Annotated in this window: 52 protein-coding genes (2 of these 52 cut by a window edge); 36 read left to right on the forward strand and 16 right to left on the reverse strand. The window is 53.9% G+C overall.

Annotation, left to right across the window (positions count from 1 at the left end):
• Window positions 1-4 carry the 5' portion of a glucosamine-6-phosphate deaminase gene (gene nagB, locus GEAM_RS03725; protein WP_034788386.1) on the reverse strand. The gene continues 797 nt to the left of window position 1, outside the view, so only the first 4 of its 801 coding nucleotides appear in the window; it begins with the start codon at window positions 2-4; its stop codon lies beyond the left edge, outside the window.
• A gap of 345 nt (window positions 5-349) precedes the next feature.
• Here nagB and nagE point away from each other — a divergent pair, with 345 nt between their 5' ends.
• From nagE to chiQ, 4 genes are all read left to right on the forward strand, one after another.
• Window positions 350-2,305: a PTS N-acetyl glucosamine transporter subunit IIABC gene (gene nagE, locus GEAM_RS03730; RefSeq protein ID WP_034788389.1), complete on the forward strand. Its 1,956-nt coding sequence runs from the start codon at window positions 350-352 to the stop codon at window positions 2,303-2,305.
• Between the two features lie 191 nt (window positions 2,306-2,496).
• Window positions 2,497-4,167 (forward strand): glutamine--tRNA ligase, encoded by a 1,671-nt coding sequence (gene glnS / locus GEAM_RS03735; RefSeq protein ID WP_034788392.1) that lies wholly within the window; start codon window positions 2,497-2,499, stop codon window positions 4,165-4,167.
• A 546-nt stretch (window positions 4,168-4,713) separates the two neighbouring features.
• Window positions 4,714-6,138: a chitoporin ChiP gene (gene chiP, locus GEAM_RS03740; protein ID WP_128124560.1), complete on the forward strand. Its 1,425-nt coding sequence runs from the start codon at window positions 4,714-4,716 to the stop codon at window positions 6,136-6,138.
• Window positions 6,139-6,175: 37 nt separating this feature from the next.
• On the forward strand, window positions 6,176-6,514 hold the full coding sequence (chiQ, locus tag GEAM_RS03745) for a ChiQ/YbfN family lipoprotein (protein ID WP_034788645.1): 339 nt from the start codon (window positions 6,176-6,178) through the stop codon (window positions 6,512-6,514).
• Between the two features lie 214 nt (window positions 6,515-6,728).
• Here chiQ and fur read toward each other — a convergent pair whose 3' ends face one another.
• On the reverse strand, window positions 6,729-7,184 hold the full coding sequence (fur, locus tag GEAM_RS03750; protein ID WP_034788397.1) for a ferric iron uptake transcriptional regulator: 456 nt from the start codon (window positions 7,182-7,184) through the stop codon (window positions 6,729-6,731).
• A 280-nt stretch (window positions 7,185-7,464) separates the two neighbouring features.
• Window positions 7,465-7,992: a flavodoxin FldA gene (gene fldA, locus GEAM_RS03755; protein ID WP_034788400.1), complete on the reverse strand. Its 528-nt coding sequence runs from the start codon at window positions 7,990-7,992 to the stop codon at window positions 7,465-7,467.
• A 471-nt stretch (window positions 7,993-8,463) separates the two neighbouring features.
• Here fldA and GEAM_RS03760 point away from each other — a divergent pair, with 471 nt between their 5' ends.
• Window positions 8,464-10,128, forward strand: coding sequence for a methyl-accepting chemotaxis protein (locus tag GEAM_RS03760; RefSeq protein ID WP_034788402.1), 1,665 nt, complete (start codon window positions 8,464-8,466; stop codon window positions 10,126-10,128).
• A 66-nt stretch (window positions 10,129-10,194) separates the two neighbouring features.
• On the opposite strand, the gene ybfE is transcribed toward GEAM_RS03760, so the two are convergent.
• Both ybfE and ybfF read right to left on the reverse strand, forming a co-directional pair.
• Entirely contained in the window at window positions 10,195-10,476 is a 282-nt protein-coding gene (gene ybfE, locus GEAM_RS03765) for a LexA regulated protein (RefSeq protein ID WP_034788646.1), read from the reverse strand.
• 259 nt (window positions 10,477-10,735) lie between these two features.
• A complete protein-coding gene (gene ybfF, locus GEAM_RS03770) occupies window positions 10,736-11,518 on the reverse strand; it encodes an esterase (RefSeq protein WP_034788405.1) in 783 nt (260 codons plus the stop codon).
• Window positions 11,519-11,746: 228 nt separating this feature from the next.
• On the opposite strand from ybfF, the gene seqA reads away from it, so the two are divergent.
• The 4 genes from seqA to GEAM_RS03790 all read left to right on the forward strand — a co-directional run bounded on the left by seqA (window position 11,747) and on the right by GEAM_RS03790 (window position 15,183).
• Complete coding sequence (gene seqA / locus GEAM_RS03775; protein WP_034788407.1) at window positions 11,747-12,304, forward strand: replication initiation negative regulator SeqA; 558 nt, start codon at window positions 11,747-11,749, stop codon at window positions 12,302-12,304.
• 24 nt (window positions 12,305-12,328) lie between these two features.
• A complete protein-coding gene (gene pgm / locus GEAM_RS03780) occupies window positions 12,329-13,972 on the forward strand; it encodes a phosphoglucomutase (alpha-D-glucose-1,6-bisphosphate-dependent) (RefSeq protein ID WP_034788410.1) in 1,644 nt (547 codons plus the stop codon).
• 198 nt (window positions 13,973-14,170) lie between these two features.
• Window positions 14,171-14,872 carry a PadR family transcriptional regulator gene (locus GEAM_RS03785; protein WP_034788415.1) on the forward strand — a complete coding sequence of 234 codons (702 nt, stop codon included), beginning with the start codon at window positions 14,171-14,173 and terminating at the stop codon, window positions 14,870-14,872.
• Complete coding sequence (locus GEAM_RS03790) at window positions 14,872-15,183, forward strand: DUF3861 domain-containing protein (RefSeq protein ID WP_034788422.1); 312 nt, start codon at window positions 14,872-14,874, stop codon at window positions 15,181-15,183. The genes GEAM_RS03785 and GEAM_RS03790 overlap by 1 nt, the downstream gene beginning before the upstream one ends.
• Window positions 15,184-15,189: 6 nt before the next feature.
• On the opposite strand, the gene kdpE is transcribed toward GEAM_RS03790, so the two are convergent.
• The 6 genes from kdpE to GEAM_RS23070 all read right to left on the reverse strand — a co-directional run bounded on the left by kdpE (window position 15,190) and on the right by GEAM_RS23070 (window position 23,235).
• Window positions 15,190-15,879 carry a two-component system response regulator KdpE gene (gene kdpE, locus GEAM_RS03795; protein WP_034788424.1) on the reverse strand — a complete coding sequence of 230 codons (690 nt, stop codon included), beginning with the start codon at window positions 15,877-15,879 and terminating at the stop codon, window positions 15,190-15,192.
• The gene (gene kdpD / locus GEAM_RS03800) at window positions 15,876-18,569 is read right to left on the reverse strand and encodes a two-component system sensor histidine kinase KdpD (RefSeq protein ID WP_034788427.1); all 2,694 of its coding nucleotides are present in this window, start codon (window positions 18,567-18,569) and stop codon (window positions 15,876-15,878) included. The genes kdpE and kdpD overlap by 4 nt, the downstream gene beginning before the upstream one ends.
• Window positions 18,570-18,705: 136 nt before the next feature.
• Window positions 18,706-19,281, reverse strand: a complete 576-nt coding sequence (kdpC, locus tag GEAM_RS03805; protein ID WP_034788651.1) for a potassium-transporting ATPase subunit KdpC — start codon at window positions 19,279-19,281, stop codon at window positions 18,706-18,708.
• A 63-nt stretch (window positions 19,282-19,344) separates the two neighbouring features.
• Window positions 19,345-21,411, reverse strand: coding sequence for a potassium-transporting ATPase subunit KdpB (gene kdpB / locus GEAM_RS03810; protein WP_034788655.1), 2,067 nt, complete (start codon window positions 21,409-21,411; stop codon window positions 19,345-19,347).
• Window positions 21,412-21,454: 43 nt separating this feature from the next.
• Window positions 21,455-23,143: a potassium-transporting ATPase subunit KdpA gene (gene kdpA, locus GEAM_RS03815; protein ID WP_034788428.1), complete on the reverse strand. Its 1,689-nt coding sequence runs from the start codon at window positions 23,141-23,143 to the stop codon at window positions 21,455-21,457.
• 2 nt (window positions 23,144-23,145) lie between these two features.
• Window positions 23,146-23,235: a K(+)-transporting ATPase subunit F gene (locus GEAM_RS23070; RefSeq protein WP_100937756.1), complete on the reverse strand. Its 90-nt coding sequence runs from the start codon at window positions 23,233-23,235 to the stop codon at window positions 23,146-23,148.
• A gap of 488 nt (window positions 23,236-23,723) precedes the next feature.
• Between GEAM_RS23070 and GEAM_RS03820 the strand changes: the two genes are divergently transcribed.
• From GEAM_RS03820 to GEAM_RS03835, 4 genes are all read left to right on the forward strand, one after another.
• Entirely contained in the window at window positions 23,724-23,930 is a 207-nt protein-coding gene (locus tag GEAM_RS03820) for a YbfA family protein (protein ID WP_034788430.1), read from the forward strand.
• Between the two features lie 236 nt (window positions 23,931-24,166).
• Entirely contained in the window at window positions 24,167-25,120 is a 954-nt protein-coding gene (locus GEAM_RS03825) for a YbgA family protein (protein WP_034788431.1), read from the forward strand.
• 12 nt (window positions 25,121-25,132) lie between these two features.
• The gene (gene phrB / locus GEAM_RS03830; RefSeq protein WP_034788434.1) at window positions 25,133-26,572 is read left to right on the forward strand and encodes a deoxyribodipyrimidine photo-lyase; all 1,440 of its coding nucleotides are present in this window, start codon (window positions 25,133-25,135) and stop codon (window positions 26,570-26,572) included.
• Window positions 26,573-26,610: 38 nt separating this feature from the next.
• Window positions 26,611-27,591, forward strand: coding sequence for an MBL fold metallo-hydrolase (locus tag GEAM_RS03835; RefSeq protein WP_034788437.1), 981 nt, complete (start codon window positions 26,611-26,613; stop codon window positions 27,589-27,591).
• A 45-nt stretch (window positions 27,592-27,636) separates the two neighbouring features.
• On the opposite strand, the gene GEAM_RS03840 is transcribed toward GEAM_RS03835, so the two are convergent.
• On the reverse strand, window positions 27,637-29,085 hold the full coding sequence (locus GEAM_RS03840; protein WP_034788440.1) for an FGGY-family carbohydrate kinase: 1,449 nt from the start codon (window positions 29,083-29,085) through the stop codon (window positions 27,637-27,639).
• Window positions 29,086-29,114: 29 nt separating this feature from the next.
• Window positions 29,115-30,413 carry an MFS transporter gene (locus GEAM_RS03845; protein ID WP_034788441.1) on the reverse strand — a complete coding sequence of 433 codons (1,299 nt, stop codon included), beginning with the start codon at window positions 30,411-30,413 and terminating at the stop codon, window positions 29,115-29,117.
• Between the two features lie 318 nt (window positions 30,414-30,731).
• Between GEAM_RS03845 and GEAM_RS03850 the strand changes: the two genes are divergently transcribed.
• The gene (locus GEAM_RS03850) at window positions 30,732-31,517 is read left to right on the forward strand and encodes an SDR family oxidoreductase (RefSeq protein ID WP_034788444.1); all 786 of its coding nucleotides are present in this window, start codon (window positions 30,732-30,734) and stop codon (window positions 31,515-31,517) included.
• An 89-nt stretch (window positions 31,518-31,606) separates the two neighbouring features.
• A complete protein-coding gene (locus GEAM_RS03855) occupies window positions 31,607-33,061 on the forward strand; it encodes an FAD-binding oxidoreductase (protein WP_034788447.1) in 1,455 nt (484 codons plus the stop codon).
• Between the two features lie 52 nt (window positions 33,062-33,113).
• On the opposite strand, the gene GEAM_RS03860 is transcribed toward GEAM_RS03855, so the two are convergent.
• Window positions 33,114-33,680, reverse strand: a complete 567-nt coding sequence (locus GEAM_RS03860; protein WP_034788659.1) for a glycerol-3-phosphate responsive antiterminator — start codon at window positions 33,678-33,680, stop codon at window positions 33,114-33,116.
• Window positions 33,681-33,897: 217 nt separating this feature from the next.
• Between GEAM_RS03860 and GEAM_RS03865 the strand changes: the two genes are divergently transcribed.
• Complete coding sequence (locus GEAM_RS03865) at window positions 33,898-34,644, forward strand: type 2 GTP cyclohydrolase I (protein WP_128124558.1); 747 nt, start codon at window positions 33,898-33,900, stop codon at window positions 34,642-34,644.
• Between the two features lie 17 nt (window positions 34,645-34,661).
• Here GEAM_RS03865 and GEAM_RS03870 read toward each other — a convergent pair whose 3' ends face one another.
• Window positions 34,662-36,113 (reverse strand): MFS transporter, encoded by a 1,452-nt coding sequence (locus tag GEAM_RS03870; RefSeq protein WP_034788448.1) that lies wholly within the window; start codon window positions 36,111-36,113, stop codon window positions 34,662-34,664.
• Window positions 36,114-36,442: 329 nt separating this feature from the next.
• Here GEAM_RS03870 and pxpB point away from each other — a divergent pair, with 329 nt between their 5' ends.
• From pxpB to nei, 5 genes are read left to right on the forward strand one after another with little or no spacing between them, the layout of a single operon-like run.
• The gene (gene pxpB / locus GEAM_RS03875; RefSeq protein ID WP_034788450.1) at window positions 36,443-37,099 is read left to right on the forward strand and encodes a 5-oxoprolinase subunit PxpB; all 657 of its coding nucleotides are present in this window, start codon (window positions 36,443-36,445) and stop codon (window positions 37,097-37,099) included.
• On the forward strand, window positions 37,093-38,022 hold the full coding sequence (gene pxpC / locus GEAM_RS03880; protein ID WP_034788453.1) for a 5-oxoprolinase subunit PxpC: 930 nt from the start codon (window positions 37,093-37,095) through the stop codon (window positions 38,020-38,022). The genes pxpB and pxpC overlap by 7 nt, the downstream gene beginning before the upstream one ends.
• Window position 38,023: 1 nt before the next feature.
• The gene (pxpA, locus tag GEAM_RS03885) at window positions 38,024-38,758 is read left to right on the forward strand and encodes a 5-oxoprolinase subunit PxpA (RefSeq protein WP_034788666.1); all 735 of its coding nucleotides are present in this window, start codon (window positions 38,024-38,026) and stop codon (window positions 38,756-38,758) included.
• A 19-nt stretch (window positions 38,759-38,777) separates the two neighbouring features.
• Window positions 38,778-39,428: a pyroglutamyl-peptidase I gene (gene pcp, locus GEAM_RS03890; protein WP_034788455.1), complete on the forward strand. Its 651-nt coding sequence runs from the start codon at window positions 38,778-38,780 to the stop codon at window positions 39,426-39,428.
• Complete coding sequence (gene nei / locus GEAM_RS03895; protein ID WP_034788458.1) at window positions 39,428-40,222, forward strand: endonuclease VIII; 795 nt, start codon at window positions 39,428-39,430, stop codon at window positions 40,220-40,222. Before pcp ends, nei begins: the two co-directional genes overlap by 1 nt.
• A gap of 57 nt (window positions 40,223-40,279) precedes the next feature.
• On the opposite strand, the gene GEAM_RS03900 is transcribed toward nei, so the two are convergent.
• Window positions 40,280-41,566, reverse strand: coding sequence for a citrate synthase (locus GEAM_RS03900; protein WP_034788460.1), 1,287 nt, complete (start codon window positions 41,564-41,566; stop codon window positions 40,280-40,282).
• A gap of 875 nt (window positions 41,567-42,441) precedes the next feature.
• Here GEAM_RS03900 and sdhC point away from each other — a divergent pair.
• From sdhC to tolR, 15 genes are all read left to right on the forward strand, one after another.
• A complete protein-coding gene (gene sdhC, locus GEAM_RS03905; RefSeq protein ID WP_034788669.1) occupies window positions 42,442-42,831 on the forward strand; it encodes a succinate dehydrogenase cytochrome b556 subunit in 390 nt (129 codons plus the stop codon).
• Window positions 42,825-43,172, forward strand: coding sequence for a succinate dehydrogenase membrane anchor subunit (gene sdhD / locus GEAM_RS03910; protein ID WP_034788463.1), 348 nt, complete (start codon window positions 42,825-42,827; stop codon window positions 43,170-43,172). The genes sdhC and sdhD overlap by 7 nt, the downstream gene beginning before the upstream one ends.
• 3 nt (window positions 43,173-43,175) lie before the next feature.
• Window positions 43,176-44,942 (forward strand): succinate dehydrogenase flavoprotein subunit, encoded by a 1,767-nt coding sequence (gene sdhA / locus GEAM_RS03915; protein WP_034788466.1) that lies wholly within the window; start codon window positions 43,176-43,178, stop codon window positions 44,940-44,942.
• A gap of 19 nt (window positions 44,943-44,961) precedes the next feature.
• A complete protein-coding gene (locus tag GEAM_RS03920; protein ID WP_034788470.1) occupies window positions 44,962-45,678 on the forward strand; it encodes a succinate dehydrogenase iron-sulfur subunit in 717 nt (238 codons plus the stop codon).
• Between the two features lie 333 nt (window positions 45,679-46,011).
• Window positions 46,012-48,819 (forward strand): 2-oxoglutarate dehydrogenase E1 component, encoded by a 2,808-nt coding sequence (sucA, locus tag GEAM_RS03925; protein WP_034788472.1) that lies wholly within the window; start codon window positions 46,012-46,014, stop codon window positions 48,817-48,819.
• Between the two features lie 21 nt (window positions 48,820-48,840).
• Window positions 48,841-50,067 (forward strand): 2-oxoglutarate dehydrogenase complex dihydrolipoyllysine-residue succinyltransferase, encoded by a 1,227-nt coding sequence (gene odhB / locus GEAM_RS03930; protein WP_034788475.1) that lies wholly within the window; start codon window positions 48,841-48,843, stop codon window positions 50,065-50,067.
• 89 nt (window positions 50,068-50,156) lie between these two features.
• Window positions 50,157-51,323, forward strand: coding sequence for an ADP-forming succinate--CoA ligase subunit beta (sucC, locus tag GEAM_RS03935; protein WP_034788478.1), 1,167 nt, complete (start codon window positions 50,157-50,159; stop codon window positions 51,321-51,323).
• The gene (gene sucD, locus GEAM_RS03940) at window positions 51,323-52,195 is read left to right on the forward strand and encodes a succinate--CoA ligase subunit alpha (protein WP_034788481.1); all 873 of its coding nucleotides are present in this window, start codon (window positions 51,323-51,325) and stop codon (window positions 52,193-52,195) included. Before sucC ends, sucD begins: the two co-directional genes overlap by 1 nt.
• A gap of 690 nt (window positions 52,196-52,885) precedes the next feature.
• A complete protein-coding gene (gene cydA / locus GEAM_RS03945; RefSeq protein WP_034788484.1) occupies window positions 52,886-54,454 on the forward strand; it encodes a cytochrome ubiquinol oxidase subunit I in 1,569 nt (522 codons plus the stop codon).
• A 14-nt stretch (window positions 54,455-54,468) separates the two neighbouring features.
• Window positions 54,469-55,608 carry a cytochrome d ubiquinol oxidase subunit II gene (cydB, locus tag GEAM_RS03950; RefSeq protein WP_034788489.1) on the forward strand — a complete coding sequence of 380 codons (1,140 nt, stop codon included), beginning with the start codon at window positions 54,469-54,471 and terminating at the stop codon, window positions 55,606-55,608.
• Window positions 55,609-55,635: 27 nt separating this feature from the next.
• Window positions 55,636-55,755 carry a cytochrome bd-I oxidase subunit CydX gene (gene cydX / locus GEAM_RS22530; RefSeq protein ID WP_072009860.1) on the forward strand — a complete coding sequence of 40 codons (120 nt, stop codon included), beginning with the start codon at window positions 55,636-55,638 and terminating at the stop codon, window positions 55,753-55,755.
• On the forward strand, window positions 55,755-56,048 hold the full coding sequence (gene ybgE, locus GEAM_RS03955; RefSeq protein ID WP_034788494.1) for a cyd operon protein YbgE: 294 nt from the start codon (window positions 55,755-55,757) through the stop codon (window positions 56,046-56,048). The genes cydX and ybgE overlap by 1 nt, the downstream gene beginning before the upstream one ends.
• Before the next feature lie 150 nt (window positions 56,049-56,198).
• A complete protein-coding gene (gene ybgC / locus GEAM_RS03960; protein WP_034788497.1) occupies window positions 56,199-56,603 on the forward strand; it encodes a tol-pal system-associated acyl-CoA thioesterase in 405 nt (134 codons plus the stop codon).
• On the forward strand, window positions 56,600-57,289 hold the full coding sequence (gene tolQ / locus GEAM_RS03965; protein ID WP_034788502.1) for a Tol-Pal system protein TolQ: 690 nt from the start codon (window positions 56,600-56,602) through the stop codon (window positions 57,287-57,289). Before ybgC ends, tolQ begins: the two co-directional genes overlap by 4 nt.
• An 11-nt stretch (window positions 57,290-57,300) precedes the next feature.
• Window positions 57,301-57,671: the 5' portion of a colicin uptake protein TolR gene (tolR, locus tag GEAM_RS03970; protein ID WP_034788505.1), read on the forward strand. It continues 58 nt past the right edge of the window; only the first 371 of its 429 coding nucleotides appear in the window; the start codon lies at window positions 57,301-57,303; the stop codon falls past the right edge of the window.

A 57,671-nucleotide genomic window follows, 5' to 3' on the forward strand; every position in this document is an offset into this window, starting at 1 on the left:
TCATTACACACCTCTTAGTTTTCAGAACTTGAATATACTTGAATTGGATTTGAAAGCTGTGCTTAAAAGGCCGTCATTGTAAGCGTAACCCAACTATGACATACGGGAGAGGCACAATGCCGTCTAGATTTTTTTAATGATAAAATAAGTTTTGCAAATTGCCTAGGGTTGTGGCCTGTTAATAGTGTTTTTTGGTGATAATTATCACAAAAAGCGAGGTTTTAATTTGCGATACGAAATATTTTTTTTACACTCCGCAGTGCAGTTGGTTGAATGAGATTTTAAAGGTAGTAACCATACTTATTAAACTACTTAGGTGATTCGCTCACAGGGCGAATTAGGGGGAAATGTGAATATTCTTGGATTCTTTCAACGGTTAGGCAGAGCGCTTCAGCTGCCAATCGCTGTGTTGCCAGTCGCGGCGCTTTTGCTGCGCTTTGGACAACCAGATCTGCTCAATATGCCGTTTATTGCGCAAGCTGGCGGGGGTATCTTTGATAACCTCGCGCTTATCTTTGCCATTGGTGTGGCATCAAGCTGGTCAAAAGACAACGCAGGTGCAGCTGCATTAGCAGGCGGTATCGGCTATTTCATTTTGACTAAAGCGATGATCACCATTAACCCAGCAGTAAACATGGGTGTATTGGCGGGTATCATCACCGGCCTGGTAGGCGGTATGGTTTACAACCGCTGGTCTGATATCAAACTTCCAGACTTCTTGAGCTTCTTCGGTGGGAAACGTTTCGTTCCTATCGCAACCGGCTTCTTCTGTCTGATCCTTGCTGCTCTGTTCGGTTACGTTTGGCCTCCTGTTCAGGATGCTATCCGCGCTGGCGGTGAGTGGATCGTGGGCGCTGGCGCATTCGGTGCGGGCATCTTCGGTTTCGTCAACCGTTTGCTGATCCCAACCGGTCTGCATCAGGTTCTGAACACCATCGCATGGTTCCAGATTGGTGACTTCACCAACGCAGCAGGTACCGTGTTCCACGGTGACATCAACCGCTTCTACGCGGGCGATACCACTGCGGGGATGTTCATGTCCGGCTTCTTCCCAATCATGATGTTCGGTCTGCCGGGTGCAGCCTTCGCCATGTACTTCGCCGCGCCAAAAGAACGTCGTCCATTAGTTGGCGGTATGTTGCTGTCTGTCGCAGTAACAGCATTCCTGACCGGTGTTACCGAGCCGCTGGAATTCCTGTTCATGTTCTTGGCTCCGCTACTGTACTTAATCCACGCGATTTTGACCGGTATCAGCCTGTACATCGCTACCGCGCTGGGTATCCACGCTGGCTTCTCCTTCTCTGCGGGCGCCATCGACTACGCGTTGATGTACAACCTGCCAGCGGCCAGTAAGAACGTCTGGATGCTGTTGGTGATGGGCGTTATCTTCTTCATCATCTACTTCGTGCTGTTCAGCGTGATCATTCGCATGTTCAACCTGAAAACGCCGGGTCGTGAAGATCCAAGCGAAGCCGTGACTGAACCAGAAGCGAACAGCAACACAGAAGAAGGCTTGAACCAGCTGGCGCTGAGCTACATCGGTGCTCTGGGCGGTTCAGACAACTTCAAAGGCATTGATGCTTGTATCACGCGTCTGCGTCTGACAGTTAAAGATGCCGGTGTGGTGAATGATGCAGCCTGTAAACGTTTAGGCGCGTCAGGTATCGTTCGTCTGAACAAGCAAAGCATTCAGGTTATCGTTGGTGCTAAAGCCGAATCACTGGCTGATGCGATGAAGAAACAGATTGCTCGCGGTCCAATCCCAGCGTCAGCAGCCACTGTAGCTCCGGCTGCGTCAGCAGCGGCACCTGTGGCTCAGGCTGTGCCAAACGCGCCGAAGAAAACCGTGGAAACACTGGTTTCTCCAGTAACCGGTGACATCGTGGCGTTGGAACAGGTTCCTGACGAAGCGTTCGCCAGCAAAGCGGTAGGTGACGGTGTGGCGATTCGCCCAACCGACAAAACCGTCGTTTCTCCGGCGAGTGGTACCGTGGTGAAAATCTTCAACACTAACCATGCATTCTGCTTAGAAACCGATACGGGTGCTGAGATCGTGGTCCACATGGGTATTGATACCGTGGCCCTCGAAGGCAAAGGATTTACTCGTCTGGTTGAAGAGGGCGCGACAGTGACTGCTGGCCAGCCTGTGCTTGAACTGGATCTGGAATTCCTTAACGCCAACGCGCGCTCAATGATTAGCCCGGTTGTTGTCAGCAACATCGATGACTACTCAGGCGTTGTTGCAGTCGCCAGCGGCTCAGTCGTAGCGGGTCAAACTAAACTGTTCGAGATTCAGTCCAAGTAATCCCCCCTGAACTCGCAGTTATGCAGTAAATATGCAGAAAATAAGACGGGAAGAGAGCAATCTCTTCCCGTTTTTTTGTTTCAAACCCAGATAACCTCTATTTTATGTAACTAACGGTTGTTTCCCGACGTGGCTTGTTGGAACATATGCGGTTAGTCATTCGAGCCAATGTCGCGTAGAGGAATTGCACAATGAGTGAGGCTGAAGCCCGCCCAACAAATTTTATCCGTCAGATTATTGATGAAGATCTGGCGTCCGGGAAACACAACACGGTTCACACCCGTTTCCCGCCTGAGCCTAATGGCTATTTGCATATCGGTCATGCCAAATCAATTTGCCTGAACTTCGGTATTGCTCAAGATTACCAGGGCCAATGCAACCTGCGCTTTGACGATACCAACCCAGCGAAAGAAGATATCGAGTTCGTTGAGTCTATTAAGCACGACGTTCAGTGGCTGGGCTTCGAGTGGAGCGGGGAGATTCAATACTCTTCTAACTACTTCGACCAATTGCACGACTACGCCGTTGAGCTTATCAACAAAGGCTTGGCCTACGTTGACGAACTCACACCAGAGCAGATCCGCGAATACCGTGGAACCCTGACTGCGCCGGGTAAAAACAGCCCATTCCGCGATCGTTCGCCGGAAGAGAACCTCGCGCTGTTCGCGAAAATGCGCAACGGTGAGTTCGCCGAAGGCACAGCTTGCCTGCGTGCCAAAATCGACATGGCGTCGCCATTTATCGTGATGCGTGACCCGGTTATCTACCGTATCAAGTTCGCGCACCACCACCAGACTGCTGACAAATGGTGCATTTACCCGATGTACGATTTCACCCACTGCATCTCCGATGCGCTGGAAGGGATCACCCATTCGCTCTGTACGCTGGAGTTCCAAGACAACCGTCGTCTGTACGACTGGGTGCTGGACAACATCACCATTCCTTGCCACCCGCGTCAGTATGAGTTCTCTCGTCTGAATCTCGAATACGCCATCATGTCTAAGCGTAAGCTGCAATTGCTGGTGTCTGAGAAGATTGTAGAAGGCTGGGATGATCCGCGTATGCCTACGGTGTCAGGCCTGCGTCGTCGTGGCTACACCGCGGCTTCTATCCGTGAATTCTGCCGTCGTATCGGCGTCACCAAGCAAGATAACAACGTTGAAATGATGGCGCTGGAATCCTGTATCCGTGATGACCTGAACGAAAACGCGCCGCGCGCGATGGCGGTGATCAATCCGGTTAAAGTGGTGATTGAAAACTTCACCGGTGAAGATGTGCAGCTGGTGACCATGCCAAACCATCCGAACAAGCCAGAGATGGGCAGCCGCGAAGTGCCGTTTACTCGCGAGATTTACATCGATCAGGCTGACTTCCGCGAAGAAGCGAACAAGCAGTACAAGCGTCTGGTGCTGGGCAAAGAAGTGCGTCTGCGTAATGCTTACGTGATCAAAGCTGAGCGTATCGAGAAAGATGCCGAAGGCAATATCACTACCATCTTCTGTAGCTATGATGTTGATACCCTGAGCAAAGATCCTGCTGACGGCCGCAAAGTGAAAGGCGTGATTCACTGGGTTTCTGCGACAGAAGGCAAACCGGCTGAGTTCCGCCTGTATGACCGTCTGTTCAACGTGCCAAACCCGGCACAGGCTGAAGACTTCCTGACCACCATTAACCCTGAGTCACTGGTTATTGCGCAAGGTTTTGTCGAGCCAAGCTTGGGCACCGCGCAGCCAGAAGTGAGCTTCCAGTTTGAGCGTGAAGGTTATTTCTGTGCCGACAGCCGCTACTCCAGTGCAGAACATTTAGTGTTCAACCGCACCGTTGGCTTGCGCGACACGTGGGAAAGCAAACCCGCTGTTTAATCGAGTCGGTTATTAGCAATGTTAAAAACGCAGCCTTGGCTGCGTTTTTTTATGTCAAAAATTTCCCTTTCAGTCGCATTTATTCCCTCCTTTATTTTATTTATCCAAAACGTTCAGCATAAAGCCTGTCAAAATTTTATTTCTTAACACGAATTAATGCTTGGCGAAAAATATGTGATCGCGGATCTATTTTCATGAATTATTGATGCAAACGCAGGTTTGCAGAGCTTTGTTCTTATTTATGATTCTGATTTATATCAATAAATTAAAATAATTCAATTTACTTCAATATTTTCATCGCTTTGTAACATAAATACATATTTATGTGCACTTTGTCATGTTTCTGATATTTGTATTTAATTACTGATTGATAATTCGCGCCGCGAAAAATAGTCTAAACCTTGTTTACAGTGCTGGTTTCGCCATTAGCGACTGGCCTATTACCCGTTTGGGTTTGCGTTAACTTTCAAGTCAAAAAGAGGATTTCCCATGTTGAGTCAATTTAACAGGGGCAGGGCTGCGGCTGGCCTTAACCCAATAGCAAGAATGAAACCGATTTCTCTGGCGCTGGCTGGAACCTTGTTAGGCGGTGGCTTGATGAGTATGCCGGACGCCCAAGCGGCAGGCTTTATTGACGATTCATCGCTCACCGGCGGCATCTATTACTGGCAGCGTGAACGTGACCGTAAAGATCTGAATAAAACCAAAGAAGAAACCCGTCCTGACGGCAGCAAAGTGACGGTAAATAACCCCGATTATAATAAATACGCCACCAACCTCTCTCACTCCACGGCCAACTTAAACCTCGATTTCTCCTCCGGTTATGCCTGGGACATGTTCGGTATTGATCTGGCGGCCTTCACCGCCGTTGAGCTCGCCGAAGCCAGTGACAGCGGCCACCCGAACGAAATCGCGTTCTCCTCCAGCAACCACGCTTATGACGAAGACTACTCCGGCGACAAAGGCGGGGTCAGCCTGTACAAAGCAGCGGGTAAATTTAAATATGGCGGCTTCTGGGGCCACGCGGGTTACATCCAGCCAACTGGCCAGACGCTGATCGCACCGCACTGGAGCTTTATGCCGGGTACCTATCGCGGTGCCGAAGCGGGCTACAAACATGACTTTGGTGACCCGGGCGAACTGAGCTTCTCCTACATGTGGGCCGACGAGTACAAATCCCCGTGGCACCTTGAGATGGATGATTTCCGCCGTGCTGACCGCACCACCGGCGTCTCTTACATTCACTCACTGGGCGCCAAATACGACTTCAAAAATGACTTCGTGCTGGAAGCCGCTTTTGGTCAAGCCGAGAACTATGTTGACCAATACTTTGGTAAGGCTTCTTACAAACTTGAGCTGGCGGGCAACCCATTAACTACCAGCTATCAGTTCTACGGTTCGAAAGACAAGATTGGCGACAGCAACGATCCAAACAGTCTGTACGACGGCATGGCTTGGTTGCAGGCGCTGACCTTCGGTTACACCACCGGGCAGTTTAACTGGCGTCTCGAAGGCACCATGGTGAAGGCGGATGGCAACCAAGGTTATTTCCTGCAACGCATGACCCCTACGTATTCTTCTTCTAACGGCCGTCTTGACGTGTGGTGGGACAACCGTTCCGACTTCAACGCCAACGGCGAGAAAGCTGTGTATGCGGGCGTGCTGTATGACTTGGCGAAATGGGATCTTCCGGGCTTCGCGGTGGGCGGTTCTTACGTCTACGCGTGGGATGCAAAACCAAGCTCCAACCCGATTTATGACCAGAGCCAGCGTTTGAAAGAGAGTGCGTGGAGCCTCGACGCGCTGTACACCGTGCAGGGCGGCCGCGCCAAAGGCACCTTGTTCAAGCTTCACTACACCCAATATGACAACCATTCCGACATCCCAAGCTGGGGCGGCGGCTACGGCAACATCTTCCAAGATGAGAAAGACGTGAAGTTCATTGTTATTGCACCATTCACAATCTTCTAAAACACCGTCGGGATGAAAAATTATGAAAATGAAATCGATTAAAAACGTGTTGTTGGTGGTGGCTTCCGTGGCGTTACTCGGAGCCTGTTCGGACCCGAGCACCAGTAAGGCTGACCAGCTGCGTCACTCTTACACCAACTGTATCAATACCTCGAATGGCGAGGCGGATAAGCTGGCGACCTGCCAAACTATTCTCGAATCGCTGAAGAAAGAAAAAGCGCACGAAGCCTTTGCTAATAAAGAAACCGTGCGAGTGATTGATTACCAGAAGTGCCTGACGGCGCGTAAAACCGGCGACGGACAGAGCTATGCCGAAGATTGCGGCAAAATCTGGCAAGAGATCAAAGCCAACAATTCACCAAGCGCGATGAAATAAAGTGAGTTTGAAGCTGTAGCGGCAGGGCAGTAGCGTTCGCCGCGAGCCAAAAAATAACCCCGATTTCTAATTAAGACGTCGGGGTTTTTTAATGTCTGCAGCGAGCGGGGAGAAGTTGGGGAGAAGTTTAGGCATAAAAAAACCGCTTTTCAGCGGCTAATTTTAGTTCTGCTCCATCTCAGGCAGAACATAACGCATGACTACAGAACTGCGATTACAGTGCTGGTTTATCGTTATGCAGGCTGTCATCTTCACGGCAGTCACCCAGTTCGCAGTGGCCGTACAGATAGAGGCTGTGGTTAGTCAATTTAATGCCGTGTTTCTTGGCAATTTCACGCTGACGCGCTTCGATTGACTCATCGCGGAATTCAATAACGCGGCCGCAATCAAGGCAAATCAGGTGGTCATGGTGATGCTGTTGGGTCAGTTCGAAAACAGATTTGCCGCCTTCGAAGTTATGACGGGTAACAATACCTGCGTCATCAAATTGGTTCAGAACGCGGTAAACCGTCGCCAGACCAATCTCTTCACCCATATCAATTAATTGCTTGTACAAATCTTCCGCGCTGACGTGATGACCTTCCGGCGCTTGCAGCACTTCCAGGATCTTAAGTCGCGGAAGCGTGACTTTTAAGCCAGCTTTCTTCAGTGCGGTATTATTGTCAGTCATGCGGATTCAGTCCTGTTACTATGCTTGTCACGTTGAGGCATGAAGCCTGTGGTATCAGTTCATGGTGAATAGGGGGATCTGTTAACGAAGATCACACTTTTCACGACTGTTGCGATCAGATCGCAACGGCTTGATCAATAGAATAAACCAAGATCTAAGTGTACCTTGATACCGCTGAAAGTTACAATTTTGTAGCGGTTAAATTGTTAATTTCAGTAATAGATTGGCCCTTTCGACGTGTAATCAACGACTCAGGGCCTTTCTTGCCATCAGCCAATGATTAGCCAATGATTTCAGCTAAACTCAATTCTTCGGTGATCTGTTTCACCCATGCATCCACGCGCTCATTGGTCAGTTCTGGCTGACGGTCTTCGTCAATCGCCAAGCCGATGAAGTGGGTGTCATCCGCCATACCTTTTGACGCTTCGTAGTGGTAACCGGCAGTTGGCCAGTGACCTACGATAACCGCGCCGCGTGGCTCGATGATGTCACGCACGGTGCCCATCGCGTCACAGAAGTATTCGGCATAATCTTCCTGATCGCCACAGCCAAACAGGGCAACCAGCTTACCTTCGAAATCTATCTCTTCCAGCGATGGGAAAAAGTCGTCCCAGTCACACTGTGCTTCGCCGTAATACCAGGTTGGAATGCCGATCAGCAAAATGTCGAATTTTTCCAAATCCTCTTTGCTGCTTTTCGCAATGTCATGTACCTCGGCAACATCTTTACCCAACTGCTTTTGGATCATTTTTGCGATGTTTTCGGTGTTACCTGTATCGGATCCAAAGAAGATTCCTACTACGGCCATAAGATTTCTAACCTCTTGTTCTCAATGAAAAGCCTGATCCTGACTATCCGCGTCGTTGCCACTCTGACTGGCCGACTGTGGATAGCGGAAATATACCCTAGGCAATAATGCCGCAAATAATAACAAACTCATCGCACAGAGAACATGCCTCCGCGCAGCTTGCAGTTAACTAACAAGTTTATCGGGCATTGATGACGAGCGTTATCGCCTTTGTGTGTTTTGTGTGGCTATTCGGCATACGTCTGCCGCTCACTCCCTAAGCAAAACTGAAAGAATTTCACGTTGTTCCTAAATTTTACCCACTCAGCGCCGATAGATGAAGCGAGAGGAAACTCGTCAGTACAAGCAATCGATGCCCGGAGAGGTGTTCACCCTGTCCCGAGGCATATGCCTTCCGGCGACCTGTGTGATTCTCCGCATCCCCGTTAATACACATAAAAAGAAACAGAGCTGTTTCACGAGAGGCACATCGTGCAATTTTTGAAAAACATTACCATCAGGACCGCAATGCTGGTCATTCTCGGTACATTTAGTGTCATGTGGGCGGGCGTGGCTATCTATACCGTAACTTCACTCAATTCATTGACCAGAAATGCCGAAATCAACGTGGCATTAGTCAACGATCTCACCTTGATCCATAAAGGAAGTGATCAATATTTTAGAACCCAAACGCGTTTGACTCGTGCGATGTCAGCGTTACAAAACGACCCTAACCAGAAACCGGAGCTGTTCGATGGCGCGAAACTGGCGCTGAAAAATATGACTGACGCACTTAATGCGTTTAAAAATGCCCCACATCCGGGGTTGGATGATGCCGTGGTTCAGGAGCTGATAACCGACTGGACTAATCTGGCGGAGCAGGGCGCAACGCCACTGTTCAACGCCGCCAGCAGCAAGAACGCCGAGGCGTATAAGCAGATTTCTACCGTCAGCGTTGTGCCGCTGAGCGTGAAGTTTGGTGCCTCGGTGGAGAAAGCTAACGCATTGATTGCTGATGCATTAAAGCGCACCGAGCAGCAGTCGACTCACCTGACGCAAATGAGCAAAATCATCCTGCTGGTGGCCTTCGCGCTGGGCATGGTGATCCTGTTTCTTACCGACCGCTATCTGATGTGGGGATTAGTTAAACCGCTGAATAAAATCCGTGACCAGTTTGCGGTAATTGCGCGCGGCGACTTGACCCACAATCTGGAGGAGTTCGGCAAAAACTGTGCCGGGAAGCTGATCCCATTGCTGAACGTGATGCAAAACAGCCTGATCAACACCGTGCAAACCATTCGCAACTGCACCAATAACATCTATCAGGGCGCTTCTGAGATTTCTGCCGGTAACAATGACCTCTCCTCGCGCACCGAGCAGCAGGCATCGGCGCTGGAAGAGACGGCAGCCAGCATGGAGCAGCTGACTGCGACGGTGAAACACAACGCCGACAATGCTCATCACGCCAGCCAACTGGTGGTGGAAGCCTCTGCCACGGCGCGCAAGGGCGGCAACATTGTCGCGGACGTGGTCAGCACCATGAAAGACATCTCCGGCAGCTCGAAAAAGATTGCTGAGATCACGGCGGTGATCAACAGCATTGCTTTCCAAACCAACATTCTGGCGCTGAACGCGGCGGTTGAAGCGGCGCGCGCGGGCGAGCAGGGGCGCGGTTTTGCCGTGGTCGCCAGCGAAGTGCGTAACTTGGCCCAGCGCAGTGCGCAGGCGGCGAAAGAGATTGAACAGCTGATCAGCGAGTCAGTCTCGCGCGTAGATAATGGTTCGAAGCTGGTGGAGCAGGCGGGTAACACCATGGATGACGTGGTGCGCTCGATAACGCATGTGACCGACATCATGGCGGAAATTGCCTCGGCGTCGGATGAGCAGAGTAAAGGGATTAGCCAAGTGGCCGTGGCGGTAACGCAGATGGACAGCGTGACGCAGCAAAACGCCGCGCTAGTGGAAGAGGCGTCGCAGGCTGCGGTTTCTCTGGAAGAGCAGGCGGCCTTGCTGAACAACGCGGTGGCGACTTTCAAACTGCGCGACAGCGTGACGCGCGTGGCTCAGCATCAGGTTGCATCTTCGCGAGCACCGTTGCTGCGCCCGGACTTGGGGGCAACTAGCGCTAAAAGCAGTGAAAATTGGGAAACGTTTTAACTAATTTGAACAGGTTGCAGGCAACCTAAAATGAGCGGGTAGCCAGAGATGGCTGCCCGCTGAGGTTCAGCTTTCGTGATGATTCAGATGCGCCAGAAGCATCTCTTCAATCAACTCACTACGACTGATATTGCGTTCTTCGGCTAGCTTATTGAGCGTATCAACAGCTTCTGCATTAATTTTTAGCTCGACGCGTCGCAAACCGCTCGCTTTATCGCGACGAAGTTGATTGCGCTTATTAATCCTAAGCTGCTCATCTCGTGAAAGCGGATTTGTTTTCGGACGCCCCGGACGGCGATCATCTGCGAACAGATCAAGCGTCGTGCGATCCAGTTGTTCTTTTGCCATAGGTAGCGGTAAAACCAGGAAAGTTACATCGGAAAACGGCACGCCGTTTCTGACGATTGCCTTACATATTTCGGGCTAATCACCCAACCCAACTTCGAGACGCCCCGCACAACGGTTACCCAGATTGGGGCGGCAAAATTTTAGCGCGCAATCATACCCTAGCCGCGCCGCGATTCACAACGGTTAAAAGCCCAAATTTATAGCTAAATGATTAAGTTATGCAGACTTTTTGCACAATTTATCCCCAGCTTATTAAACATCAGGCTTCATCGATGAAACGGTGTACAGCGCGAAGCACGGCGTCAGGTTTTTCCGCATGGACCCAGTGACCTGTTCCGGCGACCACGTGGGCACGCGCCTGAGGGAATTGGCTGGCAATGGCGTCGCGGTACTTATCTTGCACATAAGGCGACAGGCCGCCGCGAATAAAGAGTGCAGGGTGGTTCCACGCGGGAATGTTTTCCCAGCCGATGATTTTGGCGTACTCCGCCATCAGCACCGGTACATTAAAGCGCCACTCGCCCTGCTGGAAGGATTTCAGCAAGAACTGAATCACGCCTTCTTCATCTATATATTGACGCATGCACTCGGCGGCGGACTGGCGGTCACCAGCCTTGGCGTCGGTCACGGCGTTAACGGCGGCAAAAATTTCGTCGTGGCGGCGGGTGTCATAGTCCACCGGCGCGATATCAATCGCCACCAGCTTTTCAATGCGCTCGGGCGCCAGCGCGGTCATCGCCATCGCCGCTTTGCCGCCCATTGAGTGACCAATCACCAGCGCTTTTTCAAAGCCGACTTCATCCATGGTGTCCAATAAATCCTGCGCCATGGCGGCATAAGACATGTCATCTGAACGGCCTGACTGGCCATGGTTACGCATATCTACTTGCAGCACCTGATGCTGCTGTTTCAAGTCGCGCGCCAGCACCCCGAGATTATCCAGCGTGCCGAACAGGCCGTGGATCAGCAAAACGGGCAGGGTTTGATTCTCAGGCTGGGCAGATTCTTGCAGACGATAATGTAATTTCATGGTGAAGTTCATGCAGATAAACAATCTCATTAGGTTATCATGAGTTGCTGAAAATTTTTAAACCGGAAAGTTTTAGCCAGATGCCTGATTGGGATTTAGCGCTGCGAAGCAGATAGCAGAAGGCTTGAGCAGAAAGCGTGGATAAATCTGCTTTTTGTGTTGTGACCTGTTCGTTAACGCGCAGAAGTTTGTATAATCCTTTTCGAACGAATTAAGTAGAAAAAACAGTACTGGAAAAAGATGAAAACTATTGAGGTTGACGAAGAACTCTACCGTTATATTGCCAGCCATACGCAGCATATCGGCGAAAGTGCGTCGGATATTTTGCGCCGTATGCTGAAGTTTTCTGCCGGGCAGGAAGCGAAAACCACCCCTGCCGATGCGGGCGCGCAGGTTGCTGCCGCCACCGCCGCAGAAAAAGCGCCTGTCGTGGCTGCTAACACCGCGCGTGATAAAGTCCGCGCCGTGCGCGAGCTGCTGCTTTCTGATGACTATGCAGAACAGACCAAGGCAGTGAACCGTTTCATGCTGATCCTGTCTACCTTGTACTGTCTGAATCCTAAAGAATTTGCTGCGGCGACGGACTCCCTGCACGGCCGCACGCGCACCTATTTCGCCGGCGACCAGCAGACATTGCTGCAAAATGGTAACCATACGAAGCCTAAACACGTTCCTGGAACGCCGTATTGGGTTATCACGAATACCAACACAGATCGCAAACGCAGCATGATCGAACACATCATGCAGTTGATGCAGTTCCCTCAAGAACTGACCGACAAAGTCTGCGGTACCCTCTAATTTCAGCGTAAGGGAGATGCACACGTGGCTAATAACCCTCGTGCAGGACAGCCTGCTCAGCAAAGCGATTTAATCAATGTGGCGCAGTTGACGTCACAATATTACGTTCTGCAACCGGACCCGGCGAACACTGCCCACGCGGTGAAGTTTGGGACTTCCGGCCATCGCGGTAGCGCGTTGCGTCATAGCTTCAACGAAAATCACATTCTGGCGATTGCTCAGGCGATTGCTGAAGTGCGCAAAGAGCAGGGCACCACGGGTCCTTGCTACGTGGGCAAAGATACCCACGCGCTGTCTGAACCGGCCTTTATTTCCGTGCTGGAAGTGCTGACGGCCAACGGCGTTGACGTGATTGTGCAGGAAGATAATGGCTACACGCCAACCCCTGCGGTTTCTCACGCTATCCTGACGCACAACCGCAAAGGCGGCATTTTGGCTGATGGCATCGTCATCACCCCGTCGCACAACCCGCCAGAAGACGGTGGCATCAAGTACAACCCAACCAACGGCGGCCCGGCCGATACTGACCTGACGTCAGTTATTGAAAAACGTGCCAATGCGTTGTTGGCGGCCAAGCTGGCTGGCGTTCAGCGTCAGTCTCTCGACGCGGCGTGGAAAAGCGGCCATCTGCAAGCCGTAGACTTGGTTCAGCCTTATGTCGAAAGCCTTGGCGAAATCGTCGACATGAAGGCGATTCAAAAAGCGGGCTTGAAGCTGGGCGTTGACCCACTCGGCGGTTCCGGTATCGAATACTGGAAGCGTATTGCCAAGCATTACGAACTCGATCTGACGCTGGTGAACGACTCTGTCGATCAGACGTTCCGCTTTATGCATCTCGACCACGACGGCGTGATCCGCATGGACTGCTCGTCTGAATCCGCGATGGCGGGCTTGCTGGCGCTGCGCGACAAGTTCGATTTGGCCTTCGCCAATGACCCAGATTACGACCGCCACGGCATCGTCACTCCTGCGGGTTTGATGAACCCGAACCACTATCTGGCGGTGGCGATCCAATACCTGTTCCAGCATCGTCCACAGTGGGGCAAAGAGGTCGCCGTCGGTAAAACGCTGGTATCCAGCGCGATGATTGACCGCGTGGTCGAAGACTTGGGCCGCAAGCTGGTGGAAGTGCCAGTGGGCTTCAAATGGTTCGTTGACGGCCTGTTCGACGGCAGCTTCGGCTTTGGCGGCGAAGAGAGCGCCGGGGCATCCTTCTTGCGTTTCGACGGCACGCCTTGGTCCACCGACAAAGACGGCATCATCATGTGCCTGCTGGCGGCTGAGATCACCGCCGTCACCGGCAAGAATCCGCAAGAGCACTACAATGCGCTGGCGGCTCGCTTTGGTGCGCCAAGCTACAACCGTATTCAGGCTCCTGCGACTCACGCGCAGAAAGCCGCGCTGTCCAAGCTTTCTCCTGAGCAGGTAAAAGCCGACACGCTGGCCGGTGACCCCATCACCGCCCGCCTGACCAACGCGCCGGGTAACGGGGCTTCCATCGGCGGTCTGAAAGTAATGACCAAAAATGGCTGGTTCGCCGCACGTCCGTCCGGTACAGAAGAAGCTTACAAAATCTATTGTGAAAGCTTCTTAGGTGCCGAGCACCGCGAAAAAATCGAAAAAGAAGCCGTGGATATCGTCAGCAAAGTCCTCGCCGACGCCAAGTAATCCCGACCTCTGCTCCAAAACAAAGCGCTGAATCTTCAGCGCTTTTTTGCTTTCTGCGCCTCGTAAAACTCCCTTCTCATAAAAAAGATATATCGAAATTGCATATTCGACTTGCTGACGGCTGAAATTCAATCTAGTTTAGATATATCGAAAACACTTCGATATATCTAAATAACCCTATTGTTAAGGATTGAATCTATGTTCAGTAAACTGTTCGAAGGCCGCCATAGCGGCCACGGATGCCGCGAAGAGGGGCATCACCGTCACGGTCATCGCGACCTGCGTCGTGGCGGGCGTCACCATTTTGGCGATCGCGATGAGCGCGGCGAAGGCCGTCGCGGTGGTCGTGGGGAAGGGCGTCACGGCGAGCGCGTGCAGCGCCTGTTTGAGCACGGTGACCTGCGCCGCGTGCTGCTGGCGCTGGTGGCGAAAAAGCCAAGCCACGGCTATGAGCTGATTAAAGCGATTGAAGAAGCTTCGTCTGGCCTCTATGTGCCAAGTCCGGGAGTGATTTACCCGACGCTGACCCTGCTGGAAGAGCAAGACTTCCTTGAAGCCGTCGCTACCGGCAATGGCCGCAAAAGCTACCAAATTACCGAAGCCGGTAAAATCGAGCTGGCGCAGCATCAGGAAGTGGTCGACATCATCTTCGCCCGTCTGGCTGGTGCAACGCGTCCGCGCGGTGGTAACTTGGCGGAAGGTATCTCCGACGCCATGCATCGCCTGAAACGCGTGCTGCGCGGCAACATGATGCGCGGCGATTTGAGTGCCGAGCAGGTGGCCCGCGTTAATGCCACACTGGTCAAAGCGGTAGAAAGCATTGAAGCCGAATTCGCCGCCATCGACGCCGAACTGGCCGCTACGTCTTCTAAAAATGCAAATTCTGAGGAGAAAAAATAATGCCGGGTTACCGTTATCGCATCACCGTAGAGCCATTAACTGACAAGCGCGGCGAGCCGCTGGAAGCCGAAACGCTGGTGTTTGAAGCTGAGAACCACGATGAGATTTTGGGCATTGTGAAGCGTTTGCAGGCGCGGGAAGATTTGGGCTTTGGCGAAGAGAAAACGGCAGCTTTTGCCGTGGGCTTGAAGCTGTTCTCCGAAACCATGATGGAGAACCGCAAGCATCCGCTGTTCGACCCTCTGCGCACCGCCTTTAAGGATTTCATGATGCTGCTGAAAACCGGCAAAGTGCGCGAGCGGGAAGAGTAAAGCAGGTTAGGGCAGGAATCGGTAGCCGACACCCGTTTCAGTCAACAGATGGCGCGGACGGGTGGCATCGACTTCCAGCTTCTGCCGCAAATGACCCATATAAATGCGCAGATAGTGGCTGTGCTCGACATAGTTTGGCCCCCAGACGTGGCTCAATAATTGCCGCTGGGTGATCACTTTTCCGCTGTTAGCCAGCAGCTCCGCCAACAGGCGAAACTCAATCGGCGTCAGGTGTAAATCTTCGCCATTACGCTGCACGCGCCGATTGACCAAATCCACGCTGACATCAGAGAAACTCACCAACGGGCTTTCCTGATGGCTTCCGGCATGACGTCGCAGCGCCACGCGCACCCGCGCCAGCAGCTCGCCAACGCCAAACGGCTTGGTCAGGAAGTCATCGGCACCCGCGTCCAGCGCGGCAATCTTATCTTCTTCACTGGTTCTGGCCGACAGCACAATCACCGGAATACTGCTCCAGTGGCGCAAATCACGGATGTAATCCAGCCCGTCGCCATCCGGCAAACCGAGATCAAGAATAATCAAATCAGGCTTGCGCGTACCGGCCTCAATCAGCCCGCGTTGCAGCGTGTCGCTCTCGAAAACGCGCAAACCTTCCCCCTCCAGCGCGGTTCGAACAAAGCGCCGGATCTCTTTCTCATCTTCAACAATCAAAATATTAATGGGGGATGAAGTCACATTTCCTCAATTATGTCAGTGTCCATTTCTGGCAGTGATTCCAAAGGTAGGCGGAAGCGGAAGCGTGCGCCGCCGTTAGGGCCATTTTCTGCCCAGATCTCGCCGTCGTGTACCTCAATAATGGCACGACAAATGGCTAATCCCAAGCCCACGCCGGGGATTGCTGACTCTTTATTACCGCGAGAGAATTTGTCGAAGATGGCGCGCTCGCCGCCGGACATAATTCCCGGCCCGTTATCCCACACTTCCATCTCCAGCCACTCCTGCTGCGGCGTGGCGCGAATGCCAATGGTTGCCCCCGAACCGGCGTATTTATGGGCATTTTCCAGCAGGTTGATAAACACTCGCTCAATCAGGCTGCCATCGCAATTGACCAGCAATAGCTCTTCCGGCAGCTCGATTTTGATTTCGTGGCTGCTGAGCACGGTTTCCAGCATGCGCAGCGCGCTGCCGATGATCTCTTCAACTGACTGCCACTCTTTGCGCAGGTTAAAACCGCCGGACTGAATGCGCGCCATATCCAGCAGGTTGTTCACCAGCCGGGTGGTGCTGAGGACTTGTTGGCGAATCTGATTAGCCTGCGGCGCGTGTTTCGAGCCTTCGGACGCTAAATCTAACGTCAGAATTTCTGCCTGACCGAACAGCACGGTAAGCGGCGTGCGCAGGTCGTGGGAGAGGGCGGAGAGCAGCGAGTTGCGCAGCTGTTCGCGCTCGGCGTCCAGCCGGGCACTTTCGGCGCTGGCGGCTAAATCTAAACGCTCGAGGGCGTTGGCGACCAGCACGGTGAAGGTTTGCAGCAGTCGCTGCTGCTCCGGCACCATCAGCTGGCGCGCGTTGGTCGGCTCAACCGCCAGCAGGCCGCGCGACTGGCCGGAGGCCACCAGAGGCAGCAGTTGGTAAGGCACGCCCGCTAGCGTGTCGGTGCCTGCTCCGGCGGGCATCTGCTTGTCAAAACTCCAGCGCGCAATGGCGTCATCCACCACGATGCTGGCGCCTTCATCGCTGGCTGCCGGAGCCAGACCGCCATTCTCCTGCGGCAGTAAAACGGCGGTTTTGGCGTGCAGGCTGGAAGAGATAAAGTGGCGGCTGGTCTGGGCAATGGCGTCCGGCGTCAGTGCCTGACTCAGACCTTTCGACATTTCATACAGATGCTGGGCGCGCTGTTCGCGGTGGCGGGCAATGCGCGCCTGATAGCGCACCCCGGCGGTAAGATTGCCAATCAGGATGCCGACAATCAGCATCACCGCGAAGGTCACCAGATACTGCGCGTCGGTGACCGCCAGCGAGCCTCGAGGCTGTACAAAGAACAGGTCGAAGCTGACGACGTTAATCACCGCAGCCAGCGCCGACGGCCAGCGGCCATAAAATAGCGCGACAATCACCACGCCGAGCAGGTAAACCATCACTAAGTTGGCCTGATCGAACGCCGGGATCAGCCATTGGGAGAACAGGGTGATTAGGGTACAGAGCGCCACGGCCACGGCGCAGCCCTGAAGCTGGCGGCGGAATTTCTCGGCGAAGGTGCGGGCGTCGTGCTCTTTGCGGCTCTGAATAGCTGGAGCATCTTCCAGCCCGATGATCATCAAATCTAAATCTGGCCCGATGCGCGCCAGCCGATCGGCAAAGGTGCCGCCCACTTTCCAGCGCTGCTCTTTGCGCCGCCCCATCAGCACCTTGCCCAGACGGTGCTCGCGGGCATAGCGCAGAATGGCTTTCTCTTCTTGCGGATCGGCGAGGGTGGCGGTTTCCGCTCCCAATTCTTGTGCCAGTTTTAGCGAGCGCAAAATCGCCCGCCGTTGGCCTTCGGGCAGACGGTGCAGGCGCGGGGTTTCGACATACACCGCGTGCCAGATACAGCCCAGACGCGCCGCCAGCCGCGAGGCGATTCGCACTAATTTTTCATTGCCGCCGCCGTGACCAATGCACAGTAGCAGGGCGTCGCGAGTGTGCCAGACGCGGTGAACCCCTTGGTCATCGCGGTATTCGCGCATCTGGTCATCAACCCGGTCGGCGGTGCGGCGCAGGGCCAGCTCGCGCAGAGCAATCAGATTGCCTTTGCGGAAGAAGTGCTCGATGGCCCGCTCGGCCTGACCGGGAATATAGACTTTGCCCTCTTTCAGGCGTTGGCGCAGCGAGTCCGGCGGCAAGTCGACCAGCACCACTTCGGTGGCGTCGTCGAACAGTCGGTCAGGGACGGTTTCGCGAATAATAATCCCGGTCACGCCGCTGACCACGTCGTTTAGACTTTCCAGATGCTGCACGTTGACGGTGGTAAACACGTCGATTCCGGCATCTAAAAGCTCATCAATATCTTGCCAGCGCTTCGGGTGGCGCGAGCCGGTGGCGTTGCTGTGCGCCAGTTCGTCCATCAGGATCAGGGCAGGGTGGCGGGCGAGGGCGGCGTCGAGATCAAACTCCTGCACTTGACGGCCACGGTGCTGAATGCGTTTTGGCGGCAGCAGGCTTAGGCCGGGCAGCAGGGCCTCAGTCTCTTTACGCCCGTGGGTTTCCACCACGCCGACCAAAACATCGAGGCCCGTAGCGCGTAAACGCTGGGCCTCTTGCAACATGGCAAAGGTTTTTCCAACGCCCGCACAGGCACCGAAAAAGACTTTTAATTGACCGCGCGGCTTCTCATTAGCGAGCGCCAGAAGACTATCCGGGTCGGGGCGTTGTGATTCTTCCACCATGTGTTTTCCCATCATAATTTAGAAAGCCGAACGGGCGCAGCATGTTGCATTTTCCGAGGGGGAATCTCGAAAGGTGCAGCGTGTTGCGCCCTAATCACTGATCCTCTTTAGCGTGAGGACATCTTTATTCGAACCCTTACTGCGCTTTCACATTGTCCAGCGCATGGTTTAACTCAAGTACGTTGACCACGCTCGGGCCGATAAAGCTCGCCAGCGGCGACGAGGTATTATCATCAATCAGTTTATTGACTTGCGCCAGCGTTAAGCCACGCGCCGTGGCGATGCGCTGGGCCTGCCACTGTGCGGCTTCCACCGAAATTTGTGGGTCAAGGCCGCTGCCCGATGCGGTGACTAAATCCACCGGAACCTGTGGCGAACTTTGCGGGTTCGCTTTACGCAATGCCGCCACGCGATCCGCCACGGCTTTGTCCAGCGCCGGATTGCTCACCGCCATGTTGCTGCCGCCGGACGCCATTGGATTATAGGGGGTATCGGATGTCGCCGACGGACGCCCCCAGAAATAGTTGTCGCGAGTGAAGTTCTGACCAATCAGCTCAGAACCGACAATCACGCCATTGTCACGGATAAGCGAACCTTCAGCGCGGTAGTTGAATACCGCGGTGGAGATCCCGGTGGTGACGAACGGGTAAACCACCCCGGTCGCCAGCGTCAGCAGCACCGTCATCACAATCGCAGGGCGCAGGTAGCTCATGCGGGTTGGCGCTGGAGCTTGGTTAGCAGACTGAGTACGTAAAACAGACATAGTCTTTATCCCTTAACTTAAGTGTAAAACGGTGAGGATCACGTCGATAATCTTGATACCGATAAACGGCACCACCAGACCACCTACGCCATAAATCCACAGGTTGCGGCGCAGCAGCGACGCGGCACTCATGGCCTTATAACTCACACCGCGCAACGCCAGTGGGATCAGGAACACAATCACCAAGGCGTTGAAAATAACTGCCGACATAATGGCCGAGGCAGGGGAGGTCAGGTGCATCACGTTCAGCGCGTTCAGCTGCGGATAAGTTGCCGCGAACGCCGCCGGGATAATGGCGAAGTACTTCGCCACGTCGTTGGCGATACTGAAGGTGGTCAGCGAACCACGGGTCATCAACATCTGCTTACCGATATGCACCACTTCAATCAGCTTGGTCGGGTTGGAATCCAAGTCCACCATGTTGCCGGCTTCTTTCGCCGCTTGGGTACCTGAGTTCATCGCCACCGCCACGTCAGCCTGTGCCAGAGCAGGGGCGTCGTTGGTACCGTCGCCGGTCATCGCCACCAGACGGCCTTCTGACTGGTATTGGCGAATCAGCGCTAGCTTGGCTTCCGGCGTGGCTTCTGACAGGAAGTCATCCACCCCGGCTTCGGCCGCGATAGCCGCAGCGGTCAGACGGTTGTCACCGGTGATCATCACCGTTTTGATCCCCATCTTACGCAGCTCGGCAAAGCGCTCTTTAATGCCGCCTTTGACGATGTCTTTCAGCTCAACCACGCCGAGAACGCGCGCGCCTTCAGCCACAACCAGCGGCGTACCGCCTTTGCGAGCCACGTTTTCCACCAGACCTTCGATAGCCTGCGGGAAGCTGCCGCCGTTGGTTTCAACGTGACGGCGAATCGCGTCCACCGAGCCTTTACGAATGCTGCGCTCGCCGATGTTCACGCCGCTCATGCGGGTTTGCGCTGAGAACGGAACAAAGGTGGCGTTCAGCGAATGGATATCGCGTTCGCGAAGGTTAAAGCGCTGTTTCGCCAGCACCACGATACTGCGGCCTTCCGGCGTTTCGTCCGCCAGCGAGGATAACTGTGCGGCATCGGCCAGTTCCTGTTCCGTCACCTGTGGTGCGGGCAGGAACTGCGATGCCTGACGGTTACCCAGCGTAATGGTCCCGGTCTTGTCGAGCAGCAGCACGTCAACGTCACCCGCGGCTTCAACAGCACGGCCGCTGGTGGCAATCACGTTAGCTTCCAGCATGCGGCTCATACCCGCCACGCCGATGGCCGACAGCAGGCCGCCGATGGTGGTAGGGATCAGACACACCAACAGCGCGACCAGCACGGTGACGGTGACTGGAACGCCCATGTGGCTGGCGTCAACGCTAAACAGCGAGAACGGATACAGCGTCGCGGTGGCTAAAACGAACACCAGCGTCAGCGCGACCAGCAGAATGGTCAGAGCCACTTCGTTTGGCGTTTTGCGACGTTTTGCGCCTTCAACCATGGCGATCATTCGGTCAAGGAAGGTGTCGCCTGGGTTGGCCGTACACTCAACAATCAGCCAGTCAGACAGCACGCGAGTACCGCCGGTGACGGAGGAGAAGTCACCGCCTGACTCACGAATCACCGGCGCGGACTCACCGGTAATGGCGCTTTCATCGACTGACGCACCGCCGACCAGCACTTCACCGTCGCACGGCACGGTATCACCGGCTTCGATCAGCACCATGTCGCCTTTACGCAGGCTGTCGGCGGCCACTTTCACCACCGGAGATTCCGGGCGTGGTTCGTAGATTTTCTTCGCCCAGCTGGTCTTCTGCACGCCTTTCAGGCTCTGTGCCTGCGCCTTGCTGCGGCCTTCTGCCAATGCTTCGGCAAAGTTGGCGAACAGCACGGTGAACCACAACCACAGCGACACGCTGCCGGTGAATCCGGCGCTGCCGTCAGTCTGTTTGAACAGAATAGCCAGCCAAATAATAGTGGTCAGAATACTGCCCAGATACACCACGAACATCACCGGGTTACGCCACTGGACGCGCGGGTCCAGTTTCTTCACCGAGTCGAGCAGGGCGGTGCGGATCAGGCGCGGTTCAAACAGCGCACGTTGTTTACGAGTCATTTTATTAATCTCACTCATTATCAGTTCAACGGGTTACGCGGCATTAATGGCCGGACCACACCTGCAAATGTTCTGCTACCGGACCGAGGGCCAGAGCTGGAACGAAGGTCAGCGCACCAACCAGCAGAACCGTACCGACCAGCAGGCCGATAAACAGTGGGCCGGAGGTAGGCAGCGTACCGTTGCCCGCTTTCTGACGTTTTTTCGCTACCAGTGAACCGGCGATAGCCAGTACCGGCAGAATCACCCCAAAGCGACCGAAGAACATACATACTGACAACAGCACGTTATAGAACGGGGTGTTGACGCTTAAACCACCGAAGGCGCTACCGTTGTTGTTGGCGGCAGAGGAGACGGCATACAGCACTTCGCTAAAACCATGCGCACCTGGGTTGGAAATACCGGCGCGACCTGCGTCAGTCACCAGAGCCAGCGCGGTACCCAGCAACACCAAGGTTGGTGTGACCAGAATCGCCAGCGCGGTCATTTTCATGTCGTAAACATCAATCTTCTTACCGAGGTATTCCGGCGTACGGCCAATCATTAGGCCAGCGATGAACACCGTCAGCAGCACGAACAGCAGCATGCCGTACAGGCCAGAGCCGACGCCGCCGAACACCACTTCACCAATCTGCATCAGCCACATCGGCACCAGACCACCGAGGGCGGTGAAGGAGTCATGCATGGCGTTGACTGCACCACAGGACGCGGCGGTAGTGACGGCAGCAAAGAAGCTAGAAGCTAAGATGCCGAAGCGGCTCTCTTTACCTTCCATATTGATGTTGCTGTTAGCACCCAACTGCGTGAAGTGCGGGTTACCCTGCAATTCCGCGTACATGATGACCACCACCGACACCACGAAAATCACCGACATCGCCCACACCAGCGCGTGACCCTGACGGTTGTCACCGACCACGCGACCAAACGCGAAGCACAGTGCGCAAGGGATCAGGAAAATCGACAGCATCTGCACCATGTTGGTCATGGCGGTTGGGTTTTCGAACGGGTGCGCGGAGTTCGCGCCGAAGAAGCCACCGCCGTTAGTCCCGAGCATCTTGATCGCTTCTTGAGAGGCGACTGGGCCCATTGGCAACAGCTGCTGCGCGCCTTCCAGCGTGGTCACGTGCTGATAAGCTTCAAAGTTCTGAATCACCCCTTGGCTGACGAAGTAGAGCGCCATCAACAGAGAAATTGGCAGCAGCAGATAAATCGTGATGCGCCACAGGTCTGCCCACGCGTTACCAATGGTATGAGCTGAAGGGCGCGCAAAGGCGCGGATCAGCGCGAAAGCCACGGCAATACCGGTGGCGGCGGACAGGAAGTTCTGCACCGTCAAACCAATCATCTGGCTGAAGTAGCTCAGCGTGCTTTCGCCGCTGTACGCCTGCCAGTTGGTGTTACTCACAAAGCTGACTGCCGTGTTGAAAGCCAGATCCCATGACAGACCGCCGAAGTTCTGCGGGTTCATCGGCAACCAGCCTTGCGCCAACAACATCACCATCAAAACGACGATGCCTAAGATGTTGAACACCATGATGGCGAGGGCGTACTGCCACCAGTTCATTTCTGTTTCGGAACTACCTGCTGTGCGAAATACCCCACGATCAAAACGTTGTAACAACCCTACAGGCTGACCTTCAATCAGCTGAGCAATGAAATTCCCCAGTGGTTTTGAGAGCAGCAATAACACCAACATAAAGCTGGCGATCATTAAAAAGCCCGAAGCTGCCATTTTTAAAACTCCTCCGCATTAAGCAGGGCATAAACCAAGTAGCCGAGTAACAACAGAACCAGCAGTGCGCCGCAGATTACGCCAACAGTCACAGTCCACCTCCACAGGTGTTTTTTTATGTTGCAGCGAGGATAGGGAATCGCAGGCAAAGATCCTGAAAAGAAAGCAGTCCCTCGTATAAAAATTATATAAAAATCCCTGCGCCCTTTGAGTTGTCTCGGCGTTGGCTGCCCTCACTCACCCCAGTCACTTACTTATGTAAGCTCCTGGGATTCATTCAGTTGCCGCCTTGATAAAACTCAAATGGCTTGGGATTTGGCCCTGTGCTACTGGGGCTTACTACAACGCCAATGGCTGGGAGAATAAAAATCTGATAGGTGATCGAGTTGTTATAAAAATGAAATGTAAAAAGTGTTTTTATTTAACCTTTCTGTAACTCAATTACAGGGATAGGCAAAATTTGGTGTTTTTTTACACTTTAAGTGGTCAGATGAGTAGTAAACTTTCAGCGGTTGCGGTAAAATTTTGTTCAATTTACAGATTCCATTAATTCTTAAACATTTCCGAAAGGAGCAACGCTATGTCTGATTACACGCCGTATACGCTGACCCGTATTCTTGTTCGCCGCGCTCTGGTGCTTGCCGCAGGCGTGCTGGCATTACCGGTAATGCTGTTCCGCCAAGACCGCGCCCGTTTTTATAGTTATTTACACCGCGTCTGGCTCAAAACCAGCGATAAGCCAGTTTGGCTGTCGCATGCTGAAATGGCTTCTCAGGACTTCTTTTAATCCTTGCTCCTTCCCCTTTCAGGAGGGGAAGGCTGGGATGGGGTGTGGGGTTGCGTTGATGACTTCCTCCCAATAAAGAAATGACCAAAAAAACCTCGGCTTTTCAGTCGGGGTTTTTTATTACCTCAATCTAAAGCTGTACAACATTATTTTGTTGTATAACTTATACTGTCTAATAACGAGGGTAAAAAGCTCTCTTCCTTACTGTCATGACTAACAACATCAGGGAGTTGCTAATGAGTGAACAGATTCCAATCGGCATCAGTGCCTGCCTGCTGGGGGAGAACGTGCGTTTTGACGGCGGCCACAAGCGGCTGGCGTTTGCCGTTGAGCAACTTGCGCCCTATGTGCGCTTCGAAGCGATTTGCCCTGAGATGGCAATTGGCCTGCCGACGCCGCGCCCCGCGCTGCGCCTTGTGCGTCAGGATGATGGCGTCGCGATGCGTTTCAGTAATGATGAATCCATTGATGTCACAGAGAAAATGCAGAGCTATGCCGAAAAGCGCATCGAGCCTCTGGTGCATTTGTGTGGCTATATTCTCTGCGCCAAGTCGCCGAGCTGCGGCATGGAGCGGGTGCGGGTATACAGCGCCAATGGCAAAGATGGCAAGAAATGCGGCGTGGGGATTTATGCCGCCGCATTGATGAAACGCTACCCGTGGCTGCCGGTGGAAGAGGACGGTCGGCTCAATGACCCGGTGCTGCGTGAGAACTTTGTCGAGCGCGTGTTTGCCTTATATGAGCTTAACCAGCTGCGGGCCAGCGGTCTGTCGCGCGGCAAACTGATGGCTTTCCACAGCCGTTACAAGCTTTCGCTTCTGGCTCACTCCCAGCCGCAATATCGCGAGTTAGGCCGATTTGTGGCGGGCATGGCCGAGTGGACCTCGCTGGAAGATTACTTCATCGAGTATCGCCAGCGGCTGATGAACCTGTTGCAGCACAAAGCCACGCGCCGCAATCACACCAACGTGCTGATGCATGTTCAGGGCTATTTCCGCCGCCAGCTTAATGCACACCAGCGCCAAGAGTTGACCCAGCTTATCGACCGCTACCGTCAGGGCGTTCAGCCTCTGCTGGCACCTATTACCCTGCTTAAACACTATATGGCTGAGTATCCGGACGCTTATCTGGCGGATCAGCGATATTTTGAGCCGTATCCAGAGGCTCTCCGGTTACGTTATGGCCATTAATGAAGGATCACTATGACTACCCACCTCGTCTGGTTCCGTAACGACTTGCGTATCACCGATAACCGCGCGCTGCACGCCGCCTGCGAAGACCTGCATGCTAAGGTGATTGCGCTATTTATCGCCACGCCGAAACAGTGGCAGCAGCACGTGATGGCGCCGCGTCAGGCGGCGTTTATTTACCAGCACGTTCAGGCTTTACAGGCTTCGCTGGCCGAGCGCGGCATTCCGCTGTTCTACCACCAGTGCGACGACTTCGCCGCCAGCAATGCTTGGTTGAAGGAGTTCTGCGCCGAGCAAAAAGTGTCAGCGCTGTTTTACAACCGCCAGTATGAAATCAACGAGCGTGAGCGCGATGCCGCTCTCGAAAAGCTGATTTCCGGCGAGATAACTTGCCGCAGTTTTGATGACAGCCTGCTGCTGCCGCCCGGCTCGGTTACTACCGGCGAAGGCAGCATGTATAAGGTCTACACGCCGTTTCGCCGCGCCTTTCTTGAGCGCCTGACCGAGTCCGACAGCCGCTCGCTGCCTGCGCCGCAGGCCCGCGACATCGACGGCGAAGTCAAACTGCACGCGCTGACTCCCTTCGATCACCCGCAGCAGGAGATTGGCGATGACTTCCCGATCGGCGAAGAGGCGGCGCGTGACCGTTTACGCCGTTTCTGCCGTGAACAGGTGCAGGATTACCTCGAGCAGCGCGACCTGCCTGCCATCGATGGCACCAGCTCGCTTTCCCCTTATTTAGCCATTGGCGTGCTGTCGCCGCGCCAGTGCTTTAACCGCCTGCGCACCGAATGCCCGGACGTGCTCGAACGCCGGGACGGCGGGGCCTTTGGCTGGCTGAATGAGCTGGTGTGGCGCGAGTTTTACCGCCACTTGCTGGTGGCTTGGCCGATGCTGTGCAAACACAGGCCTTTCATCGACTGGACGGATAATGTCCGCTGGCGGCACGCGCCGGAAGATTTACAGGCGTGGAAAGAGGGTAAAACCGGCTATCCGATTGTCGACGCCGCCATGCGTCAGTTGAACGCCACCGGCTGGATGCACAACCGTCTGCGGATGATTGTCGCCAGCTTCTTGGTCAAAGACCTACTGATCGACTGGCGCGAGGGCGAACGCTACTTTATGTCACAACTGCTGGATGGCGACTTGGCGGCCAACAATGGCGGCTGGCAGTGGGGCGCGTCTACCGGCACCGACGCCGCGCCGTACTTCCGCATTTTCAACCCCACCACCCAGGGCGAGCGTTTCGACAAAGCTGGGCGATTTATCAAGGCGTGGGTGCCAGAGTTGACCGATGTCCCAGAAAAGGGAATTCACCAGCCACATCAATGGGCTGAGAAAGCCCAGCGCGTGCTAGACTATCCTCAGCCGGTTATCGATCACTCCACCGCCCGTAAAGACACATTGGCGGCGTTCGAGGCGGCGAAACGAGGGAATCAGCCACAGGGCTGAGAACCAACAGACATCTTCACCACACACGGAGCGATGTGATGAGAAACAAAATGTTGGCGCTGATCCTGGCGTGTTCCGCGAGTCAGGCATACGCAGGTTTTGACGTGGTGGCGCTGGGCGTTCACGGCGGCGTTGAGGAGGGCAATTTGACCTCCTATTTGATTCGCAGCGATGACCAAAAACTCTATCTCGGGCTGGATGCCGGTTCGGTTCTGCCGGGGATCAGCAAGGCGCTCGACAAGGGCGCTTTTCCTCAGGTGACGGCAGAAAACGCCGCGCCTTACACCCCGCAGGGCGCGGTTTTCCGCAATCTGATTGGCGGCTACTTCATCAGCCACGGCCATCTCGACCACCTTGCCGGGCTTATTATTAGCTCTCCGGAAGACAGTAAAAAACCGATTTACGGCACGGCCGATACCATCGGCACCCTCCGCCAGCACTACTTCAACGGCAAAGTGTGGCCGAACTTCACGGATGCTGGCAGCGGCCTGCGTATCGGCACTTACCGCCTGAATGCGCCGCGCCCGGCCCAGCGTTTTTCCGTCGGACTCACCGGGCTTGATGGCGTGATTTACCCCCTCAGCCACGGCGGCACGGCGTCGAGCATGATCCTGCTCAGTCGCAATAAAGAGTCCTTTGCCTACTTTGGCGATACCGGCCCGGATGCCGTGGAGAAGTCGAACAATCTGGCGACGGTGTGGCAGGTGCTGAGTGCCGAGGTGAAAGCCAAGCGGCTCAAGGGCATCATCATCGAAACCTCTTATCCCGACGACGTCGCCGACGGCAAGCTGTTTGGTCATCTGACTCCCGAGTGGCTGCTGAAAGAGCTGAAAGTGTTGGAAACCGGCAGCGGCGGCAAAGGCTCTCTCGACGGGCTGAGTGTGATCATCAGCCACATCAAGCCTAGCCTGAAAGCCGGTGAAAATCCGGAGGCTGAAATCATGCGGCAGTTGCAGGAAGGCAATGACCTTGGCGTGAAGTTTGTCAGGATGCAGCAGGGCGACTCGCTGAAACTCTAAAGCAAGCAAAGTGAAAAGGGGAAACCGCAGCTTCCCCCTCGTCGGTCAGTCAACCAGCGGGCTGAGCGCCTGCAACAGCGGGTCTAACTGCGCATTAACCCGTTGATAAACCCGCTGATTAAGCTGGTTATACAACTGATGGTGGGCGGCGTTAGGGCTGAAATGCTCACCCATTCGCACCATTTTCTGCGTGGCCTTTGCATAATCGTCGAACACGCCCACCGCCATTCCGGCATTGATGGCGCATCCCACGGCGGCCGAGCCTTTCATCGCATTGCGCCGGGTGGGGATGCCAAAGATGTCGGCAAATATCTGCATAAACACGTCACTGTTGGCGCCGCCGCCGGAAATAATCAAATTCTTGAAGGGAATGCCCAGCTCCTCGGCCATCTTATCCATATGATTTTTCATGGTGAAGGCGATGCCTTCGAGCATTGAGCGATACATATGCCCACGGGTGTGGCGGCCATCAAAGCCAATCATTGCGCCTTTGCGGAACTCGGCTTCCGATGGCGGTGCCCAGTCATGTACGGTCAGCAGCCCCTCGCAGCCCGCCGGAACTTGGCTGGCTTCCAGATTGAGCAAATCTTCGATGCTCAAATCTTGCCGTTGGGCATCTGCCTGCGCCGCCGCGCCAAACTGGTCGCGGAACCAACTGACGGTCCACATGCCGCGCCGCACCCCCATGCACTCATACAAATAGCGGCCCGGCACCGAAGCCTGAAACGGCCAGAAATTCTTCGCGTCCTGACGGTTTTCTTTGCCATGCACCATCGCGCCGATATAAGTGCCAAGCGAGATAAGCGCCACGCCCGGCTCCAGGGTTCCCGCGCCGAGCGCTTCGACGGCTTTGTCATGCGCCGTGGCAATCACCGGAATGCCCGCATGCAGCCCGAGGCGGCGGGCGGCGGCTTCAGTCAACGTGCCGAGCACCTCGCCGGGCTTCACCACGTCAAACACCGCATCGCGGGTCAGGTTGCAGCTTTGCCACTGCGCGGGATCGGTGCTCCAGTCAAGGGTGTCATTGTCCATCGGCCACCACCCGATGTAGTTGGCGCAGGTGTCGCGGAACTCGCCGGTAAGGCGATGGGTGATGTAACCCGAGGTGGTGGTGACGTATTTCACCCCGCGATACGCCTCTTGATACTCATAAGGCTTGTTCAGGCGTTTATCCATCCAGTTAATCACCGGATAGGCTAACTCACCGTTTTCCTTCAGTAAAACCCGGCAGCAGCGAATTACGCACAGCCCCATTGCCAGAATATTTTGCGATTTACCCCCCAACGCCTGAAAGTTCTCCATCACTCTGTTAAAGGCGCTAGTGAGGGAGGCCCACAGGTCATCGTCGGGGTGCTCCGCCAGCTGCGGCGCGGGGATATCCAGCTTGCGCAGTGCCTGTTTCCCTTCACAAATCACATTGCCGTCGGTGTCGAAAATCACCACTTTGGCACTCTGCGTACCGACGTCGATGCCCATTAAATATTTCTTGTCCATGTCAGGCTCCGGTAAAAATCAGGATGAAATTAGTCTGCAAGATGAGTCGGTAAAACGGTTTTGGCCGAGGCATTGCGGCTGCGCGCCATGTTGCTAAACAGCAGGGCGGTGAAAATAATCACCAGCGCGGTGGCGGCCAGCCCCATCAGCCACATATTGCGATAAGCCTCGGCGGCGGGCAGGGTGTCTTGCCAATGTCCGACCAAAGGATAGACGAAGACGTCGGGTAAAAAGCCGATCACCGAGCAGATACCCACCGTGGTCCCCATAATGTACTTCGGCGTGCGCGCTTCGCCGATACAGGCGAAATAGAGGCCGCGCGAGGCGTAGCAGGCAAACGCCAGCAGCAGGATCAGGCCAACGCCGACCGCCACCGAAGTGGGATGCTGATTGGTGACCAGCAGCGCGCAGAGTGTCACCACGCTGACCAATGACAGCAGCTGGATCACCCGAGTGGGCGACTTTAACTTGGTGTAAGTGGTGATGATGCCGCCCCACGGGCCGCAGAGCGCGCGGAAAATTTTATTGATCACAATGCCCATATAGCTGGCGGCGACCAGCGACATGCCATACATCTCGGTTAAATAATTGGTGGAGTAGCTGAGGATGGCGAAGACGGTGTAGACGCCAAAGATGATCATGCTGCAATACCACGTGGTACTGATTTTCAGCACCGCGATGATGTCTTTCAGGCCAAAGGTCGGGTGTTGTGACTTCGCCTCTTGTGGCGCGGCGCGGGTAAAACCGTCGCTGACCAAGAACCAGCACAGCACGCCGAGCAGGATATAGGCCAGACTGTAGACCAGAATAGCCGCCTTCAAACTATTGGGGTTATCGGGTGCGAACAGCGAGAAAACCCACATGCTTAAGACCGCGAGGGACATCACGCCGACGCCGCGCAAGCCTTCCATCCAGCCCATTATTTTCCCCTGTTCCTCGTGGCTGCCCAATAATGACGCGGCTTTAATCGACACGGACCAGAGTAATAATACCGTGGTAATGGCAAAGGCAACTTGAATTAAAATCATCACCCACAGCGGCGGATAGGTAGCCATTAATAACCCCAGCAGGCCAGTAGCTATCATGGAAAATGTCATCATTTTGCGATGAGAAAACTTGTCAGCAATAATCCCGCTGGGTGCATAAAGAATAATCGCCGCGATGCCGAAAGTGCTCATAATTAAGCCGATTTCGGTGTTGGAGAATCCCATAAATTTCGCCATGGGGATTTGATAAATATAACGCAGGTAGGCTAAGTCAAAGCTGACACCGCCACTGATACTTATTGTGATGAGTGCCAACCAGCGACGAAAATTAGATTGTTCCATGATGTAGCCTCAATGTTCTTAGATTTATTCAGGCCAAAAAAAAGAGAAAAGCAAGCTTCCCACCAAAATGGGAAGTTACTTTTCTCTTTATCTCTGGTAACTAAAATTAGTAGTAACACGGCGTTCTTCTTGCTTACCGTGAGAATAATCACAAAATTGCCAAAGATTTTTTCTGTGATCCAGATCGCTTTATCACCGCGATTTAATGTGGTACTTCTTTAAGCCAGTTACTAGAGACGATGAGAAAAGTAGCTTCCCCTAGGGGAAGATCTGCTTTTCTCTTTTTTTTTGGTTTTTTTCCAGACAAGGAACTTCACCATGTCATTAAATGCGCTCAACGAATTCTCGATGGACTTTTTCTCGCTGAAAGGGAAAACCGCCATTGTCACCGGCGGGAATAGCGGTTTAGGTCAGGCTTTTGCTGTCGCGCTGGCCAAAGCCGGAGCCAATTTATTTATCCCAAGCTTCATCATGGATAAAGGCGAGACTCGCGAGCTGATTGAAATGCAAGGAGTTCGCGTCGAATTTATGCAGGTTGATATCACCGAAAAAGGCGCACCGGCGCGGGTGATTGCCCAGTGTCTGGAGACTTACGGCACGGTGGATATTCTGGTCAATAACGCCGGGATTTGTAAGCTGAATAAGGTGCTAGATTTCGACCGCGCAGATTGGGACCCGATGATTGATATTAACCTCACGGCGGCGTTTGAATTAAGCCACGAGGCGGCGAAAATTATGATCCCGAATAATCAGGGAAAAATAATCAATATCTGTTCGCTGTTTTCTTATTTGGGCGGGCAGTGGTCACCGGCTTATGCCGCCACCAAACACGCGCTGGCCGGATTCACTAAGGCTTATTGTGACGAGCTTGGCCAATATAATATTCAGGTCAACGGTATCGCGCCGGGTTATTACGCCACGGATATTACGGCGGAAACCCGTAAAAATCCGGTCACCAATCAGCGCGTCTTAGACCATATTCCCGCCAATCGCTGGGGCGAAACTCAGGACCTGATGGGCGCCATGGTATTCCTCGCCAGTCGCGCATCCAATTATGTCAATGGCCATCTGTTAGTGGTGGATGGCGGTTATTTAGTTCGCTAATTCGTTATTTCCGGTGTGCCAGCGAGTGACCGGCAAGATTATATTTTTTTGAAAATTCATTTTAATTTAATAAGCAGAAAGGATCACTTATGTCTTTATCACGCGAAGCTATTGTTGAGAATTTAAAAGAGATCGTCGGCCCCGCGCAGGTGATCACCGATGAAGAAGTATTAAAGAAAAACAGCGTTGACCGTTTCCGCAAATATGCTGATATCCATAATGTTTTCACTCTGCCATTACCGGCGGCGGTGGTGAAATTACAAAATACTCAGCAAGTCTCCGAGGTGCTGGCTTTTCTAAATCAGCATCAGATTAACTGCGTGCCGCGCACCGGGGCGTCAGCCACTGAAGGCGGGCTTGAAACCGTGGTGAAAAACTCGGTGGTGCTCGACGGCTCCGGGCTGAACAAGATTATTAAGATTGATATTCGCAACATGCAGGCCACCGCCGAGTGCGGCGTGCCGCTGGAAATCCTCGAAAACCAGCTGCGTGCTCAGGGCTACACCACCGGACACTCACCGCAATCTAAGCCGCTGGCGCAGATGGGCGGTCTGGTCGCCACCCGCAGTATTGGGCAGCTCTCCACACTGTACGGTGCGATTGAAGATATGGTGGTGGGGCTGGAGGCGGTCTTCCCCGACGGCACTATCACCCGCATTAAAAACGTGCCGCGCCGCGCGGCGGGCCCGGACATTCGCCACGTGATCATCGGCAACGAAGGGGCGTTGTGCTACATCACTGAAGTGACGGTGAAAATCTTCAAATACATGCCGGAAAACAACCTGTTCTATGGCTACACCCTCGACAATATGCAGACCGGTTTCGACATCCTGCGTGAAGTCATGGTGGATGGCTATCGCCCGTCAATTGCCCGTTTATACGACGCGGAGGATGGCAGCCAGCACTTCACCCATTTTGCCGACGGCAAGTGCGTGCTGATCTTCATGGCCGAAGGCTCGGCGGGCATCGCGCGCGCCACCGGCGAGGGAATTGAAGCGATTGTTGCCCGCCACGCCGAGTGCAAAAAGGTCGACAGCAAGCTTATCGAGGCGTGGTTCAACCAACTGAACTGGGGGCCTGAGAAAGTCGCCGCCGAGCGCGAGCAGATCCTGCGTACCAACAACATGGGCTTCACCACCGAAGTCTCCGGCGACTGGTCAAGCATTCACACGATTTATGCCAACGTGATTCAGCGTATTCGCACCGAGTTCCCGCACGCCAAGGACATCACCATGCTCGGGGGCCACTCCTCGCACAGCTACATTAACGGCACCAATATGTACTTTGTGTATGACTACAACGTGGTGGATTGCAAGCCGGAGGAGGAGATCGACAAGTACCATAATCCGCTGAATAAAATCATCGTCGAGGAGACGATTAAGCAGGGCGGCTCGATGGTGCATCACCACGGTATCGGCAAGCACCGCACCCACTGGACGCGCGACGAACACGGCAGCGCCTACTATATTCTCAAGGCGCTGAAGGAAGTCTATGACCCACAGGGGATCATGAATAGCGGCACGATTTACCCGATTGAGAAGTAGCTCCCAACCTTGATTTTGGCGGGCAGAAAGCCTTCTGCCCGCTCTATCACGCTTAGAATTTTAACTGCCAGACGCCGGTGTTGGTGGTGGAAACCGCCACCGCACCGGCATTCAGCGCGCCCACTGCGTCTTCATGGTCACACACCAGCCCGCCAGCAATAATCGGCAAATTTATCTTCTCTGACACCCATCCCAGCACTTTCGGCATGCAGCCGGGCAAAATCTCCACGCAGTCAGGATTCGACTGCGCCACCTGTTTATCAATATTGTGGAAGGAGATGGAGTCGAGCAGAAACATGCGATGAATGCCGAAAAATCCCTGCGCCTTAGCAGCTTTAATCATCGATGCCTTGGTGCTAATGATGCCGTCGGCGGTGGTCACGATTTTCAGAAAGTTAATCACAATCTCTTTGTTTGAGGTGCCGTCCAGCAAATCGACATGGATAAAGGCGTACTTTTCAGCTTTTTTGATGCGCTGAACAATCGCCCCAATGTTGCAGATATTGCCATACAGCACGGAGATGATTTTGCAGTCAGACTCCAGCGCGGCATTCAGGCTTTCGGTGTCTTTGACGGCGGCGATAACCGGGTGTTGGTTGAGTAATTGCAAAATTGACAAGGTGACAGGCTCCATTTCTGTTTTATGTTTATGCCCAAGCTGTAGGGGTTTAGGCTCCACAAAACATAGCAGTTTTATGCTGCTACAACCTCGCAACAACTCACAAAGCCGTGGCGAGCGGGCGCGAATAGCACAGCAGGATGCTGCGCCAAGGTTGGGTGTTGGCGGCTTGTCAGTTATCATCACCCTAAATATTCAGACCCCATGAGAGACCGATATGATCAACAACCTTCAGCTTGAATCCTTGATTAATCAGAAACTTGATGTCAGCAGCTTCCATGACTACGCGCCGAACGGCTTGCAGGTGGAAGGGCGCAAGGAGATCAAACGCGTCGTGACCGGCGTGACGGCTTCTCAGGCTTTACTGGACGCGGCGGTGGAGCACAAGGCCGACGCTATCCTAGTTCACCACGGCTATTTCTGGAAAAACGAGCCAGCCGTGGTGCGCGGCATGAAGCGCAACCGTTTGAAAACCTTGCTGCTGAATGACATTAACCTCTACGGCTACCACTTGCCGCTCGACGCCCATCCGGAGCTGGGCAACAACGCACAGCTGGCAAAAATGTTTGGCATTGAGGTGCTGGGTGAGGTGATGCCGCTGGTGCCTTTCGGCGAGCTGAAAACGCCACTCAGCGGCGAAGCGTTGCGCCAGCGTATTGAAGTGCTGCTGGACCGCAACGTGCTGCACAGCGCGCAGGGCGGCCCGGCGGAGATCCGCCGCGTGGCTTGGTGTTCCGGCGGCGGTCAGGGCTTTATTCAGCAGGCGGCGGAGTTTGGCGTCGATGCCTTTATCAGCGGCGAAGTCTCCGAGCAGACCATTCACATTGCCCGCGAAATGGGCCTGCACTTCTACGCCGCGGGCCACCACGCCACCGAGCGTTATGGTGTGAAAGCCTTGGGCGAGTGGCTACAAGCCGAGCATGGATTGGATGTGACGTTCATCGACATCGACAACCCGGCCTAAGAGTCTATTTTTAGCCATTAAAGCACCCGCCGCTCTTTCTCTTCGGGCGGCTCCTCCGGCGCGCTTTCTTCTAACAGGGTGAAGGCGCGCTGCAAGCCGGTATCGGCGTCAGGGTCTGCTCCCTGTGGCGCGAAGGCGCTCGGCTCTTCCTCTTCTTCCTTCTCAATATCATCATTGGCGGCGGCGTCTTCATTGGCCATTTCCGGTGCGGGCATGGTTTCCTGAATCAACTGCTCATCAAAGGCCGGGTTCAAAGCTGGCGACAGCGGCGAACTGCTCAAGCTGTCTGGCATGGCGATATGCGGCAGTGGCGCATCCACCGCCATCACTGTCTCTTCCTCTTTGGCTGACGTCCGACTCAGGGCCACAATCCCGCCGCCGCACAGGGCGAAGAAGGCATACAGAATATTGCCGCCCAGCGGCTCAATCAGCGCACCCACCGCCAGCGGGCCGATACAGGCACCCACGCCAAAGGCCATCAACAGACAGGCGGAAAGGGAAACGCGCCGCTCCGGCTCAATCATGTCATTCGCCAAGGCCACCACCAGTGGGTAGAGGGTGAATTGCATCAGGCTGACCACAAAGCCGACGCCGAGCAGCACCGGGAAAGAGATATGAGTGAAGATAGCCAGCGGCAGCGCGGTGACCGCCAGCAGCACGGCGTTAATGCGCATCAGCATGTTGCGGTTGTAGTGGTCCGACAGCCAGCTGAGGGGGAATTGCGCCAGCAGCCCGGCGAAAATCGCCAGCGCCATAAACAGGCCGGTTTGCTGGGTCGTCAGCTCTTGCTGGCTGGTGTAAATCGGCGCCAGACCATAGAACGACCCGACCACCATGCCAATCAGCAGGGTAGTAGCCAGCACCTTGGGAATGGCGCCAATAAAGAACTTCAGCTCCATCGGCGCGGGGGACATATGGCTGACATTGGTGCGAGTGGTCAGAGCAATCGGCACCAGACAGAGGGAGAAGCAGAGTGCGATGATAATCAGCGTGCTGACCCCCAGCCCGTCGTTAATCATCAGCACCACTTGCCCCAGCGCCATGCCGAGATAAGAGGCGACCATGTAGAAGCCAAACACCACGCCGCGCTGGGCGGCTTCCGCCTGATCGTTCAGCCAGCTCTCCAGCACCATATATTGGCACATCATGCACAGGCCGATGATCAGGCGCAGCACTACCCAAATCGGGATCATCTCAGTCAGGCCGTGGCCTAGCACGGCGGCGGTGATGATCCCCGAGCAGGAGACATAGGCGCGGATATGGCCGACGCGGGCGATAAGGATATGGCCGATTTTGCCACCAATCACCAGCCCGATGTAGTTGGCGGCAATAATGGCACCAATCATTGCGCCGCTGACGTGGATAGCCGACAGCCGCAGGGAGATGTAAGTAGTGAGCAGCCCCGAGCCGAGCAGCATCAGCAGGGTAGTGGTGTAAAGCGGAAAGAATAATGCCAGCGGCTTTTTCAAATCATCTCCCTCTGTCCTTGACGTTGCAGCGGTGTTCGCCGCGCTCAAGAACCCGAATCACTGACTTCAGTCAGCTCATCGGGATTCTTTCCCTTGCTGCCTTGCTGCAACACCAATGCCAGCGATTAACAAAACAACAACAGAATGAGAGTAGCAGTTGAAACACGCGGGCGAAACCTGAAAGGGGTCCGAAAGCGGCGGTTGGCGAGTTGACATCGTCCGTCCGTTTCCCGCATAACTGTTTCCAGTCTAACGATTTTCTTTCTACGGTTTATTTAACAGCTGCTTTTACGGCTGCATCAACAACGGCTTTTTTGAGGAGTGTTTGAGTGCAACGAGCACGGTGTTACCTGTTGGGCGAACGCGCGGTGGTACTGGAACTTGAACCGCCAGTTTCATTAGCCAGTCAGCAACGCATTTGGGGACTTTCCCAGCGTTTGCAGGACTATCCCGGCGTGCGCGAAGTGATCCCCGGCATGAATAATCTGACGGTGTTATTGACCGACCCTGAAAGCTTTGTGCTGGACGCCATCGAGCGTCTTCAGCAGTGGTGGGAAGAGAGTGAGTCGGTCGAGCTGGAGTCGCGAGTGGTTGAAATCCCGGTGATTTACGGCGGCAAGCACGGCCCTGACTTGGAATTTGTAGCCCAGCATACCGGCATGAAACCGCGCAAAGTGGTGGAGTGCCACGCCAGCGCCGAGTACATCGTCTACTTCCTCGGCTTCCAGCCCGGTTTCCCTTATCTCGGCGGCATGCCGGAGAAGCTCAACACCCCGCGTCACGCGGAGCCTCGGCTGGCGGTGCCTGCTGGCTCAGTGGGCATTGGTGGCAGCCAAACTGGCATTTACCCACTGATCACCCCCGGCGGCTGGCAAATTATTGGTCACACGCCGCTGGCGATGTTCGACGCGCGCCAGCCTCAGCCAAGCCTGCTGCGTCCCGGAGATAAAGTGCGCTTTGTGCCGCAAAAGGAGGGGGTATGTTAAGCATTATTCGCGCAGGTATTTTTACCACAGTTCAAGATTTAGGCCGCGGCGGCTACCGCCAGCTGGGTGTCAGCCAGACCGGCGCGCTGGACGCCCCGGCGCTGCGCATCGCTAACCTGCTGGTTGGCAATGAACAAAACGCCGCCGGGCTGGAAATCACCCTCGGTCAGTTCAGCGCCGAATTCAAACGCGCGGGCTGGATAGCCCTGACCGGCGCAGGCTGCCATGCCGAGCTGGATGGCAAAGTGCTGTGGACCGGCTGGCGCTATCCAGTGAAAGCCGGGCAGGTGATCACCCTCAAAACCCCGGCGCGCGGCATGCGCAGCTATCTGGCGGTGTCCGGCGGTATCGACGTGCCGGAGGTGCTCGGCTCGCGCAGCACCGACCTTAAAACGGCCTTTGGTGGCTTAGAAGGCCGCCCGCTGCGCGATGGCGATAAGCTGCCGCTCGGCAAGAAAGGCCAGACCCCGCAGCAGTCGACCGGCATCAAACAGCTGCTGTTTGGCAACCGCATTCGCGCTCTGCCGGGGCCGGAATATCTGGAATTTAGCGAAGAGGCGCGCGAGGCGTTTTGGCGCACCTCGTGGCAGCTCAGCCCGCAGAGCAACCGCATGGGGTATCGCCTGCACGGCCATAGCCTGAAGCGTGAGAGCGACCGCGAAATGTTGTCCCACGGCCTGATCCCAGGCGTGGTGCAGGTGCCGCACGGCGGCCAGCCAATCGTGCTGATGGCCGACGCGCAGACCACCGGTGGCTATCCGCGCATTGCCTGCGTGATTGAAGCGGACCTCTACAACTTGGCGCAGATCCGCCTCGGCGAGCCGGTGCATTTCGTCAAATGCTCGCTGGAAGAAGCCCAACAGGCGTCGAAAGAGCAAGAGCGGTTTATCGAACAGATTAAGTGGGGGCTGCATGGCCGCTAATATCAAAGTGGATTTAAATGCCGATCTCGGCGAGGGCTGCGACAACGATCAGGCCCTGCTGCAACTGGTGAGTTCAGCCAATATTGCCTGTGGCTTCCACGCCGGTGACGCCCAAACCATGCTGCAATCGGTGCGTTGGGCGCTGCAATATGGCGTGGCGATTGGCGCGCACCCGAGCTTCCCGGATCGCGAAAACTTTGGCCGCACGGCGATGCAGCTGCCGCCGGAAACGGTCTATGCGCAGGTGGTATATCAGCTTGGGGCGCTGGCGGCGATCGCCCGCGCCGAGGGCGGCAAGATGGTTCACGTCAAGCCGCACGGCATGCTCTACAACCAGGCGGCGACGGACCCGGCCTTGGCCGACGCCATCGCCCGCGCGGTTCACAGTGTAGACCCAGCCTTGAAGCTGGTGGGGCTGGCGGGCAGTGAGCTGATCCGCGCCGGAAAGCGTTTGGGGCTGGCGACGTCGCAGGAAGTGTTCGCCGACCGACGCTACCAAAGCAGCGGTAATTTGGTGCCGCGCAGCCAGCCAGACGCGCTGATTGAAAGCGATGAGCTGGCCTTGCAGCAGACGCTGATGATGGTTCAGCAGCAGAAAGTGGTCAGCCGTGAGGGTGTCGCGGTGCCGGTGCAGGCCGATACCGTCTGCCTGCACGGTGACGGCGAGCACGCTCTGGCCTTCGCCCGCAGCCTGCGCGAAGCGTTTCGCCAGCAAAATATTCAGGTTTCGGCCTGAATCAATACAAGGATCTCTTATGCGTAAAGTTCTGGTAACCGGTTTTGAGCCTTTTGACGGGGAGCGCCTTAATCCTTCGTGGGAAGTGGTGAAGAAGTTAGAAGATCTGGAGATCTCCGGCGCACGCATTGTGATCCGCCAACTGCCTTGCGTGTTCGGTAAAGCCATTGAGGCATTGAACGCGGCTATTGATGAAGTGGATCCGGCGATGGTGATCGCGGTGGGGCAGGCGGGTGGTCGGACTGATTTTAGCGTCGAACGTGTGGCGATTAACGTCGATGATGCACGCATCCCCGACAATGACGGCAACCAGCCGGTCGACCTGCCTATCGTCGCCGACGGCCCGGCGGCCTACTTCTCACTGCTGCCAATCAAGGCGATTGTCAGCGGGTTGCGCGAGGCGGGCATTCCAGCCTCGGTGTCACAGACGGCGGGCACTTACGTCTGTAACCACATCATGTACGGCCTGCTGCATCGTCTGGCGCAGCCGGGCTGCAAGGTGGTGAAGGGCGGCTTTATTCATATCCCATATTTGCCGGAACAAGCGGCAAAACACCCCAGCCAGCCGAGTATGTCGGTGAAAACCGTGCTTGAAGCGCTCGAGCTGACCATCGCCATTGCCCTGCATACTGAGGAAGATTTGAGGGTTGCGGGAGGCGCGACGCACTGATGCCTGAAGGTCCTGAAATTCGCCGCGCCGCTGACCAGTTAGTGCGCGCGGTGGTCAATAAACCGCTGACCGACGTCTGGTTTGCTTTTCCCGAATTACAGCCCTACCAGTCGGCGCTGATTGGTACGCAGATCACGGCGATTGAAACGCGCGGTAAGGCGCTGCTGACGCACTTCTCTAACGGATTAACCCTCTACAGCCATAATCAGCTGTACGGCGTCTGGCGGGTGGTTGAGGCGGGCCAGCAGCCGAAGGAGAGCAAGCGTTCGCTGCGGGTGAAGCTGCAAAGCACCGACGGCACCATTCTGCTCTACAGTGCGTCTGAGATTGAGATGTGGGCCAGCGACGAGATAGAGAATCATCCGTTCTTGCAGCGCATTGGCCCTGACGTGCTGGATGAGACATTGACGGTGGAGCAAGTGCGCGAACGGCTAGTTTCTACCAAATTCCGCAATCGTCAGCTGGGCGGCATGCTGCTCGATCAGGCTTTCCTGGCCGGGCTGGGTAACTACCTGCGGGCGGAGATCCTCTGGCAGGCCAAGCTGCTTCCCGCGCATAAACCCAAAGACTTGAATGAACAGCAGCTAGATGACTTGGCTGACGCTTGTCTGTCGATTGCGCGTTTGTCTTACGCCACGCGCGGACAGGTGCAGGAGAACAAACACCACGGCGCGCTGTTCAGCTTTCGGGTATTTGGTCGGGCAGGCAAGACCTGTAAGCGCTGCGGCGAAACCATCGTCAAAACCTCGGTGTCTACCCGGCCATTTTTCCACTGTCCCGGCTGTCAGCACTAGGTTTTGAGCAATAAAAAAGGCACTCAATGAGTGCCTTTTTCTCGTCTGCTGACAGACTTATTTCTTTTTCACCTGAGAGCTGAAATCACGTTTGTCATAGCCGGTGTACAGCTGACGTGGACGAGCGATTTTGATGCCGTCCTGGTGCATTTCGTTCCAGTGTGCAATCCAGCCCACGGTACGCGCCATCGCGAAGATAACGGTAAACATGGAAGAAGGAATACCCATGGCTTTCAAGATGATACCTGAGTAGAAGTCTACGTTCGGGTAGAGTTTCTTCTCGATGAAGTACGGGTCGTTCAGCGCGATGTGCTCAAGCTCCATCGCCACTTCCAGCAGGTTGTCTTTCAGATCCAGCTCTTTCAGCACTTCGTGGCAAGTGTCACGCATTACGGTGGCACGTGGGTCATAGTTTTTGTAAACACGGTGACCGAAGCCCATCAGACGGAACGAATCGTTTTTGTCTTTCGCACGTTTGATGAATTCTGGGATGTGATCGACGCTGCTGATCTCTTCGAGCATTTTCAGTGCAGCTTCGTTGGCGCCGCCGTGAGCCGGTCCCCACAGAGATGCGATACCCGCCGCGATACAGGCAAATGGGTTAGCGCCAGAAGAGCCTGCGGTACGCACGGTAGAGGTTGATGCGTTCTGTTCGTGGTCAGCGTGCAGGATAAGAATTCGGTCCATTGCGCGTTCCAGCACTGGGTTCACCACATACTCTTCGCAAGGGGTTGCGAACATCATGTGCAGGAAGTTGCCAGCGTAGGAGAGGTCATTGCGCGGGTAAACGAACGGTTGGCCGATGGAATATTTGTAACACATGGCGGCAACGGTCGGCATTTTGGACAGCAGACGGTAAGCAGCAATTTCGCGGTGACGCTCGTTTTCCACGTCGATAGAGTCGTGGTAGAACGCCGCCAGAGCACCGGTCACGCCGCACAGCACGGCCATTGGGTGCGAGTCACGGCGGAAACCGTGGAACAGGCGAGTAATTTGCTCGTGAACCATGGTGTGGCGTTCAACGATTTTTTTGAAATCTTCGTATTGAGCCTGAGTTGGCGCTTCGCCGTACAGCAGCAAATAGCTCACTTCCAGGAAGGTTGACTCTTTCGCCAACTGATCAATCGGGAAACCGCGGTGCAACAGAACGCCTTCGTCACCGTCGATGTAAGTAATTTTTGATTCGCAAGATGCGGTAGAAGTAAAGCCGGGGTCAAAGGTGAACAAGCCTTTGGAGCCGAGAGTACGAATGTCAATTTCGTCCTGTCCCAAGGTGCCAGATAGCACGTTGAGTTCAATAGGATCTTGACCTTGTAGGGTAAGTGTCGCTTTCTTATCAGCCATTTACAGTCTCCTTAGCGCCTTTATTTTAAAAATCGTCAACAACTGAACAGCCTAAAATATCACCTCAATCCCCGTCATTATTATTTCGGTGGACTCTGCGATCGATTTTAGAAAGGGAACGTAGAGCCAATCGGCTGTGACCTTGGATCACGATTTGACGGAAAGGCGACACTTCATCGTTGTTAAAGATTCGATAGATCTTACAATTCTGTTACTCAGCTTTCGGTGGATCAGTACTTACGACAAGGTTATGGATATAACACAATCCCCACTTTTGCATAACTTGGCGTAACAGGGAAGGGTGGATATGTCTGTCGTAGTCATCACGGATGTGAGCGAATGGCTAATATGTAATGGAAATGTTGATCCAATGTCAAACTACATAATTTATTTTGTTTGGATTGTGAAAAATGGGAGCCTAATCACTGTTTCGCAGAAATGTGACCAAAGCGTTTGTAGGGGAATTGTAATAGGAATGTGATCAACCTATACTTTGCGCCAGGTCTCCGGGTAACCCGAAGTAGGAGCACCCAGCATCACCTTCTTTTGTCTTTCAGGTCAATGGAAAAGCACTGAAGGAGTTCATTTTTGCGCCGTTTAAGCACATCGGATGTCGTTGTTTGAGCGCGGAAAATGTGGAGCTTAAGCTCTAATATATCCAAGTAATTGGAATTGTGGGAAGGCGGCAATTGAGCGAGTCACGATGAGCTTACGTCGGTAAGTGATTCGTGCGAGTGAAAGCGGCCAACGCATCCACAATTTCAAGAACGCAGGATAGATGCTGTCTGAACACCGCCAAGGCCGGAGGAAGGAAAATAAAAAGACCTTCGTCATCACTGCGACAGCCGCGATCACGAAAAGGTTCTATGAGGTGTGTGGGCAAAACCGTGAAAAAACAAAGACCTGTCAATCTGGATCTGCAAACGATCCGGTTTCCCGTAACTGCAATAGCGTCCATCTTACACCGTGTCTCCGGCGTCATTACCTTCGTCGCTGTCGGTATCCTCCTCTGGCTGCTCGGCATGTCACTCTCTTCGCCTGAAGGGTTTGCACACGCAGCTGAAATCATGAATGGCTTCATTGTGAAATTCATCTTTTGGGGAATACTCACCGCACTGGCCTATCACGTCTGCGGTGGCATTCGTCACTTGCTGATGGATTTCGGCTATATCGAAGAGAGTTTAGCTGTCGGTACCCGTTCAGCCCAAGTGGTGATCGGTCTTACCGTCGTGCTGTCAATTCTGGCTGGAGTCTTCGTATGGTAAACAATGTTTCGGCATTAGGACGCAATGGTGTCCACGACTGGCTGCTGCTGCGCGCATCGGCGATCGTTATCACGCTGTATATCCTTTATATTCTGGGCTTCGTTGTGATGGCTCAGGACATTACTTTTGATGTCTGGCAAGGCTTCTTTGCTTCCTCCATTACCAAAGTATTTACCCTGCTGACGCTGCTTTCGATTCTGATCCACGCGTGGATTGGCATGTGGCAGGTGTTAACGGACTACGTCAAGCCTCTGGCTGTTCGACTGGTGCTGCAACTGGCTATCGTCGTGACGTTAGTGGTTTATCTACTTTATGGAACAATTGTTGTTTGGGGAGCGTAGTCAATGAGTCTGCCAGTCAGAGAGTTTGATGCTGTCGTTATCGGTGCAGGTGGCGCCGGTATGCGTGCCGCATTACAGATTTCACAAACAGGCCAAACTTGTGCCTTGATTTCTAAAGTATTCCCAACCCGCTCCCATACGGTGTCTGCGCAGGGCGGTATCACCGTAGCCCTCGGCAACACCCATGAGGATGACTGGGAATGGCATATGTACGATACCGTGAAAGGCTCCGACTATATCGGTGACCAAGACGCGATTGAATATATGTGTAAAACCGGCCCGGAAGCGATTCTTGAGCTGGAACATATGGGTCTGCCTTTCTCCCGTCTTGACGACGGCCGAATTTATCAGCGTCCGTTTGGTGGCCAGTCGAAGAACTTCGGCGGCGAGCAAGCGGCACGTACTGCGGCAGCGGCCGACCGTACAGGTCACGCCCTGTTGCACACCCTTTATCAGCAGAACCTGAAAAACGGCACCACTATCTTCTCCGAATGGTATTCACTGGATTTAGTGAAAAACCAAGACGGCGCGGTAGTCGGTTGTACTGCAATCTGTATCGAAACCGGCGAAGTGGTTTACTTCAAAGCGAAAGCCACCGTGCTGGCGACCGGCGGTGCAGGCCGTATTTACCAATCCACCACTAACGCACATATCAACACCGGCGACGGCGTAGGTATGGCACTGCGTGCAGGCGTTCCGGTGCAGGATATGGAAATGTGGCAGTTCCACCCGACGGGTATCGCGGGCGCGGGCGTGCTGGTGACCGAAGGTTGCCGTGGTGAAGGTGGTTACCTGCTGAACAAAGACGGCGAGCGCTTCATGGAGCGTTACGCACCTAATGCTAAAGACCTGGCGGGTCGTGACGTGGTGGCGCGTTCCATCATGATCGAAATCCGCGAAGGTCGTGGCTGTGACGGTCCTTGGGGCCCACACGCCAAGCTGAAACTTGACCACTTGGGTAAAGACGTTCTGGAATCTCGCCTGCCGGGTATCCTTGAGCTGTCTCGTACCTTTGCTCACGTTGACCCTGTTAAAGAGCCAATCCCAGTTATCCCAACCTGTCACTACATGATGGGCGGCATTCCGACCAAGGTGACCGGTCAGGCGCTGCGTGTGAATGAGAAAGGCGAAGACGTGGTGATCCCAGGTCTGTTCGCGGTAGGTGAAATTGCCTGCGTATCCGTTCACGGTGCAAACCGTCTGGGGGGTAACTCACTGCTCGACCTGGTGGTCTTCGGCCGCGCGGCGGGTCTGCATCTGCAAGAATCTATCAACGAGCAAGGCGACAGCCGCGATGCATCGCAAGATGATATCGACCACGCCCTTGAGCGTCTGAACCGTTGGAACAACACCCGTTCAGGTGAAGATCCGGTGGCGATTCGTAAAGACCTGCAATCCTGTATGCAGCACAACTTCTCGGTATTCCGCGAAGGCGATGCGATGGCGAAAGGTCTGCAAGAGCTGAAAGAGATCCGTGAGCGTCTGAAAAATGCCCGTCTGGATGACACTTCAACAGAATTCAACACCCAGCGCGTTGAATGTCTGGAGCTGGATAACCTGATGGAAACCGCATTCTCCACCGCCGTTTCTGCGAACTACCGTACTGAAAGCCGTGGCGCGCACAGCCGCTTCGACTTCCCAGATCGTGATGATGCTAACTGGCTCTGCCACACGCTTTATCAACCGGAAACTGAGAGCATGACTCGCCGTGAGGTGAACATGCAGCCTAAGCTTCGCGCGGCGTTCCCGCCGAAAGCGCGTACTTACTAGGGCGTTGCGGAGACAGATTATGAAACTCGAATTTTCGATTTATCGCTATAACCCAGATGTTGACGACGCGCCGTACATGAAAGATTACGTACTGGAAGCGGAAGAAGGGCGCGACATGATGGTGCTGGACGCGTTAATCCAGCTGAAAGAGCAGGACCCAACCCTTTCTTTCCGTCGCTCCTGCCGTGAGGGCGTTTGTGGCTCAGACGGTATCAACATGAACGGTAAAAACGGTCTGGCTTGTATCACGCCAGTCTCGGCTTTACAGAAAGGCAGTAAGAAGATTGTTATCCGTCCTCTGCCGGGTCTGCCTGTTGTGCGTGACTTGGTTGTGGATATGGGGCAATTCTACAAGCAGTATGAGAAAATCAAACCTTACCTGTTGAATGATGGGAAGAATCCTCCGGCGCGTGAGCACTTGCAGATGCCGGAAGAGCGCGAAAAGCTGGACGGATTGTACGAATGTATTCTCTGCGCCTGCTGCTCGACGTCTTGCCCGTCGTTCTGGTGGAACCCGGACAAATTCGTGGGTCCGGCCGGTTTGCTGGCTGCTTATCGCTTCCTGATCGACAGCCGTGACACAGAAACGCAATCTCGTCTGGATAATCTGGACGACGCTTTCAGTGTATTCCGGTGCCATAGCATCATGAACTGTGTCAGCGTGTGTCCTAAAGGCCTTAACCCTACCAAGGCTATCGGTCACATCAAATCGATGCTGCTTCAGCGCGGTGCCTGAGTCAGTAAGATGATGTTCACTAGCGGGAACCCAGGTTCCCGCTAACATTAAGTGAGTTATTGGTAACATATTCGCAACAAGGTGCAACAAAGTTGCCCTCGATTGGAGTAGTATAGGGACAGGAGAAAATAATAAGGTCGGATAACGCAGGGTAGCGCCAAAAGCCAACATGCAATACGAGGCAGCAAGTTGATTTTTGGAGGTTCCTTGACAGAGCCACAGGCTCCAGACCAATGAACTGAATATGTATGGAAAACCGTCTTACCACGGTGTATCACGGTCAATATTATTAACCACGGCGAAAACTAAAGCTTCAATGCTTAAGGGATCACGATGCAGAACGGCGCAATGAAGGCCTGGCTGGATTCCTCCTATCTGGCGGGTGCAAACCAGTCTTACATAGAACAACTCTATGAAGACTACTTAACCGATCCTGGTTCCGTTGACGATAGCTGGCGTTCAATTTTTAAACAGCTTCCGACAGTGGGTGTCAAACCAGAGCAACTCCATTCTCAAACACGCGATTATTTCCGACGTCTGGCAAAAGACGCTTCTCGCTATAACTCCGCTATCAGCGATCCGGAAACGGATGCCAAGCAAGTTAAAGTGTTGCAGCTGATTAACGCCTTCCGCTTCCGCGGCCACCAGAATGCAAATCTTGATCCTCTCGGCTTGTGGAAACTTGACGACGTGCCTGATTTGGATCCGGCTTTCCACAATCTGACTGAAGCTGATTTCCAGGAAACCTTCAATGTAGGTTCTTTTGCCATTGGTAAAGAGACCATGCAGCTCGGCGAGCTGTACAAAGCACTGAAGCAAACCTACTGCGGCTCTATCGGCGCTGAGTACATGCACATCACTAACACCGAAGAGAAACGCTGGATCCAGCAGCGTATCGAATCCGTGGTAGGGCGCGCTAACTTCAACGATTCAGAGAAGAAAACCTTCCTGAAAGAGCTGACGTCTGCTGAAGGTCTGGAACGTTACCTCGGCGCTAAATTCCCGGGAGCAAAACGCTTCTCGCTGGAAGGTGGCGACGCGCTGGTTCCGATGCTGAAAGAGATGATTCGTCACGCCGGTAAAAACGGGACGCGTGAAGTGGTGCTGGGTATGGCACACCGCGGTCGTTTGAACGTGCTGATCAACGTGCTGGGTAAAAAGCCTCAGGACCTGTTCGACGAATTTGCCGGTAAGCATAAAGAACATCTGGGCACCGGTGACGTTAAGTACCACATGGGCTTCTCCTCCGACGTGGAAACCGAAGGCGGCATGGTTCACTTGGCGCTGGCGTTTAACCCATCGCATCTGGAAATCGTTAGCCCAGTGGTTATCGGTTCTGTTCGTGCCCGTCGTGATCGTCTGGACGAAGCGCGCAGCAACATGGTTCTGCCAATCACCATTCACGGTGACGCAGCCATCACCGGCCAAGGCGTTGTTCAGGAAACCCTGAACATGTCACTGGCTCGCGGTTATGAAGTGGGCGGTACCGTGCGTATCGTTATCAACAACCAAGTTGGTTTCACCACCTCTAACCCGAAAGATGCGCGTTCTACTGACTACTGTACTGACATCGCGAAAATGGTGCAGGCACCTATTTTCCACGTCAACGCGGATGACCCGGAAGCCGTGGCTTTCGTGACTCGTCTGGCACTGGATTTCCGCAACACCTTCAAACGTGATGTGATGATCGACCTCGTTTGTTACCGCCGTCATGGCCACAACGAAGCCGATGAGCCAAGTGCAACTCAGCCGCTGATGTACCAGAAAATCAAAAAACATCCTACGCCGCGCAAACTGTATGCCGATATTCTGGCTGAGCAGAATGTCGCCAGTGCGGAAGATGCGACCGAAATGGTTAATCTCTACCGTGACGCGCTGGACGCGGGCGACTGCGTAGTGGAAGAGTGGCGTCAAAATGACATGCACACCTTCACTTGGTCTCCGTACCTGAACCACGAGTGGGATGAAGAGTACCCGAACAAGGTTGAACCTAAGCGCCTGCAAGAACTTGCTCGCCGCGTCAGCCATGTTCCAGAAGCCATTGAAATGCAGGCTCGCGTGGCGAAAATCTACGCCGACCGTATTGAAATGGCCGAAGGCAACAAGAAGTTTGACTGGGGCGGCGCCGAGAATCTGGCTTACGCAACACTGGTCGACGAAGGTATTCCAATCCGTATTTCCGGTGAAGATACCGGCCGTGGCACCTTCTTCCACCGCCATGCTGTTGTTCACAACCAGAAAAACGGTTCTGTCTACGTACCGCTGTCCAACATTCATAACAGCCAAGGCGAGTTCAACGTCTGGGACTCCGTGCTGTCTGAAGAAGCAGTTCTGGCCTTCGAATACGGTTACGCCACCGCTGAACCACGCACCCTGACTATCTGGGAAGCACAGTTCGGTGACTTCGCGAACGGTGCTCAGGTGGTTATCGACCAGTTCATCAGTTCCGGTGAGCAGAAGTGGGGTCGCATGTGTGGTCTGGTAATGCTGCTGCCACACGGCTACGAAGGGCAGGGTCCAGAGCACTCCTCTGCGCGTCTGGAGCGTTATCTGCAACTCTGCGCCGAGCAGAACATGCAGGTGTGTATCCCGTCGACCCCGGCTCAGGTTTACCACATGATCCGCCGTCAGGCGCTGCGCGGTATGCGCCGTCCGCTGGTGGTGATGTCACCTAAGTCACTGTTGCGTCATCCTCTGGCCGTTTCGACCATGGATGAACTGGCAAACGGTAGCTTCCTGCCGGCAATCGGTGAGATTGACGAGCTGGATCCGAAGCAAGTTAAGCGCGTCGTGATGTGTTCCGGTAAGGTCTACTATGACCTGTTGGAGCAACGTCGTAAGAACGAGCAAACTGATGTCGCCATCGTTCGTATCGAGCAGCTGTATCCATTCCCGCACAAAGCAATTCAGGAAGTGCTTGAGAAATTCTCACACGTTCATGATTTCGTTTGGTGTCAGGAAGAGCCACTGAACCAGGGTGCCTGGTACTGTAGCCAACACAATTTCCGTGAAGTGATTCCTTTCGGGGCTTCTTTACGTTACGCAGGACGTCCAGCGTCTGCCTCTCCGGCAGTTGGCTATATGTCCGTTCACCAGAAGCAGCAACAAGATCTGGTCAATGACGCGTTAAACGTTAATTAACGAATTTTAGAAGGATTGAGAATGAGTAGCGTAGATATTTTGGTCCCTGACCTCCCTGAATCCGTAGCAGACGCCACGGTTGCCACCTGGCACAAAAAGCCGGGCGACAGTGTAGAACGTGATGAAGTTCTGGTTGAAATCGAAACTGACAAAGTGGTTCTGGAAGTGCCTGCAAGTGAAGCCGGTATTCTGGACAGCATCCTCGAAGACGAAGGTGCAACCGTGGTTTCTAAGCAGATTTTGGCGCGCCTGCGTCCGGGCAACAGCACCGGCAAACCAAGCCAAGAGAAAGCTTCTGATAAAGAATCTACTCCTTCACAGCGCCACACTGCGGCACTGGATGACGAAAGCAGCGATGCACTCAGCCCGGCTATCCGCCGCCTGATTGCTGAGCACTCCCTTGACGCCAGCGCTATCAAAGGCAGCGGTGTGGGTGGTCGTCTGACTCGTGAAGATATCGAAGCGCACTTGGCTAAGTCTGGTAAAGACGCTAAGTCTGACGCAGCTCCGGCGAAAGCTGAAACTGCGGCTGCTCCGGCTATCGGCGCGCGTAGCGAAAAACGCGTTCCTATGACTCGTCTGCGCAAACGCGTTGCCGAGCGTCTGCTGGAAGCGAAAAACAGCACCGCCATGTTGACCACATTCAACGAAATCAACATGAAGCCAATCATGGACATGCGTAAGCAGTACGGCGAAGCGTTCGAGAAACGTCACGGCGTGCGTCTGGGCTTCATGTCCTTCTACCTGAAAGCCGTGGTTGAAGCACTGAAACGCTTCCCAGAAGTTAACGCTTCTATCGATGGCGATGATGTGGTTTACCACAACTACTTCGACGTGAGCATTGCCGTTTCAACTCCACGTGGTCTGGTAACGCCAGTGCTGCGCGACGTTGACACTCTGGGTATGGCTGACATCGAGAAGCAAATCAAAGAGCTGGCCATCAAAGGTCGCGACGGTAAGCTGAAAGTTGAAGAACTGACCGGCGGTAACTTCACAGTGACCAACGGCGGCGTATTCGGCTCGCTGATGTCTACACCAATCATCAACCCACCGCAGAGCGCGATCCTTGGCATGCACGCCATCAAAGATCGCCCAATGGCGGTGAATGGTCAGGTTGTTATCCAGCCAATGATGTATCTGGCGCTGTCCTATGACCACCGTCTGGTTGACGGCCGTGAGTCAGTAGGCTTCCTGGTGACCATCAAAGAAATGCTGGAAGATCCGGCTCGTCTGCTGCTGGACGTCTAGTCCAAGCGGGTCAAGAAAAGAGATCGAAAAGTCTATGGCGCGGTGCGCCGTGCCATAGAGATGCCTTACTACTGAATGGATAGAACATCATGAATTTACACGAGTATCAGGCGAAACAGCTGTTCCTACGCTACGGCCTGCCAGCACCATCAGGCTTCGCCTGTTCCACTCCGCGCGAAGCGGAAGAAGCAGCATCAAAAATCGGTGCTGGCCCGTGGGTAGTTAAATGCCAGGTTCACGCTGGCGGCCGCGGTAAAGCGGGCGGCGTGAAAGTGGTTAAAAGCAAAGAAGAGATCCGCGCTTTTGCTGAAAACTGGCTGGGCAAACGCCTGGTGACTTACCAGACAGACGCACAAGGTCAGCCGGTAAACCAGATTCTGGTTGAAGCCGCGACTGATATCGACAAAGAGCTGTACCTCGGCGCAGTGGTTGACCGTAGCTCCCGTCGCGTGGTGTTCATGGCTTCTACCGAAGGCGGCGTGGAAATCGAGAAAGTGGCAGAAGAAACGCCACACTTGATCCACAAAGTTGCTCTGGATCCACTGGCAGGTCCACAGCCTTACCAAGGCCGTGAACTGGCGTTCAAACTGGGTCTGACCGGTAAGCAAGTTCAGCAGTTCACCAAGATCTTCATGGGTCTGGCGACTATCTTCCTTGAGCGCGACCTGGCGCTGATCGAAATCAACCCACTGGTTGTGACCACTGCTGGCGACCTGATCTGCCTCGACGGCAAACTGGGCGCAGACGGCAACGCACTGTTCCGTCAGCCAGAATTGCGCGAAATGCGCGACCACAGCCAAGAAGATGCCCGTGAATCTCAGGCTGCGCAGTGGGAACTGAACTACGTTGCTCTCGACGGCAACATCGGTTGCATGGTTAACGGCGCGGGTCTGGCGATGGGTACTATGGACATCGTTAAACTGCACGGCGGCGAGCCAGCTAACTTCCTCGATGTAGGCGGTGGCGCAACCAAAGAGCGCGTAACCGAAGCGTTCAAAATCATCTTGTCTGATGAAAAAGTTAAAGCGGTATTCGTTAACATCTTCGGCGGCATCGTGCGCTGTGACCTGATTGCCGACGGTATCATCGGCGCAGTAGCAGAAGTGGGCGTCAACGTGCCAGTGGTGGTACGTCTTGAAGGTAACAATGCCGAGCTGGGTGCTAAGAAATTGGCGGACAGCGGTTTGAACATCATTGCAGCGACCAGCCTGACCAATGCGGCTCAACAAGTCGTCGCGGCAGTGGAGGGGAAATAATGTCGATTTTAATCAACAAGAACACCAAAGTTATCTGTCAGGGTTTCACCGGCAGCCAGGGTACTTTCCACTCTGAACAAGCGGTTGCTTACGGCACCAAAATGGTTGGCGGCGTAACGCCGGGCAAAGGCGGCACCGAGCATCTGGGTCTGCCAGTGTTCAACACCGTGCGCGAAGCCGTGGAATCTACAGGCGCTACCGCTTCTGTTATCTACGTTCCAGCTCCGTTCTGCAAAGACTCCATCCTGGAAGCTATCGACGCGGGCATCAAGCTTATCATCTGTATCACTGAAGGCATCCCTACGCTTGATATGCTGATTGTGAAAGCTAAGCTTGAGCAAACTGACGTGGTAATGATCGGGCCAAACTGTCCGGGCGTTATCACGCCGGGCGAATGCAAAATCGGCATCATGCCGGGCCACATTCACAAGCCGGGCAAAGTGGGTATCGTTTCCCGCTCTGGTACCCTGACTTATGAAGCCGTTAAGCAGACCACTGACAACGGCTACGGCCAGTCAAGCTGCGTTGGTATCGGCGGTGACCCGATCCCAGGCTCTAACTTCATCGATATCCTGAAACTGTTCCAGGAAGATCCACAAACTGAAGTTATCGTGATGATCGGTGAGATCGGTGGTAACGCAGAAGAAGAAGCTGCCGCTTACATCAAAGATCACGTGACCAAGCCGGTTGTTGGCTACATCGCGGGCGTGACTGCACCTAAAGGCAAACGTATGGGCCACGCAGGTGCCATCATTGCCGGTGGTAAAGGTACTGCTGACGATAAATTTGCTGCATTAGAAGCCGCTGGCGTGAAGACTGTTCGCAGCCTGGCTGACATCGGCGACGCAGTAAAAGCGGTTCTGCCAAACTAAATAACTTCGCGTTATTATTTAAATTAAGGCCACTTTCGAGTGGCCTTTTTTATTGCTGCTATAATATTTAACAATTAGCTATTTAGATGATTATTTTTAACAATTAAACTCTGCGTTAATTGGAAAATAAATAGTGATAATTGAATTTATAATGTGGCAATAATGATATTTGTTTCACCATAAATTCACAAATAATTAACCCGTCGGCTTCCAATAAAACCGAATGAAACCAATAATTAACATAGTCTAAGATTTTTTGTAGAAACCCTAAGAACCATATAGAAATAAGTCGCCAGATAGGCTTAAATTGTCGCAGATCAATATCAGGGTATCCTGATGTCTAAGCCATTAATTGACCTGTGTTAGGAATACGATTTAGCTCACGTAAAACCTATTTATTGTGTGGGATTAGTGGCGTAACATTGTGAACCTGTAATATCAGTACCCAAGAACAGATCTAGGTTGCTAACTTTCCCAATCTTCATATCCCTTAGTGCTGCGGCCTTGTTTGCAGATTCTTTGCCTCCGCATGCGGTGAGATTGGGCGTCAAACGCTACAGTTATCAGTAGCGTATTCGACAGGTTTACTTGTTTGGCAGGTTTTGAAATTGGAAGTCATGAGGCGTTCCGGCAATCGGTTCGTCAGAGAGTCGCAAGTTGGAGTCTTCCTCCGAGGAGCAAGGGGTCAAGATGTTTGATATCGTTGAACTGTCGCGTTTACAGTTTGCTTTAACTGCCATGTACCATTTCTTATTTGTCCCATTAACGCTAGGCATGGCGTTTTTACTGGCAATTATGGAAACGGTATATGTACTTTCCGGCAAACAAATCTATAAAGATATGACCAAATTCTGGGGCAAGTTATTTGCAGTTAACTTTGCTCTGGGTGTGGCCACGGGTTTGACCATGGAATTCCAATTCGGAACCAACTGGTCATATTTCTCACATTACGTCGGTGATATCTTTGGGGCCCCGCTGGCCATCGAAGGTTTAATGGCGTTCTTCCTTGAATCCACGTTAGTCGGTTTATTCTTCTTTGGCTGGGACCGTTTATCAAAAGTCCAGCACATGACGGTAACCTGGTTTGTGGCACTAGGCTCAAACTTATCCGCACTCTGGATCCTGGTCGCCAACGGCTGGATGCAAAACCCGATTGCTTCTGACTTCAACTACGAAACCATGCGCATGGAAATGGTCAGCTTCTCCGAGCTGGTCTTAAACCCGGTTGCACAGGTTAAATTCGTTCACACCGTGGCGGCAGGCTATGTCACCGGCGCGATGTTCATTCTGGCTATCAGCTCTTACTACCTGTTGAAAGGCCGCGACGTTGGCTTCGCTAAGCGTTCATTCGCCATCGCAGCAAGCTTCGGCCTGGCGGCTACGCTGTCCGTTATCGTGCTGGGTGATGAATCCGGTTACGAAATGGGTGACGTGCAGAAAACCAAGCTGGCGGCTATCGAAGCAGAGTGGGACACCCAACCTGCACCGGCCAACTTCACGCTGATTGGCTTGCCAAATCAGGACAAGATGGAAAACGAATACTCCATCCAAATTCCTTACCTGCTAGGCCTGATTGCCACGCGCTCCATCGATACGCCAGTCACGGGTCTGAAAGACCTGATGGCGCAGCATGAAGTGCGTATTCGTAACGGGATGAAGGCTTACACGCTGCTGGAAGAGTTGCGCTCAGGCAATACCGACCCAACCGTGCGTAGCGACTTCGAGAGAACCAAGCAGGATCTGGGCTACGGCATGCTGCTGAAACGCTATACGCCGAACGTGGCGGATGCCACCGAAGCGCAAATCCAGCAGGCGACCAAAGACTCCATTCCTCGCGTTCTGCCGCTGTACTTCGCTTTCCGTATCATGGTGGCCTGTGGCTTCCTGATGCTGGCGATTATCGGCCTGTCGTTCTTCATGGTACTTCGCGGCAAGATTGGTCAGAAGCGTTGGCTGCACCGCGCGGCACTGTGGGGCTTACCGCTGCCATGGATCGCCGTCGAAGCAGGGTGGTTTGTTGCCGAATATGGCCGCCAGCCTTGGGCAATCGGTGAAGTCTTGCCGACGGCTATCGCTAACTCTTCGCTGACTCGCGCTGACGTGTTGATGTCGATGGGGCTGATTTGCGGTCTGTACACCTTGTTCCTTATCGCTGAGATGTTCCTGATGTTCAAATTCGCCCGTCTGGGGCCAAGCAGCCTGAAAACCGGCCGCTACCACTTTGAACAACCTTCAGCACCGCTTGAACAAGCTCGGTAATAGGGAGTCTAGCTATGTTTGATTATGAAGTATTAAGATTCATTTGGTGGGCATTGATCGGCGTGCTGTTCATTGGCTTCGCCGTGACCGACGGTTTCGACATGGGCGTGGGCATCTTGCTACGCATCATTGGCAAAACCGACACTGACCGCCGCGTTATGATCAACTCCATTGCTCCGCACTGGGACGGCAACCAAGTCTGGCTTATCACCGCGGGCGGTGCGCTGTTCGCCGCATGGCCAATGGTCTATGCCGCCGCATTCTCCGGCTTCTATGGTGCGATGATCCTGGTGCTGTGCGCCTTGTTCTTCCGCCCATTAGGTTTCGACTACCGTTCGAAGCTGGAAAACGCGCGCTGGCGTGGCATGTGGGACTGGGGCATCTTCATTGGTAGCTTCGTGCCTGCATTGGTGTTCGGCGTGGCCTTCGGCAACCTGCTGTTGGGCGTGCCATTCCACATCGACAACGACTTGCGCCTGTTCTACACCGGCAGCCTGTTCGAGTTGCTGAATCCATTTGGCCTGCTGGCGGGTATTGTTAGCCTGACCATGCTTATCACGCAGGGCGCGACCTATCTGCAAATGCGTACCACCGGTGAACTGCACTTACGCACTCGCACGGCCTCGCAGATTTCAGCCTTGGTAATGATGGTGTGCTTCCTGTTAGCTGGCGTTTGGCTGGTGAAAGGGATCGATGGCTATCTGGTGACCTCAACGCTGGATCACGCAGGTCCATCTAACCCGCTGCATAAGACTGTCGCACATCAGGCTGGTGCATGGCTGGTGAACTTCAACAAGATGCCGGGCCTGTGGGCTATCCCTGCATTGGGCGTTATCTTGCCACTGTTCACTATCCTGTTCTCACGCATCAATAAAGGCGCACTGGCCTTCGTCAGTAACTCACTGACCATCGCCTGTGTCATTTTGACTGCCGGGATCACCATGTTCCCATTCGTTATGCCGTCGATCACTAACCCTGACGCCAGCCTGACCATGTGGGACGCAACCTCGACATTACTGACCTTGAAAGTGATGACCGTGGTGGCCTGTATCTTCGTGCCGATCATTCTGATCTACACCAGTTGGGCGTATTACAAGATGTTTGGTCGTCTCGACAAAACTTACATCGAAAACAACAAACACTCTTTGTATTAATCGTTCAACTGAACGGGAGATAACACTATGTGGTATTTTGCGTGGATCCTCGGGACTCTGTTAGCGTGCTCATTCGGCATTATTACGGCACTGGCTTTCGAGCACAGTGAAGAAAATAAAGCCGCTGCGGCGAAAGAGCGCGAATAATGAGCGCGCTCGCGGATAGAGTTTATGCCGTGACTGACAAGGGCCCCCTGCGGGTCCTTTCATTAGTGATGGCGCTCGTATTAGCTGGATGCGTATTTTGGCAACCGGGTGAGTTCGCTTCTTCCACCAGTCAGTTGCAAGTCTGGCATGGGATCATTCTGATTTGGGCAGTCTGTACTGGCCTAATTCACGGCTTTGGATTCCGTCCACATCGCTCTGTATGGAAAGCGTTCTTTTCACCACTCCCGGCGATGATTATTCTGCTGGCGGGGCTGGTTTACTTTTTTAGCTAGTTTGTTTATCTAATATTGATAGATATTTACACTACTTTTCCTATGGGCCATTCAGGCCCATAATTATTTTCGTTCCTGACTTGCAACCCATTCCCATCAAGAAATCTCTTGCGTATAGTAGGCCCGTCAAATTGCATTACGGGATGTAGAGTGAGTAATTCGTTGTTCCGATGGCCGGTCCGTGTTTATTACGAAGACACAGACGCTGGTGGGGTGGTTTATCACGCCCAGTACATCGCCTTTTATGAAAGGGCTCGCACAGAAATGTTGCGCCAACGCAATATTCACCAGCAACAGTTGTTGGATGAACACGTCGCTTTTGCTGTCCGCCGCATGACGGTCGAATACTTGGCTCCTGCTTGTCTTGATGACTTGCTGGATGTCCAAAGTGAGATAACGTCTATCCGGGGGGCCTCACTTACCTTTGCACAACGAATTCTTGATGCACGTGGCAACCTTCTGAGTACAGCAGAAGTGTTGATTGCATGTATCGATCCACACCAAAAGAAGCCAAGAGCGCTTCCTAAGTCTTTTGTCGCGGAGTTTAAGCAGTGACTGACATGAACATTCTTGATTTATTTTTAAAGGCCAGCATCCTGGTTAAGCTGATCATGCTTATTCTGGTGTGCTTCTCTGTCGCGTCTTGGGCAATCATCATTCAGCGCACTAAGGTGTTGAATGCTGCTACGCGTGAGGCAGAAGCGTTTGAAGATAAATTCTGGTCCGGTATCGAGCTTTCACGTCTTTATCAGGAAAGCCAGGGCCGCCGTGAGACTCTCACTGGCGCAGAACAAATTTTCCATTCAGGTTTCAAAGAGTTCGCTCGTTTGCACCGTGCAAACAGCCATGCGCCAGAGTCGGTCATCGACGGCTCATCTCGCGCCATGCGTATCTCTTTCAACCGTGAAATGGAAACTCTCGAAACCCACATTCCTTTCCTCGGCACCGTTGGTTCTATCAGCCCATACATTGGTCTGTTCGGTACCGTTTGGGGGATCATGCACGCGTTCATCGGTTTAGGCTCTGTTAAGCAGGCCACCTTACAGATGGTTGCGCCGGGTATCGCCGAAGCCTTGATCGCGACAGCAATCGGTCTTTTCGCTGCTATTCCAGCAGTTATGGCCTATAACCGATTGAACCAGCGCGTGAACAAGCTCGAGCAAAACTACGACAACTTTATGGAAGAATTCACGGCTATCCTGCACCGTCAGGCTTTCTCTCGCGAAACAAGCAGTAACTAAAGGGGGATAGCATGGCTCGAGTACGTGGTCGCCATCGTCGCGAATTAAAGTCAGAGATTAACATTGTTCCGCTGCTCGACGTGCTGTTGGTACTGCTGCTGATTTTCATGGCTACAGCGCCAATCATCACGCAAAGCGTGGAAGTTGATCTACCTGATGCGACAGATTCTAAAACTGTATCTACTGATGATAACCCGCCGGTCATTGTTGAAGTCTCCGGCGTGGGCCAATACACCATCGTGGTGGATCATCAGCGTATGGAGCAGTTGCCGGAACAGCAGGTTATTGCGGAAGCAACCAGCCGCATCCAAGCCAATCCGAAGACAGTCTTCCTGATCGGCGGTGCAAAAGATGTTCCTTATGATGAAATCATCAAGGCGCT

Origin of the sequence: Ewingella americana ATCC 33852 (assembly GCF_000735345.1) — a bacterium.
Taxonomy (GTDB): domain Bacteria; phylum Pseudomonadota; class Gammaproteobacteria; order Enterobacterales; family Enterobacteriaceae; genus Ewingella; species Ewingella americana.

What these genes read in the sequence shown, in the direction of transcription:
- sucA (WP_034788472.1), top strand. Translation starts at nt 46,012, where the DNA reads ATGCAGAACGGCGCAATGAAGGCCTGGCTGGATTCCTCCTATCTGGCG.
- pcp (WP_034788455.1), top strand. Translation starts at nt 38,778, where the DNA reads ATGCGTAAAGTTCTGGTAACCGGTTTTGAGCCTTTTGACGGGGAGCGC.
- kdpD (WP_034788427.1), bottom strand. Translation starts at nt 18,569, where the DNA reads ATGGTGGAAGAATCACAACGCCCCGACCCGGATAGTCTTCTGGCGCTC.
- cydB (WP_034788489.1), top strand. Translation starts at nt 54,469, where the DNA reads ATGTTTGATTATGAAGTATTAAGATTCATTTGGTGGGCATTGATCGGC.
- sdhA (WP_034788466.1), top strand. Translation starts at nt 43,176, where the DNA reads ATGAGTCTGCCAGTCAGAGAGTTTGATGCTGTCGTTATCGGTGCAGGT.
- cydA (WP_034788484.1), top strand. Translation starts at nt 52,886, where the DNA reads ATGTTTGATATCGTTGAACTGTCGCGTTTACAGTTTGCTTTAACTGCC.
- GEAM_RS03790 (WP_034788422.1), top strand. Translation starts at nt 14,872, where the DNA reads ATGCCGGGTTACCGTTATCGCATCACCGTAGAGCCATTAACTGACAAG.
- odhB (WP_034788475.1), top strand. Translation starts at nt 48,841, where the DNA reads ATGAGTAGCGTAGATATTTTGGTCCCTGACCTCCCTGAATCCGTAGCA.
- phrB (WP_034788434.1), top strand. Translation starts at nt 25,133, where the DNA reads ATGACTACCCACCTCGTCTGGTTCCGTAACGACTTGCGTATCACCGAT.
- nei (WP_034788458.1), top strand. Translation starts at nt 39,428, where the DNA reads ATGCCTGAAGGTCCTGAAATTCGCCGCGCCGCTGACCAGTTAGTGCGC.
- GEAM_RS03840 (WP_034788440.1), bottom strand. Translation starts at nt 29,085, where the DNA reads ATGGACAAGAAATATTTAATGGGCATCGACGTCGGTACGCAGAGTGCC.
- GEAM_RS03850 (WP_034788444.1), top strand. Translation starts at nt 30,732, where the DNA reads ATGTCATTAAATGCGCTCAACGAATTCTCGATGGACTTTTTCTCGCTG.
- ybfE (WP_034788646.1), bottom strand. Translation starts at nt 10,476, where the DNA reads ATGGCAAAAGAACAACTGGATCGCACGACGCTTGATCTGTTCGCAGAT.
- kdpB (WP_034788655.1), bottom strand. Translation starts at nt 21,411, where the DNA reads ATGACTCGTAAACAACGTGCGCTGTTTGAACCGCGCCTGATCCGCACC.
- sucD (WP_034788481.1), top strand. Translation starts at nt 51,323, where the DNA reads ATGTCGATTTTAATCAACAAGAACACCAAAGTTATCTGTCAGGGTTTC.
- seqA (WP_034788407.1), top strand. Translation starts at nt 11,747, where the DNA reads ATGAAAACTATTGAGGTTGACGAAGAACTCTACCGTTATATTGCCAGC.
- GEAM_RS03855 (WP_034788447.1), top strand. Translation starts at nt 31,607, where the DNA reads ATGTCTTTATCACGCGAAGCTATTGTTGAGAATTTAAAAGAGATCGTC.
- sdhD (WP_034788463.1), top strand. Translation starts at nt 42,825, where the DNA reads ATGGTAAACAATGTTTCGGCATTAGGACGCAATGGTGTCCACGACTGG.
- GEAM_RS03865 (WP_128124558.1), top strand. Translation starts at nt 33,898, where the DNA reads ATGATCAACAACCTTCAGCTTGAATCCTTGATTAATCAGAAACTTGAT.
- kdpC (WP_034788651.1), bottom strand. Translation starts at nt 19,281, where the DNA reads ATGAGCTACCTGCGCCCTGCGATTGTGATGACGGTGCTGCTGACGCTG.
- GEAM_RS03900 (WP_034788460.1), bottom strand. Translation starts at nt 41,566, where the DNA reads ATGGCTGATAAGAAAGCGACACTTACCCTACAAGGTCAAGATCCTATT.
- GEAM_RS03825 (WP_034788431.1), top strand. Translation starts at nt 24,167, where the DNA reads ATGAGTGAACAGATTCCAATCGGCATCAGTGCCTGCCTGCTGGGGGAG.
- kdpA (WP_034788428.1), bottom strand. Translation starts at nt 23,143, where the DNA reads ATGGCAGCTTCGGGCTTTTTAATGATCGCCAGCTTTATGTTGGTGTTA.
- cydX (WP_072009860.1), top strand. Translation starts at nt 55,636, where the DNA reads ATGTGGTATTTTGCGTGGATCCTCGGGACTCTGTTAGCGTGCTCATTC.
- GEAM_RS03820 (WP_034788430.1), top strand. Translation starts at nt 23,724, where the DNA reads ATGTCTGATTACACGCCGTATACGCTGACCCGTATTCTTGTTCGCCGC.
- GEAM_RS03845 (WP_034788441.1), bottom strand. Translation starts at nt 30,413, where the DNA reads ATGGAACAATCTAATTTTCGTCGCTGGTTGGCACTCATCACAATAAGT.
- GEAM_RS03835 (WP_034788437.1), top strand. Translation starts at nt 26,611, where the DNA reads ATGAGAAACAAAATGTTGGCGCTGATCCTGGCGTGTTCCGCGAGTCAG.
- chiP (WP_128124560.1), top strand. Translation starts at nt 4,714, where the DNA reads ATGAAACCGATTTCTCTGGCGCTGGCTGGAACCTTGTTAGGCGGTGGC.
- pxpC (WP_034788453.1), top strand. Translation starts at nt 37,093, where the DNA reads ATGTTAAGCATTATTCGCGCAGGTATTTTTACCACAGTTCAAGATTTA.
- GEAM_RS03785 (WP_034788415.1), top strand. Translation starts at nt 14,171, where the DNA reads ATGTTCAGTAAACTGTTCGAAGGCCGCCATAGCGGCCACGGATGCCGC.
- sucC (WP_034788478.1), top strand. Translation starts at nt 50,157, where the DNA reads ATGAATTTACACGAGTATCAGGCGAAACAGCTGTTCCTACGCTACGGC.
- GEAM_RS03920 (WP_034788470.1), top strand. Translation starts at nt 44,962, where the DNA reads ATGAAACTCGAATTTTCGATTTATCGCTATAACCCAGATGTTGACGAC.
- glnS (WP_034788392.1), top strand. Translation starts at nt 2,497, where the DNA reads ATGAGTGAGGCTGAAGCCCGCCCAACAAATTTTATCCGTCAGATTATT.
- fur (WP_034788397.1), bottom strand. Translation starts at nt 7,184, where the DNA reads ATGACTGACAATAATACCGCACTGAAGAAAGCTGGCTTAAAAGTCACG.
- ybfF (WP_034788405.1), bottom strand. Translation starts at nt 11,518, where the DNA reads ATGAACTTCACCATGAAATTACATTATCGTCTGCAAGAATCTGCCCAG.
- fldA (WP_034788400.1), bottom strand. Translation starts at nt 7,992, where the DNA reads ATGGCCGTAGTAGGAATCTTCTTTGGATCCGATACAGGTAACACCGAA.
- ybgE (WP_034788494.1), top strand. Translation starts at nt 55,755, where the DNA reads ATGAGCGCGCTCGCGGATAGAGTTTATGCCGTGACTGACAAGGGCCCC.